This window comes from Streptomyces sp. WMMC500, from assembly GCF_027497195.1.
GTDB lineage: Bacteria > Actinomycetota > Actinomycetes > Streptomycetales > Streptomycetaceae > Streptomyces.
In genome coordinates, this window is record NZ_CP114905.1 from 2,071,915 (window position 1) to 2,129,585 (window position 57,671).

Consider the following 57,671-nt stretch of genomic DNA (forward strand, 5'->3'; position numbering starts at 1 on the left):
CGGGCCCTGGCGTGTGCGGCCAGCACGATGCTGATACTGGTGGGCTCGCGCATTCAACCCACTGGTGACAATCCGTGATCAGGGAACGCGGCATCCGCCGCTGGCCGATCGAGACCGAGTTCGTATCCGATGCAACGGGCGGCGGTCGGAACATCGGAACGGTTGTCGGCGGGTGATGAGGCAGCAGGCGTCGGCCCTGCGTTCCCACCGGATGCGCAGGCGTCGGAAACCGTGTAGCCAGGCGAAGGTCCGCTCGATCACCCACCGGTAGGTGCCCCGTCCTGTGCCGTGCCGAGTGCCGCAGGGGCGATGGCCGGCACGATGCCCCGATCGTGGACCTGGTCGACGACTGTTGGGCGGTGGAGCAGCGGTAGTTCTTCGGCTTCTCGGCGATGTTCCAGTCACGGATGAGCACGGCGTCCTTGCCGAAACAGCGCGGGTTCAACCCGGTGAACGGTGATCCGCCCTGCCATGGACTCCTCGACGGCGAGCAGCAGACCCCGGCCCGCGCAGCCCAGGACTCACCCCTATCGCTGCGCGCGACGAGGAACTCGCCGTCGCACCGTCCACCGTTGCGTCACCAGGCACTACCAACCACGGGCCACAACCCGATATCGATGCAGGACATCCGTTAAGCGAATGCTTCGACGAGCATCGCGCATCGCCGAGCCTCATGAGCCAGCACTCAGGACACCGGTTTGGTGAGACCGCCGAGGAACTCGCGATACTCCACGATCCGGCCGTCCTGGTCGATGCGGTGCAGGACCGTAGTGAGCAGCCCCTTGTACGGTTTGCCGCGCACGACCCCCTCGGCATGGTTGCACGCCACGACCCAGAAACCATCGTAAAGCCGCAGATCCTCACCTGTTGTAGTCAGGCGACTCGCTTCGAACATCGCGCGCCAGCGGTCGCGGTGCTCGACGGCCTCCGCGCCGGACCAGCGGCCGGTCAGGGGAGGCGAGGGGAACTCGAACACGAACTCGTCCGCATAGAGGGCAAAGTAGTCGTCCCAGCCACCCTCCGTCCACGCCTTGCCGAATGCGTCCACCGCACACAACGCACATCGTGCGCATCATGAAAACCGCAGGTCAGGTGGCCTTTTCGGACCTTACGAGTACCGCGACGCACTCCATGTGGTGGGTCATCGGAAAGGTGTCGGCCTGGGAGAACCCCGGAAAGTCCCAGGTCAGGGCCACCATCCGACTCACCTGCCCATCGCACGGGCGCTCAGAGCGTCAAACGAGCGTCACGATCAGCAGCCCGAACCTCGCCTTCAGACCGACCGGCTCACCTGGACCCACCGCCCCGCTCCCTCCGCACGCAGGCTCGCCCATCGTCCCCCTCACCGCTTCCCCGGCCGCCATAATGGAGGCATGTCCTCCAGCCCGCAGCACGCCACACCCGAGACCAGCGCCCCCTCGGGCCCGGTCGCCGAGGACCTCGCGCTGTACCGGGAGAAGTTCCGGCAGCGTCTGCCCGGGTCTCTGGACGACCTGCACGGCCCGATTCAAGGCGTCGTCGAGCTGCCACTGCACATGGCTTGGTCCGGGATGACCTCGTACGACCTGAGCAACCCTCGCCAGCGCATGGGTCTGTACCGCACCGTCCTGCACGAGGGCCTGCGCGAGGACCTGCCGCGCTACCTCAACCAGGATCTGCTCCTCCGGCTGTGGCCGGTACTGCGCACGCTCGTCGGCCGCACGGTACGCACCGTGTGGGAGGACGCTTTTCCCCAGCTCGCATCCCGTGCCCGGGCCGCCGCGTGACGGACATGCCGGAGCTGCACACGCGGCTCCTGGCGGACGTGATCGCACTCGGCTCCCCGTACCCCCTTGTGCTCACCGGCGGGTAGGCGCTGCGGGCCCACTGCCTGGTGAACCGGCCGAGCCAGGACCTCGACGTCGCCACCGAGAACCCCGCCCCCATGGCCGATATCGCGGCCACGCTCCGCAACGGCCTGCAAGCCCGGGGCTGGCATGTACAGGCCCTGGAAACCGCCCCGCTGTCCGCCCGCTTCACGGTGACCGACCCCATCACCGGCCAGGACTGCGAAGTCGACATCCTCAAGGAGATCTTCTGGCGTCCCGTCGCCAAGAGCCCGTACGGGCCCGTCCTCGCCGAGGAGGACGTGATCGGGACCAAAGTCCGCGCCCTCGCCGACCGCGGAGCACCGCGCGACCTGATCGACGTGTTCGCCGCCTCCCACCGTTGGAGCAATGCCGAGCTGGAGGAGTTCGGTCGCCGCCATGCCCGCGGCCGCTTCGAGCGCGAGGACCTGCAAGCGAACCTCACGGGCGCCGAGTGGACCGACGATGAAGCCTTCGCCGCCTACGGGATCGACGACACCACCATCACCGCCCTCCGTTCCTGGGCGGTGGAGTGGGCCGACGGCCTCGCGGCTCGCCTCCTCGAAGAGGCCGCCGATCCGGACCTCGGCTGAGCATCTCGCCGGACTAGCCAGTACACCGGCTGCCACGAAGTACGCAGTATCCGCCCCTCAGACGACTTGCTCCGCGAGATCACGGCGACTTCCAGGCGATGCGCACCCCGCCGGCTCATATACAGACGCCTTGGGCGCTGGCCAGACCCGGCGGCAGGGCTCTCGCGCATCTCTACCTCGGCAGATACGGACTCGCCTTGCCGTACCAGCTAATGCGCAGGGTGTCACGAGCACGCGTGGCCGCGACGAACAGCAGTGAGCGGGCCTTCAGTTCCTCCCGGGCGAGGCGCCGGGGGTCCGTCTCGCGGTAGCGCTGGACGACGGACGCGCGGGGGATGACGCCGTCACGGGCACCGACGATGGCGAGCCGTTGGTATTCCAGGCCCTTGAAGCGGTGCATAGTGCCGACGTGGATGTCGCCGTCTCCTTTGACGCCGTCCTTGGTGAGTTCGGCGACGGTCAGTTCGCCCTCGGCCGCCAGGTAGAGCATGACCTGGTTGACGGCGTCGCGGTCGGCGACGCACACCGCGATGTTGCCCCGGGGGTCGCGGACCTTGCCATCGGTCCCGCCGGTGGCGAGCTCCGCACGCCAGGACCGGAGGGCAACAGCGAGTCGGGCGAGTTCCTCGTCCCAGCTCACGCAGCGGACGAGTTCGGGGGCCGGTCCCCGCAGCACGGAGCGGTAGCCGTCGAGGTTGTCCGTGCCGTCGTCGAGGTCGTCGAAGGTGATCTGGCCGCCCTTGGGATTCACCACCTCTATGGCCCGGCTCAGGATCTCGCGGGTGGTCCGGTAGCTGAGGGTGAGGCGGGCCGCGCGACCTCGGATGTTGACGCCGACGGTGCCCAGGGTGACCTGCTGGCCGTAGATGCGCTGGTGGGTGTCGCCGGCGATGAACATGTCGTCCTCACCGGGGGCGACCATGGCGCGCAACATCTTCCAGTGGGCGGGCCGGAGGTCCTGCGCCTCGTCGACGACGACATGCCGGTAGCGGTGGCTCAGGTAGTGCATGCCGGAACTGTCGTCGCGGTGGATGTGGTTCTTGCCGTCGGTCTCGTCCTTGTACCCCTGGCGTTGCTCGATCTTGGCGGCGCGCTGCATCTCAAAGCGGGCGGCGCGTTCGGCGGCCTGGCCCCAGGTCTCGCGGCCCTCCTTATCGAGGCGGGTGGTGAACTGCTCCAGGATCTTCCAGATCTGCGCCCGGTCGGGGCGGCTGACGGACCGTCCGCGTCCGGCTCGCCGCGCGTCGAAGTACGCCTTGCGGGTGCCGAGGGACTGTCCCAGGATCACCTGCTCCCATTCCTCGTAGAGGAATTCCGCGTCCCAGCGCTTCTCGTCGAGTTCGAGGAGGACCTGGCGCAGGTTGTTCAGGGCGACACTGTCGTAGATGCGCTGCTTCCCGGCGCCGGCGGCGGTGTTCTCGTTGAGGACGCGCGCGGCAAGCTGGTCGATGTGCGTGATGTCGACGCGGGCCAGCAGTTCGGGTTCGAGGAGGGAGGACAGGCGGGCGCGCAGGTCGGTGGTGAGGTTCTTGGTGAAGGTGGTGAGCAGGATGGGCTTGCCGTGGCCGGGGGGCAGTTGTTCGGCGAGGTAGTTGACGCGGTGGAGGGCGACGATGGTCTTGCCGGTGCCGGGGCCGCCGGAAACCCGGAACGGGCCGCTGTAGTGGCGGTGGACGAGCTTGGCCTGAGCGGGGTGGAGGAAGACCTTCCAGGCCCGGAAGTCGCCCTCTTCGAGAATGTCCTTGAGGGCGTCGTCGACGGTGGTGACCGTGGTACGGGCGAGCGCCGCGTCCAGGTCGTGCCGCTCGGACTCTTCCAGTGCGACGTCGACAGGAGCGGTGATCTCCTTGCGGACGTCCTCGATGGACAGGCCGGCGGCCAGGCCGTACAGGATGTCCTTGGTGAGGAGTGGTGCTCCGGAGACCAGGGCGTCGAGTTCGGTGCTTTCGGTGACGGCGAGGGCGAACTCGATGAGCTGTTCGGCGACACCGAGGTCACGAAGGTCCTCGACGCCGAGGCCGGCGAGAAGCGGCTCGGCCTCGGGCGGGGCGATCGCTTGATCGGCAGGTTCGGGGCCGACCGGTACGGGGGCGGGTGTCCCCGGCTCGCCCCCGCCCTCGGGATCGGCCGGAGTAAGCGTCATCCCCGCCCGCTGGAGCACGCTCCGACCCACCACGGAGAGGTCCACGAATTCGATCTCGCCGGTGATGCGGTTGATCGCGACGGAGAGTTCTTCGTAGACGTGCTTGCGATGGCGGACGGCGACGACCAGCCACTTCTCGCGGCCGGCCGCGTCGAGGCCGATCTTGGCGAGGAGCGCCCGGTAGGACTGGTCGATCTTGGCGCGGTAGACGCGGCCGTCACCCTTGAGCGGCTTCAGGTCGAGACCCGGGTGGTCGGGGTTTTGCCGGAAGCGGTGTGAAAAGTCGTAGAACTTGCCCTTGACCGAGCGGTCGAGCTTGTACAGCTCCTGTTCGGCCTTCTCGTACAGGCTGAGCCGTGCGGTCATCGGTGGTCGGTACCTTCCGTGTCCGGGAGCAGGTTGAGCAGGGAGTCGAGGTGGCCGAGCCAGTCGGCTGCCGTGCGCACGGTCCAGCCGTCGCCGGTGTAGGCGGCGTCCCGCTTCTGGCGTTCCTCGCTGTCATGGGCGTCCGAGTTGACGAACACCGCCACCTTGGTGGCGGAGTCGGGCCAGGCGAAGTCGGCCTGCCAGCCGCGGTCGCCCAGTTCGTAACCGAAGGCCGGGGCCTTCTTGCCACGTGCGGCGAGTGCCTTGGCCAGCCGGGTGAGGTCCGAGTCCGGTTCGTCCTCATCGAGAAGCTGGAGGATGTCCTCGTCCCAGACAGCGTCACGGAGCAGACCCTCGACGGCCTGCTCCAGGGAAGAAGAGTCCGAGGACCGGTCGTCGCCCGTTCCCATCGGCGCTGCGCCATCGGCGGCCACCGTGGCCGTCTCGGGGTGCAGCCGGGCGATCAGCGTCTCCAGCTCCCCGGCCCCGCCTCCGACCCGCAGCATCTCCACTGCGAAGCCGGCGGCCCGGCTGCCGGCGAGCTGCACGCCGTCGCCGCCGCTGAAGGCGAGGAACTGAAGAAGGTTGGACCAGTAGAGCCAGGATCGCCAGCGAAGTTTGTGCGCGGTGGTACCGAGCTGATCGCCGTCCTGGTCGTCGAGTACGGCGAGGGCACCCCAGCCGACCTTGCCGGTGCCGTCCGGTCCTCCGGACGGGTCCACGGTGTAGAGCAGGGACAGGCCGTGCTCGTCGGTGGCGGAGAGGACGAGGATTTCGCCGTCTCCGGTGGCGGGTCCCACCTCGGCCACCGGGTTGCCGCCCTTCGCAAGGGAGCCGAGGGCGCTTCGCAGGGTCGCACGGGCCTGCGCGGGGTCGACGTTCTGGGCCAGCGGTTCGGGTGCGCTGAGGAGCCCGCCGACCACCGCTTCGGCCCGTCGGCCCCACCGGGTGCGGGAGGGGTCGCGGAGGTAGCCGAGGAGTGTGTCGATGGGGTTGACGAAGACCGCGTCGGCCAGTTCGGCGCGATCGCCGCCGAGTTCCTCGTACCAGTCCTTGGCGGTGTCCTGTCCGGTACGCCGGTAGGGCGGCCATACCGCGCTGACGGTGGCGCGATCCCCCTTCTCAAGGAGTTCGAGATCGTCCCAGGTGATCTGGAAGACGAGGGCACCGCCGGCCCGCAGTTCGTCCCGCTTCGCAGAGTCGGCCGCGATGCGGTTGTGCGCGCGGGTGGCGTGGAAACGGTGGCCGTCGAGGAAGACGTGCACCTTCTGGGGTGTGCCCTCGGTCTTCTCGAAGGTGAAGTCGGTGCGGGTGAACTCCTCGTCGCGCTGGGCGGTCAGCCGCCATGCCGTCGCCCCGGCGAAACGCAGGGTACCGCTGTGCGCACCGCTCTCCTCCAGGGAGGCATCGTCCTGGCCGGTGCTCCAGGTGCGCAGGGCGGCGAGGAAGCGGACCTCCAGGTCGGACTCGACCTGCCGGTCCAGGCCGATCGCCGCGGTTGTCGCAATCTCCTTGGTGGCCCAGTAGCTGATCGGGTTCCCGTCGTCGTCGGTGAGCGGACGGCCGTCCTCGTCGACGGGACCGAGCAGACTGTTGATGATCTCCAGCGCGTCGTGGCGGGAGACGGCGTCCTGGTGCCGCTCCTCCGCGTGTCGGTGCAGGCAGCGATGGCAGGCGCGCCGCCCCTCTGCCTTGCACGGGCATGCCACCAGCATGTCGCGTGCTTCGACGAGGGTGTCGCGGAAGGCGACCGGCTTCTTGAGCCGGTCCAGGTAGCCGGTGCCGCCCGGGAGGCGGTCGTAGAGGACGAGGAAGTGTCGCCGCTCACCGGTGGCCGCGTCGGGCATCGTGGCGAGAGTGGTGTCCAGATGGACGGGGTCGCCGCCGAAGTGCCGGTCGACGCCCAGTCGCAGCGCGGCCCGGAAGGAGTGGACTTTCTCGTCGACGAGTACGGTCGCGGCGGGCAGCAGGATGCGCAGGGCCTCGGTGGTGAGCTGGTGGGCGAGGAGCACCGGTTTCTGCTTCGGTGCGTCGGCTCCCCTCTTGCCCCGCCGCAGCGGGCACCAGGGCTGGTGGTGCTTCACGGCGGGGTTGCGTACGGCGGAGCTGTCGAGAGCGTCGGTGTCGTGGTCGAAGACCGGTCTGCCGTCGGCGCTCGCCGCCCCGCAGGCGGTGCAGACGTGGAAGGGCGCCAGCCGGACGTCGTGTCCGGCCAGTTGTTCCTCGGCGCGGGCGTCGAACCGGAGCGGGCCCACGTTGATCCGCCGGATCACCGCCTTGCGGGAGTAGTCGACGCCGAAGGTCTCGCGGGTGTGCCGCCAGGATGCCTTGGGCTCGATGTGCTTCGCCGGGAAGTCGACGGCGTCGATGACGGAGTAGAAGCGCTGTTCCCGGTCGTCCTTGTCGTCGCCGATCCGAGCATCGTCGCGCTTGCCGCGGGAGGTGACGACGCTCGGTTCGATCACATGGTGCAGGCAGGAGCCGTCATCCGCGATGCCGGTGCTGCGGCAGCGCGGGCAGGGGCTGCGGTCCTCGGCGGCGTCCTCGGTGCGGACGTAGCCGCACTCGGGGCAGAAGCGCCACGGCGTCCAGTCGGGCCGGGTCGAGCTGCCGATCTCAATGCCGGTGACCTGGTGCTTGTAGCCGTTGACGTAGAACGTGTTGCCGGGGGCCAGTTCCGACAGCGCGTACCGTTGCGGCCGCTCGTACGGGCGCATCTTGGAGTCGAAGCGCTCCCGCCCCGTCTTCGGTTCGGGCCCGTCGAACCAGTACAGGGTGGCGTTGAGGGTGGTGGCGGCGTCGAGGAGAGCGTAGTTCGGCAGCAGGCCGAGGTCGCAGAGGGCCTGCTGGGCGGTTGCGGTGCCGCGTTTCATCATGCGGCGGCCGACGGCCCGGTGATCAGCTTCCAGTTCGGCTTTGCGGACGCGCTGTTCCTCGTCGTCCTCGTGCAGTTCGCGCACGGCCTCGTCGATGAAGGTGAGCCTGCGGCGCAGTGCCTCCTCGCCGCGCTTCCACTGGCGTGCGGCCTCCTCGGCGGTGCCGCGCAGCTCGCGGTGAGCGTAGGCGCGCAGTTCGTCGGCGGCGGAGTCGCTCACGCCGGTGGGGAAGAGCCCGAGGAAGCCCTCGACGAGTTCCTCGGCGTGGGCGAGCGACGCCTCCACCAGGTCCGCGAGGTACCCGCTTGGTCCGAAGAGCGCGGGCGCGTCCGGCGGGATCGCGGCGAGGGCCCGCCCGTCGGTCCGCTTCAGCCTGCCCTGCGCGGCGAGGTCAAGCAGGTGGGCGAGGTACTGCCGGCGCAGAATCTCGATGGCCGACAGGTGGCTGCCCGGCGGCACGATCTGCCCGGCGATCATCTCGCGGGGCTGGTCGAGGTAGTACAGGTCCCTGCGACTGCGGTCGGGGATGGTGAGGAGGAAGGCGTTGCCGGTGCGCCGTCCCGCGCGGCCGACCTGCTGGACGTAGTTGGCGGCCCGGCGGGGCAGGGCGGCCAGCACGACGGCCGACAGATCGCCGATGTCGATGCCCAACTCCAAGGTGGGTGTGCAGGAAAGCACGTTGGGATCTTTGAACCCGCTGCCGTCCCGGAAGGCCCCCTCGACCCGCTCGCGTTCCGGGCGTGTGAGCATGCCCGTGTGCTCGGCGGTGATCACCTGGTAGGTGCCCGCCTTGCGGTACAGCCTGCGGTAGTAGTCCTCGCGGTAGTCGCGGTCTCGCTGGTGCCGGCCGAGCCCTTCCGGCCGGGTGCCGGCGACGAGGCGACCGTTGCGGCAGCGGTAAGCGGGGCACTTCTGGCCGTCCCACTGGCCGAGCAGGTCGGGGTGGACGGTCTGTTCCCAGAAGCAGGACGGGCAGCGGACGAACGCATCGTTGACCTCGTCGTCCTTGAGGAGCTGGACGTCGACGGCCCCCGGCTTGAGCCCGTAGACCCTGAGACCGCTGTCCTCTGGTGTACGTACGGCGAGCAGTCCGGCGGCGACGAGTTCAGGCAGCAGACGTGACCAGAACTCGGCGGCCTGCTCGCGGGGCAGGCCGAGACTGCGCTGGGCCCACCGCTCGGACCAGGAGAGGCGCCCGGTGGCGAAGTCGAACTCGCTCCTGGATTTCGGCGCGTTGAGCAGGAAGACGGGCGCGGCGATGCCCTTGGGGAAGGCACGCATACCCGGGGGCCGCTTTCCCCAGATGAAGTAGCGGCTGGTTCCGGCCTCCTTGAGATAGCCGTCAAGCCAGCGGTGGCCGATCGCGCCGCGGGTCCGCAGCCGCTCCAGGAAGATCCGCAAGAAGCCGAGGTACCGGTCGTCGTCCAGTGCGTCGGGGACGGGCAGTTGGCTGCCCTTGCCATAGGGAGCGGTGTGTGCAGCGCGGACGACGTCGGCGGCGGCCATCGGAACCGCTATGCGTACCTGGGCGGCGGCGGTGCGGGTGAGTTCGAGCGTACGGCCGTTGCGTGAGCGGAACCCGAACTCCATCAACGCCTCGAAAGCGAACCGCTCCCCGATCAGCCGCCAGGTCTTGTAGTCCCCGCCCCGGCCCTGACCGGAGAGGAGCTTCTTGACGCCCTTGACGTCGTGCAGGTCGGTAGGGACAACGGCGGCGAGCGTTGTGCGGTCGGTGGTCGCAGCGACGACGTCGGCGATCAGGTCGTTGAGCGCGGTCGGGGCGTCCTCGGAGAGGTGGCTCTTGAACAGGGCGCGCAGGGAGAACGTGTACGAGCGGCTGGCGACGAAGCCGGCGCGGTGCGCGGCGTCCTGCACCGAGTCGTTGAACATCAGGGTCTTGGTCTCACCCTGCTGCTTGTCCAGCTCCCCGCCCGTGAACAACTGGGTGACGGACGCGGCGGCGAGCGCGGCGGCTCCGGTACCGAGGAAGCGGATGGTGTTGCGCGACCCGCAGGCCGGGCACCAGTCCTCCTCGGCAGCGGTCGTCGCGGTCTCCCCCAGGTAGACGAGGACGAACGCGGAATCGGCGCCGGCCAGCCGGGGACCGCCGGTGTCGGGGTCGTAGTCGGCCACCGGATCGGGCAGCCGGAGCCTGCGCTTGGGCCCGTCCAGGATCCGGAGCTGGCCCGCCCCTGCCACGTTGAGCGCGTTGGCGTCGGCACGCCCCGCAGCGCGGCCGGCGCCATGCATGGCCGCTATTCCGGAACCCTCCCGGGCCTCGCCGTCGGTGGCGGCGATGAGGTTTCGCACCCGCATCTTGTCCTGGCTGACCGAGGCCCGCCGGATCTTGTGCGAGTCGACCTCGACGTCCAGGTCGTCGGACTCCGGGGTGAAGACCGCCCAGCCGGAACGCCCGCAGTCACGGCAGTACACGGCGGGGAGGAACAGGTTCGCCGACTGTCCCTCGGTCGCCGTGGTGACGGGCGCGGTGCGCGCGGCTGCTTCTTCGCTGCTCTCGGGGGCGCCGACCGCGTCCCACTGGAACTCGGCCTTGGGCCACGGCAGCACGCCCCGCACGAGACGGGACACCGACCGGGCCCACTGGTGGACCTCGACCTGCACGAAGGGACGCGGCTCCCCCGGCGTGGACGCCGGGTCGCGGGCCACCGAAAGCAGCGCGACGAGGCGGGCGAGCGCCTTCGCCGCGAGCTCGGGGCGAAGGGTGATCGTGCGGCCCCACGCTTGGGCACCGCGGCGCCACATCAGGTCGAGGACCTCGGGCACGGAACGCACCTGCCCGTCCAGGGCGTGCAGCACAGCGGCGGTCAGGGGGTGCTGCTTCAGCATCCGGCCGAGGATGAACGGATCGGTGTACGGACTGCCGGTGACGGCTTCGGCGAGCGCGGAGAACTCCTCCTCGCCGAGGGTGGGGTCGGCCAGGGCCGCCAGTTCGTCGGGGGTCGGCACGGGCAGGACCGGGTCGAAGTCGTCGCCGGGGACGAACTCCTCGACGGCTAGGCGCTGTTCGCCGACCACGGCGTCGGCGGTGAACTCCGTTCCGAACACCTGGGTCGCCACGTCGAGCAGTTGCCGCACTCCGTCGGCGCCCGTCCCGGAGGCGAGGGTCGCGGAAGTGGCGACCGGGCAGATACGGCCAAGGGGCCGCCCCTCCTCCGAGGCTCCGACGGCGGAGGCAAGCCGGCGCAGAAGCATCGCGACGTCCGTGCCCTGCGCGCCGTCGTAGGTGTGGAACTCGTCGACGACGACGTATCGGATGTCGGAGCGCGTCCACATGGCGGCGTCGTCGGCGCGCTGGAGGAGGAGATCCAGCATCTTGTAGTTGGTGATGAGGATGTCTGGCGGCGTGACCTGCATGTCGTACCGGTCGGTATACACCCTGTCGTACCGGGTTGCCGCGCGCTCGCCGATGTAGAGGCCGGCCCGGACCCTGTGGAGTTCGGGATGCTCGGTGAGGAGTACGTTGATGCGCTGCGCCTGGTCGGTGGCGAGGGCGTTCATGGGGTACAGGAACACGGCCTTGATGCCGCCGCGGCCGGCTGCCCGCTCGCGGGCGCAGTGGTCAAGCACTGGGTAGAGAAAGGACTCCGTCTTGCCGGAACCGGTACCGGTGGTCACGAGGGTCGGCCGGGGCGTCCGCCCGCCTGCGGAGGAGAGCCGCTCGAAGGCGACGGCCTGGTGGGCGTAGGGCGTCCAGCCGTCCGTGCGCCGCCAGTCGAGGTGCTGTTCCCACGCCGAATCCGCCGGGACGAACGGCGTGCGCAGGCGGAGGAACGGCCCCCTGAACATGCCGGCGTTGTCGTCGCCGAGGAACCGGTGCAGGGCCTTCCGTGCGCCCTCGTCGGTGAGGGCGTAGGTGGTGGAGAGGTACTGAAGCAGGCTCTCCTTCAACCCCTCGGCTTCCAGCGTCGGCCTCACGGCTTCGGCACCTCCTGCTTGACCGGGTCCCATTCGCCGGCGGCGACGGCGTCGTCGAGGCGCTTCTGGAAGTAGGCGTGGGCTTCGCGCATTTCGGTCTCGCGGTCGGCCTTGTAGAAGGGGGCGGTGTAGCCGTCGGGGACGGGGGTTTGGGGGGCGGGGTTGTTGGCGGGGTCGGCCTGATGGGCTTTGAAGGCGGGGTCGGCCATGTACTTCTCGAACTGCTTCCAGGTTTCTTTGGTCTGGCGCCAACCGACTGTGCGGGCGTCACCGGCCAGCTTCCAACCTTTAGTGTCAAACCACGTTACCGTCTCGTATTTCTGCAGAACCGGGAAGCGGCCTCTATAGGCGGCGATCAATGCATCGGCATCCATTCCCAGCCAAACCGCCACCAGCGCGTCAATCTCGACGAGCGCGGCCCGGCGCGCGTACTCAGTCCGCAGTGGAGTGTCAGACTGCCAAATGGGGCCGCACTCGTGAAGTTGGATCGTCATAGAAGGCCAAGCACGGGCCCATGGTTCGAAATCAGCCCACTTAGGGTCGTGGAGCTTCTGCCAGAGTTCAGCGTAGGCAGCAGTGAGGCAGTTCAGCCGCAGACTACGGAGAAGGAGGGCAGAGGCGAGGGGATGTGCCCCATGGGGCGCGGGAAGGCGTCGCGCCTGAGCGACGTCCAAGTGCCTGACCCCGGCGATGCGCAGAAGATAGTCCACAGGTAGCGCCGACCAGAGACCTGCCAACAAGGCAGTATCCCGGTCGCTAGCCACCTGAGCAGACCTTACTGCGTGAATATGGGCGGCGCCTGGCGGAATCAGCGCTGTATACAGACTTCGCTCGGTGTCCGGAGCGATCATCTCGCGCCACGCAGCGCGATAGAACGTAGTGTACCGTCTCGCCGAACGCACCTTGAATACATCGTCCACCGACTCGTACAGGACCTCACTCAGTGCACAGTCAAGCTTCTCCGCCAACTGCTCTGTCACCTCTCGGATTTCCTCCTCCGAGGTCCGGAGTCGCTCAATTTCCACGTGATCCAGCCACCGGTCTTGCATCGCTAGATATTCCGCATACCGCCCCTTCGCGATCACGTATGCCGTGTCCGGGACATACTCGGGAGACAACTGAACAAGGTCAGCCCCGTAGGGATCGTTGCTATTGGCATCGTGGCGCTTGAAAGCGGCTGTAGCCACGCCGAGCTGAGGACCTTTGAGAATAACGTTTTGCCAATCCTCGGGCTGATACTCTACACCTGTCCCCGGATCAATCCGATTGTATTCGATGAGGTTTTCCTTCTTCGCGCCACTCTCGTCATATCCGCGCGAGATCTGCGGGCCAAAGACATCAAGCCGCAGAGGGTAATCAGCTAGCGCGGCAATTGCAGAGTTCTCCTCCGTACTCACGGGAAACAGCAAGCGAGTCCGGCCCACACGCACGTGCTCTTCGCCGAGGAGACGTCCCCACACGTACAGAGTCTCGGTGTTTACGTGAATAACCCTGCGAAGGTGTGGGCGCTCATCATAGGCACCACCTCGGTAGCGGATGCCTGGACCTTCACCTGAACCATCATGCTGCGAGGAGATACGAAGAGCATTAACAGATACCAGCCATGACAGGTGTTCAAATTCAATCTCTCCAGGGGGGCCATAGACGTGAACCCCGAAGTGCGTCGACTCGCCGACCGGCCTGGGAAAGAAGCGATGCCCAGGGTTGAAGAAATCACCGTGCACTCGAAGACGGCGGTAGGCAGCCTCACGTAGCGCACCTTCATCACCCGTGAAGTGAGAGTCAGGGTGCACCAACCCCATAATGCCTGCAACCGAGCCATGACCCCAGACCTGGCACATAAAAGCCCGATACAGGTCAGGCTGACTGCCTGAGAGCAGCGGGTATACGTGCGGAGCTGCGAGATAGCCGGCCACGGTCGCCGTTGATGTCACCTCTTGCAGCGCGTATGCCACCACTTGTGGCGTCGCAAGCTCAGCCGTCCGCCGCCGCATCTTCTCTTCAGCCTGAGGCTTCTCGGTCAGCATGAACCACGGGTCGAACTCGGCGAGGACCGGGTTTTCTTTCCATTGCGGCCGCACCCACGGCGGGTTCCCTACCTGAAGGTCAAAACCCCCGCCCTCCGCGAAAGCGAGGGCGAAGTCCAACTCCCAGTGCAAGAATCCCTGCTCCTCTGCGATCTCCCTCACGCCCCGCATCCACGGATACCGCGTCTCCGGATCGAGACGGTCCATCCACATCTCGTCCAGGAGCAGGGCCTCATAGTTCTTCAGCTCCTCCAGGCTGTCGAGGGCCGATCCGATACTGGCGTCCGGGACCGGCCCCGTGCCCAGCATCGACTCCAGGAAGTCCAGCCAGTCGTCCAAGTCCTTGAGCGGGATGACGGGGCGACGGCGCTTCGGCGCAGGACCGCTTGCCTTCCCCCGCTGCTTCGGTACACCACCAGCCTTCTGCACCTCGTAGAAGTAGTCCCCCTCAGCCGCCATATTCGCCTCGTCAAGCGACGGCTGGTCACCGGCCATCTGGAAGAGCAACCCCGCCTCGACAAACCGGGGCACAGGCTTGCTCACCGCAGGCGCAACCTCAGCACCTCCGCTCGGCCGTGCCTCCTTCCCGGCCGCCTGCGGAGCCTCCGGCTCACCGAACCCGCCCAGCAACTCCTCCACGTCAACGGACTCCGCCGCGTACTCCCCATCCGTACCGTCCAGCAGCCCGACCTTGTCCACCGGCCAGAACCACAACGCACACCAGGCATCCATCACCTGCTTCAGCCGCCAGTACGGCGTATCCACCGCGTCGAAAAGGTCCGCATAGACCTTCTCCTTCGACAGCCGCGTCGCACCGACACCATCCTCGGCCCGCCGCAGGAACCCGAACTCCTCGTCCGTCGGATCGGCTTCCCACACGTCGATGCTCCGTGCGATCTCCCGCTCCGACAGCTCCATTCGCTTGACGACGAGCTTCCACAGGAACTCCGCGCGCCGCGCCGCGTCCCGCAGCCGCGTGTACTGAGACGCGGCCTCACCCCCGGTCTTCCGGTCGACCCTCGGCGCACCGGCCTTCGTGTACTTCCGCTCCGGCTTCCTGAGTACGCCCTTCTTCCAGTCCCTTAGCTGCTCGACGCCGTCCCAGGCCAACTCCTGCAGCAATTTCTTCGCATCCCCGCTCGCCCGTGTCACCGCCGCCCACCCCGGCGTCGGCAGCAGGAACTGGTGCACTGCCCCGTCCGGAAGGGGCAACGCCTCCCCGCCGGCCTCGTTGTCCTGGAACGGCAGCCGCTTCGGCGGCTGGGTGTCCTTGTCCTTCAGCCACCCCGGCCTGCCCTTATGCGGTGAGACATCCCCCGCTGCGTACACCGCCCGCCGCCCACCGATCAGCGAGTTACCCCGCCGCAGATGCAGCCCGAACCACGGCGCCCGCATCCCGGGGTGCATGGTGTTGAGCCACAGTGAGACTTCCGCCAGCTCGACGCCCGTCCGGTTCAGGTCCACGCCGTACGCGTTGTGAAGCGCGATGTACGCCTTGACCTTCTGCTTCTCCGTCAGCGCCTGCGCGGTCGGGATGGACCGGCCCAACTCGTCCTGTCGACGCCGCAGATACTCCTCGGCAACCTGGTTGATCGCCTCGTTGAGGAACGCCCCGGAACCGAGCGCCGGCTCGCAGATGCGGTACTTCAGGAGTTCCGAAGCGCGCGTCTTGATGACATTCCCCGCCTCGTCCTTCTCCTGGTCCAGACGGTGCTTCAGGGCCAGCTCGACGGTGACCTTCGTCAGCGACTCGGGTGTGTAGTAGGAGGCGGACGTCTCCCGGTCGCGCCCCGCGAGGCGGTAGACGAAAGTCCCCGCCGGGTACTTCTTCGCCCCGCGCAGGCCCTTCTCCTCGCGGTCGCGTTCGTCGTACTCGACCCAGGTCTTCTCGTCGTATTCCTTGAGCCGGTACGAGGGGACAAGCCACGACCCCTTCTCCGGGTCGCCGCCCTTGGCGACCTCGCACAGCTCCTCCTCCGCGATGATGCCGGTGTACGACATCAGCCCCTCGTAGACCGCGCCGAGCTGGTTGATGCCCAGGTTGCGGTACGAGATGAAGCCGCCGCGTTCCCCACGCCGCCTGGCCTTCTTCATGGTGAGCAGGCGCAGCACCTCGTGCAGGGCGCTGTTGCGCAGGCGCAGGTCGAGCCAGGCCGGGCCGTCGGGGCCGTCCTCGTCGTGGCGCGGGTCGCGGGTTCCGCGGCCGATGAGCCGTACCGACGCCGGTTCGAAGAGTTCGCTGCGCAGCGGTTCGAAGCGCAGGCCGCGTCCCTCGCTGCGCTGCTTCGCTTTCTTCTTGCGGGTCTCGGCGTCGTCCCCGGGACGCTCGTCCCACTCCTCGGTGCCGTACTCCCGATGGCCGCGGTTGACGTTGTTGAACAGGACGTCGAGGGAGTCGTGCAGGTGGAAGCCGTTGCGGGCAGTCTCGTCCGTGAGCTGGGTGTCCCGCTCGACGATCTCCCGCAGGCGGGCCACCGAGTAGCCGGCCTCGTACGTACCGTCGTCGGCGGGGAGGATGCCCAGCTCGGGGCGGGCTTCGGCGTACAGCAGGAACAGGATGCGGTAGAGGTAGCGCAGCGCCTCCCGGGTGAGCTGCCGGGCGAACGACTCCCCGGGCCGTTCCAGAGCACGCGGGTCCAGCTCGGCCTCCTCCAGCCGGGCCAGCACCTCGTTGGCGATGATCTCGACGGACTTCTGGAGTCCCTGGCGCAGTTCACCGGAGACCCCGACCGCGTTGTCCCGGGACGCCTTGACCAGGGCGTCGATGGCGGGGCCCTTGCCGTCCTCGGCCGGGGCAAGCGCGTTGTGGCTGAACAGGCCGGCGATGACCGCGAGTTCGCCGTACTGCTTGCGGTCGTAGCGCTCCAGGGCGGCGTCGAGGTTGACGGCGAGGTAGCGGCCCTCGCCCCACGCCTGCCGGTCGGCCAGGACGATCACGCCACCGCACAGCAGCAGCACGAAGCGCGGGGTGCCGCCGCCTTCGCCGCCCAGTTCGCTCTGGAACAGCCAGGTGGCGAGCGCGTGGCCCGACTCGTAGGTCTCAGCGTTGCCCACCGTCCGCAGCGGGTGGAGCAGACGGCCGTAACCATCGGCGTCCAGTGCGGTGTCGTTGGTCGCGGACCAGCCGCAGTCGACGGCGACGATGCCGTCACCGTGCCAGGCCACCTGCACCGTGTGGTCGCGTCCGGCTCGGTGCACGGTCAGCTCGCGCGGACCGTCTTCGTCGTCGTCGGCCCCCGGGTAGCCGAGGGCGGCGAGCACCGTGCGGTGCCACTGGGCGACGCGTCCACGCCACTCCTCGTCCTCGTAGGTGTTGAGGCGCTCCTCGAAGCCTTCCTTGTCCGGGTATTCGTCGTCCGCCGCGTCCGCCTTGGCCTGCTCGGCGAAGAAGCCCCGGTACTTCTCGTCGAGGTAGACGGAGCGCAGACCGCGCAGGGCGACGCGCGGTGTCGTGCGCTTGTCGTTCTCGTCGGACTCGATGTCCGCCCAGGTCGCGAAGACACCCTTCTTCAGGCCGTCGGCGAGCTGCTCGGCGAAGTAGTGCGCGGACAGGTACTCGCCGCGGTTGGCGAAGGAGTCGAAGTCGGTGCTCATCGGGCGGTCGTCTCTCCGGCGTCGGGCAGGTCGGTCGCGGCGGGCCCTGGGGCGGGCGGTGCGGGAGTGGCGGCGAGCGGTTCGAGGACGGCGAGGAGCCGCAGCAGGGGGGCGCCGGAGGTGTGCAGGGAGCGGATCAGCTTCCGGCGCCGGTCCGCTTTGAGGTTCACGTCGGTCTGCTTCTTCTGCGAGCGGCGGGCCTCCGCGGTGAACAGCGCGGCCTGCTTCCACTCGGTGACGCGCTTCTCGAAGGGCGCGAGTACGGCCTCGATCTGCTCCGCGTACTCGGCCTCACGGCCCTCCAGATACTGTCGCGCCTCACCAACCGCGTCCGGCACCCAGTGCTGGAGGATGTCCTTGTTCACCGGTGTGGCACGCCCCGGCATGCTCGGGCCGACCCGGCAGGCGGCGAGGAAGGCGTTGTCCATCCGGTAGGTGCGCGGGGCGTCGGGCAGGCCGGTGACGGCCATCCACTCGACGACGGTGGGGCGCCCGGCCTTGTTCGAGTAGATGCCCTGGAGGAGGTAGACCGGGCCGTCGAGGGCAGCGGGCAGCTCCGGGTCGATGTCCTTCGCCTTGTCGCGATCCGGGTCGAAGGCGAGGACGAACGCTTCGTCGTGGCGGAGCGCGGCGAGCGCTTTGTCGGTGACCCAGTCCAGGACGGGGTGCACGTCGGAGACATAGCTGACGTTCGGCCACTGGCTGTCCGACTCCTCGCGTGCCACCTTCAGGCGCTTGCCGGCGAGCCCCTTGTCGAAGGTGAGGCGGATGCGCCCCTCCTTGTTCGCCGTGGGGAGGATCTCCTGTTCGGTCAGGTAGGACTTGGGCAGGGCCTTCAGCCGGTGGAGGAGGTCCGGTGGCGGCTGAAAGGCGAGGGTGCCGTTGTCTTCCTTCCGGAGCTTGAGAGCGATGTCGGGGCTGACGGGGTGGCAGACCTGGCGGAGGGCTTCGGCGAAGTAGTCGAAGGTGGCGGTCGCGCTGCCCACCGTGCCGAACAGGCCGGGCACCGTGGCGCGGGGGATGTCGTCCGTGGGCTTCTTCGCTCCGACGTTGCCCATGGCCCTGGAGAGCATGGCCTTCCCTCGACCGGTCGCCGTCGAGGACGACTCCTTGATCGACTCCTCAACGGTGCGGCCGGCGATGAGGTCGCGGGTGAGGCGGTCCTCTTCCTCCTTCGCCTTGTAGATCCCGGTGACCGCCTCCGCGCTGCCCTCGATGCGGTGGGCCTCCTCCTCGCGGGCGAGCAACTTGGCGCCCACGAGCCGGTCGTCGAGCGGCAGGGACTCGCCGGTCGCCTCGTCCGTGCGCCACTCCACGTCGCTGGTGAGCACCATGGCCCGGAACCGGGGGTTCTTCTTCTGCCCGTAGCGGTCGATGCGGCCGTTGCGCTGCTCGATACGGATCAGCGACCAGGGCAGGTCGTAGTGGATCAGCTCGTTGCACTGCTGATGCAGGTTGACGCCCTCGGAGGCCACATCGCCGGTGAACAGGAGCCGCACCGGCTTCGTCGCCAGGCCGAACTCCTCGACGATGCGCTGCTGCTCCTCCTCGCCTGAGGCGTCGGCGTGCATGACCTCGACGACTCCGTCGTACACCTTCCAGGGCTTGGCTTCCTTCTCGCTCTGCTCCAGTTGCTTCAGCCGCGGGAAGCCGAGCCGGGCGGGTACGGTCCCGGCCAGCCACTTGAGGGTGGGGATGCGCTCGGAGAAGACCACGACCCGGGTGTCGGAACCGGGGCCGACACCGATCTCCTGCAGGGCCTTGACCAGCGCGTCGAGCTTGGACGAGTCGTCGTCGCCCAGGTCGTTCGCGAGGCGGGCGAGGTCGGTGATCGCCTTCCGCTCGACCTGACGCGACGCCTCCAGCCGTGCCGGGTCCTGCCCCTTGCGGCCCTTCAGCGGGTTCTCCAGGGTCTTGGCCCGCGCGGTGACGGAGTGCTGGAAGGCACGGTGCGAGGAGAGGAACGCCTTCAGCAGGTTGTAGGCGACCATCGAGTCCACGCACACCGAGGCATCCGCGGGGTCGCTCGGGATCCAGCGCGCCGCGAACTCCTTGAGGACCGCCTCCTCCTTCGCGGTCGCCTCGGCGATCACCGGCTGGGACGGTCCGCGGTCCGCCCACTCACCCTTCAGGGAATCGCGTACCTCGCGGTCGGTCTTGGTACGGCGGATGTAGAGGTGCCGCAGGTCTTTCACCTCGTACGACGACGGGTCGGCGATGGCCGCGTCGTCCAGCATCCCGATCAGCTCTGCGAAGGACTCGGCGTCACCGTTGTGCGGGGTGGCCGAGGCCAGGACGAAGGCATCGCTGCGGCGGGCCAGGAGGCGGGCCAGGGCGTTGTTCTTCGTGCCCCGGTTGACCAGGTTGTGGGACTCGTCGATGACGACGGCGTCCCAGTCGGTGTTCTCCAGGTGGTGGGCGTAGACGTCGCTCTTGAGGGTGTCCACGGAGATGATTGCCCGCTTGAAGTAGGCGAACGGGTTCCGGCCGGCCGGAATGTCCTGCTGGACGCGCTGGATGCCGGTGGAGTCGAGACGGACGAGCGGAATGGAGAAGCGGGTCCACAGCTCGCGCTGGAACTGCTCCAGAACATGCGCCGGAGTGACCACGAGGATGCGCTCACCGCGGCCCCGGCGGATCAGCTCGGCGAGGAGGACACCGATCTCCAGGGTCTTGCCCAAGCCCACCACGTCCGCGATGAGCACGCGCGGCTGCGGGTTCTCCTTCGAAAGGGCGAGTTCGGCGGGGCGGAGCTGGTGCGTCTGTTGGTCCATGAGGAAGTTGCCGACCAGTGCGAGTCCGTGCTCGGTCTGCGGCAGCGCCGTCTTGCGGATGACGGCCTCCAGGTAAAGGCGCGCCTTGCGGTGGTTCGGCGAGGAGTCGGGGACGAGGCGGGTCTTGACCGGATCGATCGGCTCGATGTGGTCCAGCTTCTCGTAGAAGACCGCGTCCATTCCGCGCACCAGAGCGGAGATGCCGGAGGCCTCGACCATCCAGCCGTCGTACTTCGTCGGCTCGACCTTCTTGACCAGCCACTGCTCGTCACGCACCAGGACCTGGGACCCCGGAGCGAATCCGGAGCGGCGGGAGCGCCGCCCGGCATCGGACGGGGCGTCCGCCGAAACGCCCGCAACGGTCCCGTCTCGGACCACCGAGTCGAAGGCCCCCTGCCGCTTGGGCGCCGTACCGCCGCCCGCCGCCGCACCGCTCACGAACAGCTCCGTTCCCTCGTCGTCCCTGACGTCCCGCATATGTACCTACCGCCGGTTCACAGTCCGCCGGTTCACGGTCTTCTCGCCGTCCGCGTGCCCCCGTGCACCGTGTCGACCGCCGCGCGGCCACCGCACCCCGCCTACCCACCGCATGTCACAGGGCGGCTTGCATCGCGTAGCGGCTTCTCAGCTCCTCGGCCACCTTGTGGGAGGCCGGCTTACGCCCGGGCCTGCGGGGCGGCTCGGCGGGCGTCCCACCGGTAGCGGGAGGCCGGTGCGGACCGACCTCGGCATCGCCCGGTGCTAGGCCGTCCCCGGCCCGTTTCCCGCCCACCGGCTCCGCACCCGCGGAGCCGGACCCCTCCCCTTCCTGGGTCGGATCGAGGCCGCCCCGGCGGTCCAGCGGGCTGTCGATTCCGTCCTCGTCCATGATCCGGGTGTGCACGTCGAGGGCGTCGCCGTATTGGGTGGCGACGCGTTCCCACACTCTCGGCGAGGGTCCGGGACGGCCGTTCGCTCCGCCGAAGGGGGCGGCCACGTCGATCAGGGCATACCGCGCCGCGACGGGGGTGAACCCCGTGCGCCTCATCAGCTCCACGCACCGGTCTGTGACCTCCGCGAGCGCGGGCCGGTCCGCCGCGGTGTGGGCGAGCATCGCGGTGAGCAGCGGGACCAGAGCCTCGGGCGCCCCTGACAGGTCCGGTGGCCGGGTCTCGTCGGCGACCTGGGCGACGATGCCTGGCCAGCCCTGACCGTCGTACGGGTAGTGGCCGGCCGCCGCGTACAGCAGGACCGTGCCCAGACCGTACACGTCGGCCGGTGTCTGCACTGGGGAGCGGCCCAGCGCCTGCTCGGGCGGCATGCAGCGGACCGTACCGATGATCATGCCGTCATGCGTGAGGGTGTCCTTGCTCGCATCGAGGAAGGCGCCCAGTCCGAAGTCGATCAGGATCGGGCCGTACTCGCCGAGCATGACGTTCTGCGGCTTGAGGTCACGGTGCAGCAGATCGACGGCGTGCACCGCCTCCAGGCCCTCGGCGAGCAGCGCGCCAAGGCTGGCGACCAGCGGCACCGGGAGGGTGCCGGCGCCGCCCACCTGCTCGTGGACGGTCCGACCGGGCACGTACTCGACCGCCATCCACGGCTCGTCGGCGTACGGGTCGGCGTCGAGGAAGCGGGCGACCCGGTTGGTTCCCACGACCGTCCGTGCGATGAGCGCCTCTCTCTCGAAGCGTGCCCGGGTGGCCTGATCAAGTCTGTCGTTCCTGATCACCTTCACCGCGACCGGGTCGCCGCCGGGTGAGTAGGCCAGATAGACCTGTCCCATGCCCCCCGCGCCCAGCTCACGCTCCACCGTGTAGCGACCGATCCGCGTGGGCACCTCAGTCATCTCTGCAGCGTCACCCTCTCGTACCCACCTGTCCGGGAACGTCGCACTTTCGCCGAAGGTTCAACCTATCGCCGGGACCGGGGTGCCGTCATCGGCTTCAGCCTCTGACGTCAGAGAGCGCTAGTCCGGCCGCGTGCGCGACAGCCCTGTGGCGACCGCCGGCACCGCTCACCGTACGCAGTCACGTAGCTGCCGGGCGAACGACGTCAGATCCCTCATGTCCTCAGGCGGCAGCGGATCGTCGTCGAAGTGGGCGATCCGGTTCCTGATGGCCTGCACGCGCTGGAGATGGTGGACGAACTGACCGCGATCCAGCCCCGGGCGACCCAGCGCGGCCCAGTTCGCGTCGGCGCGCTGGGCCAGCGCGGACCTTCTCTGCCGCCCGTCGAGAAGCATCACGTAGTCGCCGAACATCAGATCCTCCACCCTGCCGGTGCGCTGTTCGGCCCTCCGGTTCGTCGCCTGCACGGCGATGACCGCCCCAGCGTCCAGCCGGGACCCCAGCCACCGGCGCAGCAGCGACTCGATCTCCCCGAGCAGGAAGAACGGCCGGGCGGTGTTCTGGAACCGGCGGACGATCTCCCGGTAGGTGACGATGCCGGATATCCGACCGTCCTGCCCCCGCACCAGCACATAACCGTGATCGACAAGCATCGGCAGACAGCTGAAGAGGTCCTCCCGGCTGTCGAACACCGGCAGCGACTCCTGCTGCATGGCGTTCTCCAGGGTCGCGTCCCAGCCGTTCTCGTACATGAGGGCAATCGACTTCCAGGTGACCACTCCGTGGAGCTCGGTCATGTTGCTGACGACGGGGATCTGATTGTAGCCCTCGTAGCGCATGAGGTAAGAAGCCTGACTCAGCTCGGCACCCGGGGAGACGCACTGCAGACCGACCACTGCCGAGGGCAGGTCTCCCAGAAGCAGGCGCTGCGGCAACGCCCCCGGTGGCAGCGGATCGGCCGGGACGGCAGGGTCCTCCTCCGGCGCCACCGCCGCAGGGGCCGCGACCGGCACGAGCCGCACCCGGGCAAGGGTCGGGCAGGTGGAGAAGTCGGGGAGCGTCGTCAGTCCGGCAACGGCCAGGGACTCGTTTATCTCCCGGATGATGCCGGTCTGCCGCACCCGCACCGCATACATGGCCAGGAGCTCGGACAGCGCAAGCTCCGCCCCCTTGAGGGCGATCAGCTCCGCCGTCGTCGGCTTCCGCATCAGCGCTCCCCCTCGTCGTCGGGGGCGCCGCGGACGACAGTGGTGCGCTTGCCCATGGCCCGGAAGGCGAGGTCTTCCAGCGCGGCGGCGCGGGCCTCGAAGAACGCGACGTAGTCGCCTGCCCGCAGCGCCTTCGCGTCGATGAGATGGGTCGAGATCACGTCGTCGAACCACTCGGGTCGCATGTCGGCCGCCGCGGCCAAGGGCTCCAGATAGGCGGCCGGAGCGCCGCTGAGAGATTGGGCCGCACGGAGCGACAAGGGCGTCTTGTTGATGACGGAGCCGGCCGGGTAGCGCTCGTCCAGATTCCTGCGCATCCAGTTCTTCGGGAAGATCTGGCACACGTCGACCCCGTATTCCACCAGCCGGCCCGGAGCCATCGGGCCGTCGGTGTAGTGCCAGTCCACGGCGCCCTGCCGGATCAGGAGCGCGAAGATGCCCTTGTATGCGGCGCTGTTGCGCGTCTTGAGGCTGAGCAGGCGCTCGGGAAGGAAGTAGGAGTCGGCGATCGTGTCCGGGACTTCGCCGTCGTCACGGATCCATGCGATCAGTTGCTCCACGTCACGGGTGAAGCGGGTCTCCGTCGATCCGCCGTACATCTCACCGAGTACCCCGCACCAGTACCACCGAGTGACCTTCTCAGTCGCTTCGGGGGTGTCGAGTTCTTCACCGAGGATCGCCCGGACAGCGGCCAGCGGCACCACCTGTGTGCGGTACGGCAGGTCCGCGGTACGGACGATGCACTGCGTGAACAGGAACTCGCCGACCCACGCGAAGGATGCCTGCAGTCGGGGAGCCAGCTCCTGGAAGTCCTCCAGCGGAAGCTCCAGAAGATCGCGCCGCTTGCAGGAGACACCCACCGCGGGATCAAGCAGCTTGCGGTTCCATGTTCGCACCAGGGCAACTGACTGGAGGAAGTCGCTGTTTGTGAGACCGTCATCGAGGTCCACCTCCAAACGGCCGAACACCGGGTACCGCTCTGCCAAGCTCTCCTTCACCGAGCGCCAGACGGAGGGAAGGTCGTAGTACTCGCCTGTGCGACTCGTGTACGTGCGGTCCCCTGCATAAGTGGCCGTCAGCAGTTCGAAGACGTTGAGCGGGACGCCTCCGGTGTTCACCCGCTCGAAGACCGCGCAGACGGCGTCCATGGAGGTCGACGAGGACAGGTTGATCATCGGTACCTGAAACGACCTGACCGGGTGCAGCACCTGGTCTTCAAACTTGATCCAGAGGTCGAAGTTCTGTGCCTCGTCGGCTCTTTCGTACTCCCGGCGCCAGGCGTTGACGCGCTGGGTGTCGAAGACGATCCGGAGCGGGAACAGGCCCGCGGCGCACTCACCCGAGGTCTCGCTGAGGTCGTGCACGACCTTGCGCCCGAAGTCCCTGCGCAGGATCCGGTCCTCCGGCACAGACACGATCGCCTCGTCACGGTCGGACGCTGACCCGGTCGCCTTGACGACGTCGACGTAGTACCAGTGACGGACCGGCTTGCCGCGGGTATTCACGGTCCGCACCGGCGCATCGGCCACGTATAAAGCCTGAAAGAGAGAGGTCAGGCGCTGCTGGCCGTCCAGCAGTAGGAGACTGGGCTCTCGCTCGGCCCCTGACTCGGCACCCGTGAGCGGCTTGGTACGGAAGCGGGAGGCGCCGCCGGTCTCCAGGGTCATCGTGACGCCCAGGGGGTAGTCGAGCGTCACCGTCGCGATGATTGCCCGAATGCGGTCGTCGTCCCACTTCCAGTCCCTCTGGAAGTCGGGAAGCTGAAGCCTGCCCGTGGCGACGTCACCGAGAAGTGTCTTGAGATTTGCGCTGTCCAGCCCTGCCACGTGCCTCGTTCCCCACCCTCGCAACTTCTCGGACAAGGTATTGCACCAAGGGATGCCTGCGCCGTCAACGGCGATTTGACGCCACATCACACATGCGTAGGCCCAGCCCGTAACTGGCTGTTCTCTATCCGCTCGGGTGGTCGGTGATGTTCGAACAGGGGCCTGGTGCGGGTGAGTTTGCCGGTGGGGGTGCATGGAAGAAGGGCCTCTTGGTAGCTCGCGGATGTCGAGTCCAGCGAGGAGCAAGAGGCCCTGTTGTCGAAGTGTCGCGTGGTCACGGTTGTCGGGTCCAGTTGGTCCACTCCTGGGTGTGACTGTCTCGCCCACAGGTTCGGGAATGCGGCCGACCGGCCGGGTCGCCGGCCGCGGTACGGCTCGGACATGAGCGATGCCGAGTGGGCTCTGGTGCGGGATCTGCTGCCGGTTCCCGGGTGGCTGGCGGGCCGGGGCGGGCGGCCGGAGGGCTACTGTCACCGACAGATGCTCGACGCGATCCGCTACCTCGTCGACAACGGCATCAAGTGGCGGGCGATGCCGTCGGACTTCCCGCCCTGGCCTCGGGTCTACGCCTTCTTCGCCCGCTGGCGGGATGGGGGACTCGTGGCCGAGTTGCACGACCGGCTGCGTGAGGCTGCCCGCGAGGCCGAGGGACGTGAACGTGAGCCCAGTGCGGGGGTCATCGACTCGCAGTCGGTGAAGGCGGACGCCACCGTCGCTCTCACCTCTCGCGGCTTCGACGCCGGGAAGAAGGTCAACGGGCGCAAGCGGCACCTGCTCACCGACACGCTCGGGCTACTGCTGGCGGTGCTGGTCACGCCTGCGTCGACCACCGACCGGGACGCCGCCCGCGTTCTGCTGCCGGCGGCCCAGGACCGCTTCGGGCGGCTGGCACGGGTCTGGGCCGACGGCGGCTACACCGGCCACCTCGTCGACTGGAGTGCAACACAGCTCGGCATCGCACTCGACATCGTCCGCCGCAGCGACACCGCCCGCGGCTTTGAGGCCCTGCCCCGCCGCTGGGTCGTGGAACGGTCGTTCGCCTGGTGCCTGCGCAGCCGGCGTCTGGTCCGTGACTACGAGCGGCGCACCGACACCAGCGAAGCCGTCATTCTGTGGTCGATGTCCATGCTCACGAGCCGCCGCCTGGCCGCCCGGCACCAGGGTCCTGCTCCGATGCGGGCAGCGTGAATCTGCCCGCCTTCTTCTCGACCAGCCAGCCTCGTTCCACCAGCCGCTTCAGCCGTGCTCTGGCTCCCTCGACACGGGAGGCCGACGCGCTGTCCCAGCCCAGCACCACCGCCGCCCGCCGGGCACCGAGCCCGTCGTCTCCCGCATCGGCCGCAGCAGCCATCAACGCCTGATAGTCCGGCGACAACTCCTCCACTTCACTCGCCTGTCGCCGGTGAGGCACCGCCCGGCGTGGACCGACCGGCTTCCTCCGCGACCCCTCACCGACCACGTCGGCAGGCACGTCCTCCTCAGCCAGCGCCTCCAGATACTGCTCCAGGCCGATCACCCGGCACCAGTGCACCTCTTCCGCCTCCGCCAGAGCCGCCCGCACCCGTTCCAACTCGGCTTCGAGCTGCTTCACCTCCGCGGCCGCGGCCTTCCGCCGCGTTTCCAAAACCGCCCGCATCGACGGCATCCGCCACCTCCACGACATCTCACCCGGCAACGAGCCGAGACTCCCGCAGCAGCAGCTACTTCATGCCTGACCAGCAAAGACCTCACACGAGGTTCGGAAAGAGAACGACCTCTAAGGCACGAAGGTCGGCTCGGGCACGGGTGCGGCACCAAGAACGGTTAACACAGTGAAACAGGTCGAGCAATCACCCGATCGACCCACAAAACCGCAGCTCAGGCGGTCTTCTCGGTCCTCACCAGCACCGCCACGCTCTCCATGTGGCGGGCGGAAGGTATCGATCTGCGCGAAGCCGCAAGAACATGCAGGTCAGAGCCTGTTCTCCGAAGCTGCAAGGGGGCCGTCAAAGGCTCGGAGGGTCAAACGAGCGTCATGGTGGAGACACGACGACAGCCGCACGATGGAGCGCTGCGAGACGGTACACCCACTGCCCGACCGGCCCCTGCCAGCATCAGTCCGAGGCACCCGTACGGGTGACCTGCGCGTCGACAGCGGATCCCCCGCCCTATGTTGGCCCTCCTGCCCCCATGCCGTCGAGTGGAGCTGGAGTGATGAAGTACGCGTTGACAAAGCCGCAGGTCGGCCTGCTCCGCGAGGTCGCGGCTGCTTCCACTGCGATGCCCGTTCCGTCTTCCCGGACTCAGACGGCCTGGGCTCTGGAGAAGCGCGGACTGATCAAGAGGACCTGGCGTGGAAGCGGGCACGTTGCCGTGGTCACTGCGGACGGCCGCTACTACCTCAAGCACGGTAAGCACCCCCAACAGGTGCAGGCCGATAGGGAACGGTTGGAGGGCGATGCCGTCCAGGCAGCGAGGGCTCCAGCCGATGGTGCCGAGTTGATCTCCCGCCTGCGGTCGACCTCAGGGAAGATCACGGTGCCCGATCCTGCTGCACAGACCCGAGGCCGGTGGCGGGCCGCTTACTACGACGCACTCCACCACGGGCACGTGCCGGCAGGGCACAAACTGCGGTGGAACGGCCGACAACGCGGCGACTGTTTGTTCACGCTGGTTGACGAGGAAGCCGAGAAGGCAGCTCAGCCTCCTCCGGTTCCGGCCGTCGACGTGCCGGAGACCCTGGATCGCCCTCATCATCTCGTTCGTGCGACACGCAGGGCCCTCGGCCGGTCCCAGAGCACGGTCGACACCCGGGGCAAGCCAGAAGTCATCCCGCTGTACCTGTCGCGCCCACTCGCCGACCGGGCTCTGCGGATCATGCACGCGCTGTTGACCGAGGCGGAAAGCCGCGGACACACGGTCGAGACCCAGACCGACCTGAAGCGCGGTGAAGCCGAGCACACGCTGGCCATCACGATCCGGGGCCGGGCCTTCCCCCTCGTTCTCACGGAACGGACGACCAAGGTCCCGCACGAGCCGACCCCGCAGCAGCTCCGCCGACAGCATCGGAACCCCTGGACGCGCCTGCCCAAGTACGACCAGAAGTTCAACGGCCGCCTCGCCCTCGGCGCGCCCGCCGGAACTTGGTATCAGCACTCGTACTCTTACAGCGACGGTGCTCGGTGGACGCTGGAGTCGCGGCTGGGACACCTCCTGCAAGACCTCGAACGCCTCGCGGCGGAAGCCGAACGCCGCGAGCGGGAGAAGGAATCACGCGAGGCCGAACAGCGGCGGCGCTGGTACGCGGCCGTCGCGCTGGCTCGCGAGAAGCAGATCGAGCAACACCGGGCGACGGTTCTGACCGGGCAGGTGCGGGGTTGGCGGCAGGCCGCCGAGATCCGCGCCTTCTGCCAGGCGGCCCGTGCCCGAGCCGGAGACGCACCGGTTGCCACGGATGAGGCGGACTGGCTGCAGTGGGCCGAGTCGTATGCAGAGCAACTCGACCCACTCCAGGACTCCTTGCACACTCCACCGAATCCACCAGCAAAGCGGGAGGAGCTGCGTGAATTGGCGAACGTCGATGTCTACGCCTACCCCTGGCCGTTCGACACAGCAGGCCACTGGACACGTCGCGACGACGAGCCGGCCCATCTGCTCACGTAATCCGGCCCTGTGCAGCCCATAGACGACTTCGCCCTGTCGGGAAAGGACAGGGCGAAGGGCTCATGCGGCGATGGTGAGCGGGGTTTCCATACGTTCCCAGGCTCCGAGGACAGCCTTGTGGGCGTCCGGTTGCAGGTGTGCGTAACGCTGGGTGGTCTGGAAGCTCTCGTGGCCGAGGAGGTGCTGGACCTCGTAGAGCGAGACGCCCTTTTGGACCAGCCATGAGGCGCAGGTGTGGCGCATGGCATGCGGGGGATAGTGCGGGACGAGCTGCAATTCACCATCGTCGCCGAAGTAGTAGGCAGCTTCGACAGCGGGCCACCAGGTCTGTGGACGCCAGTTGCTGTCGGCCAGGAGGCGCCCGGAGCGGCCCTTGGTGATGGTGGTGAAGACCACCGCGTCGCGGTCGAGCCGGTGGATGTGGCGTTCGAGAGCCTCCAGGACGTGGGGTGGGAGCGGGACTTCACGGCGGCTCCTGGAACTCTTGGGGTACTCCTTGATGCCGCTCTTGGTGTTGACCTCCACCACGAACAGGCGGGAGCGTCGTGTGTCGATGCGGTGGCGGTGCAGGCCGGACAGCTCGCCCCAGCGCAGCCCGGTATAGAAGCCGAGCAGGCACATAGTGCGCCAGGCGGGGGCCAGTCCGTCGAGGATGCTCTGCGCTTGGTCGGGTGTGAACCACTGCGGTGGTTTGACGGCGATGGCCGGCAGGTCGATGCTGCGGCACGGGCTTACCGCGATCACGTCGTCGTCGACCGCCGCACGCATGATGGACGACGTCAGGTTGTAGGCCCGCTTGATCGCGGAGGCCCCCGCTCCCTTCTCGACAAGGGAGCGGATCCAGCTTTGGACGTCCATGCGGGTGATGGTCCGCATCTCCCAGTCCGCCCAGTAGGGCAGGACGTGGTTCTTGATACTGGACCCGTCGCCTCGCAGGGTATGAGGCTCGACGATGCGGGCGTTCCACCATCGGTCGTGCCACTCCCGGAACGCGATTTCACCGACCCGCGGGTCGCGCATGCCTCCGCGGGCGAACTGGGTTTCCAACTCGATGCCCCACGCGCGCGCCTGGGCCTTGAGGGGGAAGGACTCGCTGAACCGGTCTCCTGCCCGGTTGCGTACGGTCGCCTGCCACTTTCCGGATTTCAGTTTTCGCAGGTACGAGGTCGTACTCCTTCGTTCGGGGCGGTGAGGGCCGGGCTGACGGAGAGGGGTTAGCGGCGGGGGTGGGAGGAAGTGACCGACCGGCTGGTGATGAACTCCTCCAGTGCAGCGGCAGGGACACGGATGCGCGAGCGGCCGGTGCCGGTGCGCAGGTCGACGACGGGTAGTTCCCCAGCGGCGATGAAGCGGTAAACGGTGCGGCGGTCGACGTCCAAGGCGGCGGCGACAGCGGGAATGGACAACAGGCGTGCGGCCAAGAGTGAGTCCTGGAAGGTGTAGGGGAGTTGGCGCCCTTCGCGCCGTCTGCGGGATTCGACCGGCCAGATCAAAGGGCAACCAGCGCTGTTAGGGAAGTAGGACTTCGCGGCGCGGAGCAGGCACTACGCGAAAGGTGGCACCATGTGACGGCAGCGTTCGTGGCAGGACCGTGGCTACGGACGAGGCATCCGGGTGGAAGCCTGCGCTCTGCGCATCAGGCGGGGTGCGGGGCCGAAGTCATCGGTTGAGTTCACCGGGAAGTGCCATGACCTCAGTCAGGTGAGGCCAGTCGATCTCGGCGTCCTCCAAGCGGAAGCAATGCGGGTAGCGCAGGGCCAGCCAACTCGGGTTCATTCCGGCCCACTCGGCGACGCCCCAAGCGGAAACTCCCCCTCTTGAGCCACCCCACCAGGCAGACCTCGCGAAGGCTGGAGACCTTCTCCCCCAAGCCTGCTTCCAGTTCATCCGGCCGCAGCACGGCCTCGCGAGCCTGCCGCCACACCGTCAGGTAGGCAGAAGACGACAACTGCCCACCCTGCTCACCAGGAAACAGCCAATCGCCGGGCCCCAGGTCGGCGTGCTGATCCAGCGCCGAAGCACACCAGCAAGCTCGGGAGTGACAGGAACCTTCCTGCTCTTCTTCCCACGGACCAGCAACTCGCCAAAACCTTCTTCCGGGAGAGTCACATCGGCCGCACGAAGGCCGATCGCCTCACCGGGGTGCAATGCCGCCGACACCAAGGAGAGCAGGAACGGGTACACGGCGCGCTCGCTCTCGGTATCCTCCTGCACTCGTTCGAGCAGGGACCGGACCTGCGCCGGGGACAGCATGGCCGCTTCATCTATTGCAGGGACGGACACGGTTACTTGACTCCTCACATAGAACTGCGGACGCACGCACAGTGCATCCAGGGACTAGATTCAATGGTCCGGAGAATCGCCGGTTTGCCTAACCGGCGATGACCGGCTATGTTGCCCCGCGCCCACGGTCGAGGTGACATCGCAGAGTGCCACCGGCTGCTTCCGCCGCTTCCCGCCAACCGCTCTAGCTTTGCTTGAAGTCGGCGATCTAATCCAGTCCGTTCCGGCCTGAATCCGTCTGCCGTCGGCGAATCATCGGGAACGCCACACCTCTCGACGGCACCACGAACACTCGAATCGAGCAGGCGTCTTCTAAACGCCTACTCCTTCCGCCTCTGGGAACAGATCGGCGCAGACCGCCGCTGGCAGCCCTTCGGCACCGTGTGCCGTGGTCGCCGGCAGAGCGATGAACGGAAGTCGCGATCTGCTCTACCTACTTGGCAGAGTCCTGGGATCATCGGTCTGTCCCGAGCGAGCGACATGAACTGACTGGCTGTTCTCTATCCGCTCGGGTGGTCGGTGATGTTCGAACAGGGGCCTGGTGCGGGTGAGTTTGCCGGTGGGGGTGCATGGAAGAAGGGCCTCTTGGTAGCTCGCGGATGTCGAGTCCAGCGAGGAGCAAGAGGCCCTGTTGTCGAAGTGTCGCGTGGTCACGGTTGTCGGGTCCAGTTGGTCCACTCCTGGGTGTGACTGTCTCGCCCACAGGTTCGGGAATGCGGCCGACCGGCCGGGTCGCCGGCCGCGGTACGGCTCGGACATGAGCGATGCCGAGTGGGCTCTGGTGCGGGATCTGCTGCCGGTTCCCGGGTGGCTGGCGGGCCGGGGCGGGCGGCCGGAGGGCTACTGTCACCGACAGATGCTCGACGCGATCCGCTACCTCGTCGACAACGGCATCAAGTGGCGGGCGATGCCGTCGGACTTCCCGCCCTGGCCTCGGGTCTACGCCTTCTTCGCCCGCTGGCGGGATGGGGGACTCGTGGCCGAGTTGCACGACCGGCTGCGTGAGGCTGCCCGCGAGGCCGAGGGACGTGAACGTGAGCCCAGTGCGGGGGTCATCGACTCGCAGTCGGTGAAGGCGGACGCCACCGTCGCTCTCACCTCTCGCGGCTTCGACGCCGGGAAGAAGGTCAACGGGCGCAAGCGGCACCTGCTCACCGACACGCTCGGGCTACTGCTGGCGGTGCTGGTCACGCCTGCGTCGACCACCGACCGGGACGCCGCCCGCGTTCTGCTGCCGGCGGCCCAGGACCGCTTCGGGCGGCTGGCACGGGTCTGGGCCGACGGCGGCTACACCGGCCACCTCGTCGACTGGAGTGCAACACAGCTCGGCATCGCACTCGACATCGTCCGCCGCAGCGACACCGCCCGCGGCTTTAAGGCCCTGCCCCGCCGCTGGGTCGTGGAACGGTCGTTCGCCTGGTGCCTGCGCAGCCGGCGTCTGGTCCGTGACTACGAGCGGCGCACCGACACCAGCGAAGCCGTCATTCTGTGGTCGATGTCCATGCTCACGAGCCGCCGCCTGGCCGCCCGGCACCAGGGTCCTGCTCCGATGCGGGCAGCGTGAATCTGCCCGCCTTCTTCTCGACCAGCCAGCCTCGTTCCACCAGCCGCTTCAGCCGTGCTCTGGCTCCCTCGACACGGGAGGCCGACGCGCTGTCCCAGCCCAGCACCACCGCCGCCCGCCGGGCACCGAGCCCGTCGTCTCCCGCATCGGCCGCAGCAGCCATCAACGCCTGATAGTCCGGCGACAACTCCTCCACTTCACTCGCCTGTCGCCGGTGAGGCACCGCCCGGCGTGGACCGACCGGCTTCCTCCGCGACCCCTCACCGACCACGTCGGCAGGCACGTCCTCCTCAGCCAGCGCCTCCAGATACTGCTCCAGGCCGATCACCCGGCACCAGTGCACCTCTTCCGCCTCCGCCAGAGCCGCCCGCACCCGTTCCAACTCGGCTTCGAGCTGCTTCACCTCCGCGGCCGCGGCCTTCCGCCGCGTTTCCAAAACCGCCCGCATCGACGGCATCCGCCACCTCCACGACATCTCACCCGGCAACGAGCCGAGACTCCCGCAGCAGCAGCTACTTCATGCCTGACCAGCAAAGACCTCACACGAGGTTCGGAAAGAGAACGACCTCTGAGGTGGCACCGTGCCGAGCGTCTACACAGACCTCACCAAAGAGGCTGGCAAATTGGGCGGTCCCGATGCTCTACGGGCCTACTATCGGCACGTGGGGCGCAGGCAGGGCGTCATCATTGGCGCGGCCGTCGTCGGCGTGAGCGTGGGCGGGACCCTCCTCTACAACGAGTTGTGCGCCCGTGGCACAGCCGCCAGCGCTGAGTCGGCATGCGAGAGCACCACAGAGGTACCGCCCCTTGACGGGAGGACCGACGCGTGAGCGACTAACTCCCGACGGTCGCAGACTTCCGGCACGAATCTTCCATCCAGCAGAGTTCGAACGGTGCGCTTGCGCCCCGTTGCAGTCCCGCTATCCGGGGCTGTGGGCGGTCAAGGGCGACCGACCATAACTTCGGCCGTGACGCACGCCCCTACGGTGTAGAGCATCGAGCGGATCGTGGCCCTGGTCCCGGTCGCCGGTGCCGACCAGGAGGGCGATGCCGTGCCCGGTGACGCTGGTACTGGTTGGGGCGAGGACGGTCCTTTGCTAACAGTTAGAGGCCATCCGTACGCTGAGGGCGCGCGTTCGCGGCTACGGGGAGGGGGCGGTTGTGTCGAGACGTAGGAAGATCACGGTCATGGTGACGGCGGTCGTGTTGACCGTGTCGACGCCGTTCTTCTGGCTGCTGGACAGCCCGGATACCGGCCAGTTGGTTGCCGCCTCAGTCCAGGGCACCACTGGTATTGCCGCCCTGGTTTGGGCACTGCTGCAGTCCTCAGCGACCCCGCAGCCCGGGGTTGTGGTGGTCGATACCGGGAAGGCCAAGGCCACCGGTGGAGGCCGGGCGTCTACCGGCGTGCGACGCCCCCAAGATGCCGGGAGCGGGGCGATTCGGGCGGAGCGAACCGGGGACGCCAGTGCGGACGGGCCTGACAGCAGCGCAAGCACGGGTATCGACTTCAGCTGACCGGGCCGGAACGGCCAGAGCGGGTATGGGAGGTTTCTGTCCGATGGAACGATGGCCCAATCGCCGCCCCGGCCCGGACGGTGACCCCAACACTGATTCTGAGATCGCGGACGCAAAACGCGAACCCTCGGTCACCGCCGCGGACACTGGCATCGCCACCGCTCGCGATGGCGCCACGGCGGTGACCGGTTACACCGGACCGGCCCCAGGCACCGCTAGCCCGGTGCAGGTGAGCCGTACGGGGGCCGCCATTGCCAGCGAGGGCGGTCTGGCCGTCTCCGGATACCTGGCGATCGATCGCTTCACCCTGGTGCAGCAGGCTGCGCCGCGCACACCTGCCACCTGGCCGCACCAAGTCGGTGTACTCCCACCCCGCGCCCAGTCCTTCCAGCACAGGGCCGAAGCCGACCAGTTGCGCGCGGCGGTCGACGGCGGGGGCACCGCGGTACTCACCCAGGTACTGACCGGGACCGGCGGGGTGGGCAAGACCCAACTGGCCGCCGACTATGCCCGGACCGCCTGGGACAGCGGCGAGGTCGACGTACTGGTGTGGATCAGCGCGAGCAGCCGCTCAGCGATCACGGCCGGGTACGCGCAGGCCGGCGTAGAGATCCTTGCCGCTGATCCCAGCGATCCGGAGCGGGCCGCCCGGGCGTTCCTAGCCTGGCTGGAGCCCAAGGCCGAACAGAAGCCGTGCCGGTGGCTGGTCGTACTCGACGATGTCGCGGATCCTGCCGATATGCGCGGCTGCTGGCCGCCCACCAACCGCCACGGCCGAGTCCTGGTCACCACGCGACGTCGCGAGGCCGCCCTGACCGGAGCAGGCCGACGCCTGGTGACTGTGGGCTTGTTCACCCCTCGAGAAGCCGCTGCCTACTTCTCCGATGTACTCAACGCTCACGACCGCCACGAGCCAAGCGACCAGATCAACGCTCTCGCCACCGACCTGGGATACCTGCCTCTCGCCTTGGCCCAGGCCGTGGCCTACATCATCGACGCGGACCTGGCCTGTACCTCCTACCGAGAGATGCTGGCTGATCGGATCAGGAAGCTAGCCGATTTGCTGCCGGGGTCCGGTTCACTGCCGGACGACCAGACCGCCACCGTGGCCGCCACTTGGTCCCTGTCCGTAGAGCATGCAGACCGGCTTCATCCCGTGGGACTGGCCCGCCCGATGCTTCAACTCTGCGCGATGCTCGATGCCAACGGAATCCCCGAGGCGGTCCTCACCAGCGAACCGGCTGTGACCCACCTTGCCTTCCATCGCCCCCATGGACAGCAGACACCGGCCCCTGCGACAGCCGAGGACTCGGTCCATGCGTTGCGCGCACTGCATCGCCTCAGCCTGATCAATCACAGCCCCGCCACCCCCCACCAGGCGGTGCGTGTCCACCAACTCATTCAACGGGCCGCGCGCGAGGTCCTCAGTCCTTCGCAGCGCGACCAACTCGCCGACACCGCCGCCGATGCCCTGCTCTCAGCCTGGCCAGACATCGAACGCGACACCAACCTCGCGCAGTCCTTGCGTGCCAACACTCTGGCACTCACCCAGCACGCCGCAGGCGTCCAATTCCACGTCGTGGTGTATCGCGCTGGCCTGAGCCTGGGCGAGTCCGGGCAAGTTGCCGCTGCCCGTGACTACTTTCAACGCCTGGCTGCTGAGGCCGAAGCTCACCTCTACCCCGATCACGCCGTCGCCTTGATAGCCCGGCACAATTTCGCCTCTTGGCGGGGGAGGGCGGGGGATGCGGCGGGCGCTGCCACCGCCCTCGCGGAACTACTGGAGCAGATGAGCCGAGTGTTTGGCCCCGACGACCCCAATACCTTGACCACCGGCAGTGATCTGGCCCTGTGGCGGGGGGAGGCGGGGGATGCGGCGGGCGCCGCCACCGCCTTCGCGGAGTTACTGGAGCAACTGACCAGGATGCTGGACCCCGACCACCCCAGCATCCTAAGCACCAGGGCCAATCTCGCCAGGTGGCGGGGGGAGGCAGGGGATGCAGCGGGCGCCGCCACCGCCTACACCGAACTGCTGGCCGACCAGCTACGAGTACTGGGCCCCGACCACCCCAGCACCCTGACTGGTCGGCACAACGTGGCCCTGTGGCGGGGGGAGGCGGGGAATGCAGCGGGCGCCGCCACCGCCTACACCGAACTGCTGGCCGACCAGCTACGAGTACTGGGCCCCGACCACCCTGACACCCTGGGCAGCCGACATGGCCTCGCACACTGGCGGGGGGAAGCGGGGGATGCAGCGGGCGCCGCTGCCGCCTACACCGAACTGTTAGAACAGACGACCAGGGTGCTGGGCCCCGACCACCCCGACGCTCTCGCCACAATGGCCAACCTTGCGAACTGGCGGGGTGCGGCGGGGGATGTGGCGGGCGCCGCCACCACCCTTAGCGAACTGCTGGAGCGGATGACCAGAGTGCTGGGCCCCGACCACCCCAGGACTCTGAACACCAGGGGTAACATCGCGCACTGGCAGGGCGTGGCGGGGGATGCGGCGGGCGCCGCCACCACCTTTGCCGGACTGGTGGAGCAGATGACCAGAGTGCTGGGCCCCGACCACCCTGACACCCTGGGCAGCCGACATGGCCTCGCACACTCGCGATGGGAAGCAGGGGACGTAACCGGAGGCGCTACCATCCTTGCCGAACTACTAGGCGACCAGCTAAGGGTGTTGGGCCCTGACCATCCCGACACCCTCGGCACAAGGGCCACCCTCGCGAACTGGCGGGGCCTGACGGGGGATGTGGCGGGCGCCGCCACCACCCTTAGCGAACTGCTGGAGCGGATGACCAGAGTGCTGGGCCCCGACCACCCCATCGCCCTCGCCACCCGTAGTGCGCTCGCCCGGTGGCAGGGCCAGAAAGCGGATGTGGATCAAACGGTCGATTGATGAGCCAGATCAGTACGAGCCCACCCTACCCGTCGAGTGGGACCGGCGCGGTGCACTCAGCACCGGCCGAGCAGGTCACGCTCGGCGCCTTGTCCGGCCAGGTTTGCAGTTCGAGGTCGCCTGCGCACCATGGGCACTCTCGGTCGGGTACCGGCGTACTGCGGGTGTCGAGGCCGAGCGTACACAGCAGCAACCCCGCTCCCGGCGTGCCCTTGCCGAAGGCGATGCCCGTTGACCACGTGTTACCTCGACCAGGGCGTCCGTCAGCAGTGGGAGCCCTCTGGGACTTTTCTGGGACTCCCGGCCCCATCAACCGGCACGAACGTGAAAGAAAATGAAAGGCCGTTCGCGCAGGTCAGCTGCCATCAGCCACTCATCACGACAGGTCACCGCATTCGCTGGTCTCTTCCGCGACATCTGTTCGACCGGCGCGCCCCGCCTCCCACGTGCTCTCACCCAAGGGTTCGTCTACGTCTTTACCGACCGGATCGCACTGACTCGCGAGGCCGAGGCAGGCGACCGGCGGGCGACCCTGACGCACCAACAGAGAAGGCGCCAAACAGACATACCAGCTAGACCTGCACTTCCCTGGTCACGGGACACGCCCGTACCGTACCCCCGACAAACCATCAGGCAGGCTTTCGACCTGCGAAAACAGCGGAGTGCAAGGGGCCTCCAGACGCTGCACCATCGACGGCTCGCACTGGGGGGGGGGGGGGGGGGGGGGAAGGCAAGCGCCCTGACGGGAGAATCATTCGTTGCGCCAGGGAGACCTCCGGCCTCAGGGCTAGCGTCCACCGCCGCGATCGGGTGGAGCGGCAGCATCAAGCAGGAGGCGAGGACGTTCGACGCCGAACTTCGCAGCGGTGCGCGACAGGTTTCTGACCTCTAGAGGCCCCGTCTGCCCAGCTCGACAGGGCATTTGAAGCAAGATCAACGAGCGTCAAATGAGCGTCAAGATACCTCGGAGAGCGTCATTTCAGCGTCAAGATATCGCCCATACCGCTCACAACGCACATCATGCGCATCACGAAAACCGCAGGTCAGGCAGCCTTTTCGGTCCTGACCAGCACCGCCACGCACTCCATGTGGTGGGTCATCGGGAAGAGGTCGAATGCACGGGTCCACTTCGGGGCGTAGCCCGCGGCGGCGAAGTACGAGAGGTCCCGGGCCAGGGCTGCCGGGTCGCAGGCGACGTAGGCGATGCGGCGGGGGTGGAGGGCGGTGACCTGGGTGATCACCTGGCGGCCGGCGCCGGTGCGGGGTGGGTCCAGGACGACGAGGTCCGCTTCCGTGATGCCCGTGCGGGGGAGGACGCGGTCGACCTTGCCCTGTTCGATGCGGACGCGGTCGAGGTCGGCGAGGTTGTGGCGGGCGTCGGCGGCGGCGCGTTTGCCCGACTCGATGCCCAGGACCGCGCCCTTGGGGCCGACGCGCTCGGCGAGGGCGCCGGCGAAGAGGCCGACGCCGCAGTAGAGGTCGAGGGCCATGTCGCCCTTCTTCGGCATCAGGCCCGTCATCACCGTCTCCACGAGCAGGTCCGCGCCCTTCGGGTGCACCTGCCAGAAGCCGCCCGCGCCGACGCGCCAGGTGCGGCCCGCGGCGCGTTCGCGGACGAAGTCGCGGCCGTGGACGCGGTGGACGGCGGCGGGGGCGGAGGGCGTGCGGGAGGGCTCGGCGCGGAGTACGGAGACGGGGCGGTCGAGTTCGACCAGGGGGAGCCGGCCGCCGGGGCGGGGGGTGAGGACGACCTGGCGGTCGCCCGAGCCGGTGGCGGCGATGGCCTCCACCGTGTCCAGTTGCGGCCACTCCCGGCTCTCCACGCCCAGTTCCTCCACCTCCGGGGCGGCGATCAGGCAGCGGTCGACGGGCTGTACCTCGTGCGAGCGGTGCCTGCGCAGTCCCGCCCGGCCGCCGGGGTCGATCGCGTACTGGACCCGGGTGCGCCACGCCGGCACCTCGCCCTTCGGCACCTTGTCGCCCGGCACCGGCTCCACCGTGCCGTCCCACCCCGCGTCCTCGGCGGTGAGCCCCGCGAGCCAGTCGAGTTGCTCGGCGAGCACGTCCGCCTTCAGGCGCCGCTGCGCGCCCGGGGCGACGTGCTGGAAGTCGCAGCCGCCGCACTTGCCGGGACCGGCGTAGGGGCACGGCGCCTCGATGCGGTCCTTCGCCGGCTCCAGCACCCGCACCGCGTCCGCGCGCAGGAAGCGTGCGCCGGCGCGGCCCTCGGTGACCCGGGCTACGACCCGTTCGCCGGGCAGCGTGTGGCGTACGAAGAGCACCTGGCCCTCGGCCGTACGGGCCACGCAGTGCCCGCCGTGCGCCACCGGGCCGACCTCGACCTCGTACTCCTCCCCCGCTCGCGACGCGGACGTGGCGGGGGCCTGCTGTTCTTCGGGCACGGGGCGGACTCCAGGAAATGGTTCTGCGGGTGTGGGCGAGGGCCGGGCGCGCGCCAGTCTAGGCGGCCCGCCATGCCCGTACGGTACGGGCGGCCCGCCCGCCCCACCCGTCCACCGGCGCCACCCGGGGTGCTCCCGGCCCCCGAGGGTGTGTAGCTTGAACGGAAAAGCCGGACAGGGCGAAGGGACGCCGCGTGCACATCGTGATCATGGGGTGCGGCCGGGTGGGCTCCACCCTGGCGCGCACGCTGGAGCAGCAGGGGCACACGGTGTCGGTGATCGACCGCGACCCCACCGCCTTCCGCCGCCTCGGTCCCGGCTTCGGGGGCCGCCGCGTCACCGGCATCGGCTTCGACCAGGACACGCTGAAGGACGCCGGGATCGAGGAGGCCGGGGCCTTCGCCGCGGTCAGCTCCGGCGACAACTCGAACATCATCGCCGCCCGCGTCGCCCGCGAGATGTTCGGCGTCGAGAACGTCGCCGCCCGGATCTACGACCCCCGCCGCGCCGAGGTCTACCAGCGGCTCGGGATCCCCACGGTCGCCACCGTCCGCTGGACCGCCGACCAGATGCTGCGCCGGCTGCTGCCCTCGGGCGCGGAGCCGCTGTGGCGGGATCCGAGCGGGCGGGTGGAGCTGGCGGAGGTGCACACCTCGGCGGCCTGGATCGGTCACCGCGTGGCCGAGCTGCAGGAGGAGACGGGAGTACGGGTCGCGTTCCTCACCCGGCAGGGCGAGGCGGTGCTGCCCACCGCCAAGACGGTGCTGCAGGACGGCGACCTGGTGCATGTGATCATGCGTACCGACGAGGTCGAGCAGGTCGAGGCGGCCTGCGCGAAGGGCCCGGACACGGAGGACCGACGGTGAGCGGCGCACACGCGCACGGCGAAGTGACCGGCGGAGCGACCGGCCGAGCGACCGGCGGAGAAGCGAACGGAGCTGCACGGTGAGAGTGGCGATCGCAGGTGCCGGTGCGGTGGGCCGCTCCATCGCGGGTGAGCTGCTGGACAACGGGCACGAGGTGCTGCTCATCGACAAGACCCCCACCGCCATCGCCGTCGAGCGCGTCCCGCGGGCGGAGTGGCTGCTCGCCGACGCCTGCGAGATCGCCTCGCTGGACGAGGCCGCGCTGCAGCGCTGCCACGTCGTCATCGCCGCCACCGGCGACGACAAGGTCAACCTGGTCGTCTCGCTGCTCGCCAAGACCGAGTACGGCGTGCCGCGCGTGGTCGCCCGGGTCAACAATCCGCGCAACGAGTGGCTCTACAACGAGGCGTGGGGCGTGGACGTCGCCGTCTCCACGCCGCGGCTGATGTCCGCCCTGGTGGAGGAGGCCGTCAGCGTCGGCGATCTGGTCCGGCTGCTGCGCTTCAGCCACGGCGACGCGAACCTCGTCGAGCTGACCCTGCCGGAGGAGTCGGCGCTCACCGGCACCGCCGTCGGCGACGTCGACTGGCCCGCGGACACCACGCTGGTGACGATCATCCGCGGCAGCACGGTCCTCACCCCGAAGCCCGACGACACCCTGGAGGCCGGTGACGAGCTGCTCTTCGTCGCCGCGCAGGCGCGCGAGGAGCAGTTGGAGGAGCTGCTTTCCGTACGGCGCGAAGGCTGACCCGCGCCGCCGGGGCTACTCGCGGTCCGCCGCCGCCTGCCGCTGCTTCTCCCGCTCCTCTTTCGCCTTCTCCTCCGCCTCCATCTCCGCGATCACGTCGATCGGCGGCGGCGCCTGCTTGAGGAAGATGTAGGTGAGCGTGACCGCGAGCAGCAGCGGCGGGATCTTCAGCGCCACGATCACCCAGCCGAACTCCTTGGGGTCGGCCCAGAAGTAGAGCGGGAAGAGGATCGCGGACTTGGCCAGGAAGATGAAGCCCCAGGCGTAGCTGGCCTTCGCGTACGCCTTCTTGCGGCCCGGGTTGCGGGTGCGCCAGGACAGGTTCTCGCGGAACAGCGGCCCGAGGATCAGCCCGATCAGCGGCAGGCCGGCCAGGGTGCTGAGGAGGTACGCCAGCGCCAGGCCGAGGCCGTAGAGCAGGCCGGGGAGGTAGAAGTCCTTGGCGTTGCCGGTCATCATCGCGAAGACGACGCCGATGGCCACGCCGAAGACGCCGCTGAAGGCGTGCTTGAGGGTGCCGCGGGTGACCAGCCGGGAGAGGCCGAGCGCCAGCGAGACGCCGAGCGCGGCGATCGCGGAGGGCCTGAGTTCCGAGCTGATGGTGTAGACGAGCACGAAGACGAGGCCGGGGACCGTGGTCTCGACCATGCCGCGGACCCCGCCGAACGCCTCGGCCATGGCGGCCTGGGTGACGGCGTGCGAGTCGCCCTCCGGTACGCCGGAGCCGGGCCGGCCGGGGCCCGCGTCGTCGGGCGCGGGCGTCGGCGCGGGTGCGGTCCCGGGCGGGCCGCCGGTCGCGCCGGGGCCGCCGGCGCGGTCGTCGGCCGGCTTCTGGAATGACGTCACCGCTGCTCCTGTCCGAGGGGTCGCAGTTCGTACTTGGGGTTGAAGAGCACCCGCCGCCCGCGGCTCATGGCGATGCGGCCGGAGGCGGTGAGGCTGCGGCCCGGCTCGATGCCGGTGATGGCGCGGCGGCCGAGCCAGACCAGGTCGAGCGAGTCGGTGCCGTCGAACAGCTCCGCCTGCAGCGCGGGGACGCCCGCGCGCGGCTGGAGGGTGACGGTGCGCAGACTGCCGGTGACGGTGACCACGGCGCGGTCGTGGCACTGCCGGATGGGCGTGACGTCGGCGGTGTCCTCGTCGGGCGGCAGGGTGTCCTCCGCCGGCGGCTCCTCGGCGCCGGTGAGCCGGCCCAGCAGCCGGCGGAACGGGCCGGCGGAGCGGTCGGTGCTGCGGGCGGGGTCCATGCCCGCAGGGTACCCGCCCGGGGCGGTCCGTTTCACTGCTCGAAGCGGTAGCCCATGCCGGGTTCGGTGACGAAGTGGCGCGGGTGGGCGGGGTCTGCCTCCAGCTTGCGGCGGAGCTGGGCCATATAGACCCGCAGGTAGTTGGTCTCCGTACCGTACGAGGGGCCCCAGACCTCCTTGAGGAGCTGCTTCTGGCTGACCAGCCGGCCGGCGTTGCGGACCAGCACTTCGAGCAGGTGCCACTCGGTGGGCGTGAGGCGTACGTCGGCGCCGTCGCGGTTGACCTTCTTGGCCGCGAGGTCGACGGTGAAGGCGTCGGTGGTGACGACGGCCTGGTCCCCGGCGGGCGCCGACGGTTCGGCGCGGCGGACGGCAGCGCGCAGCCGGGCGAGCAGTTCGTCCATGCCGAAGGGCTTGGTCACGTAGTCGTCGGCGCCCGCGTCGAGGGCCTCGACCTTCTCGTCGGAGCTGTGCCGGGCGGAGAGCACCAGGATCGGCACCCGGGTCCAGCCGCGGATGCCGCGGATGACGTCGACGCCGTCCATGTCGGGCAGGCCGAGGTCCAGGACGATCACGTCGGGGTGGCGGTCGGCGGCGAGCTTGAGCGCGGTGGCGCCGTCCTGGGCGGCGTCGACCTCGTACTTGCGCGCCTTGAGGTTGATGACGAGCGCGCGCACGATCTGCGGCTCGTCGTCGACCACGAGCACCCGGTGCATGGCGGCTGCCTTTCGTCCGTTCGGAGGGTTCGGATACGGATACGGGGCCGGGGGGCGGGGCGGCGCCGCCGGGGGCCGGACGGCGGCGTCCGCGCGGGCGGGCGTCACGTCGTCGCCTGGGCCGGCAGCTCGGCGGGCGCGGCGGTGCCGCGGCCCGGGGCCGCCCGCAGCGTGAGCACCATGGTCAGCCCACCGCCGGGGGTGTCCTCGGCGACCAGGGTGCCGCCCAGCGCCTCGGCGAAGCCGCGGGCGACCGCCAGGCCGAGGCCCACGCCGGCGCCGCGGGGGGCGTCACCGTAGCGCTGGAAGGGCTCGAAGATCCGGTCCTTGCCGCTGTCGGGGACGCCGGGGCCGCGGTCGACCACGCGCAGCTCGACCCGGCCGCCGAGGGCGCTGGCCTGCACCAGGACGGGAGTGCCGGGCGGGCTGTACTTGACCGCGTTCTCGACGACGTTCGCCACCGAGCGCTCCAGCAGCCCGGCGTCGACGGTGACCATCGGCAGGGTCTCGGGGATCCGCAGCGTGACGCTGCCCTCGGGCACCCCGGCCAGCGCCTTGGGCACCACCTCGTCGAGGTCGACCTCGCGCAGCAGGGGGGTGACGGTGCCGGTCTGCAGCCGGGACATGTCGAGCAGGTTGCCGACGAGGGCGTCGAGCCGGTCGGCGCCCTCCTCGATGGCCGCGAGCAGCTCCGCCTCGTCCTCCGGGGACCAGGAAACGTCGTCGGAGCGCAGCGAGGTGACGGCGGCCTTGATGGCGGCGAGCGGGGTACGCAGGTCGTGGCTGACGGCGGCCAGCAGCGCGGTGCGGATGCGGTTGCCCTCGGCCAGCTTGCGGGCCTCCACGGCCTCGGCGGCCAGCCGCTGGCGCTCCAGTACGACGGCGGCCTGGGCGGCGAACGCGCCGAGCACCCGGCGGTCGGTGGCGGGGAGCTTGCGGCCGTTGAGCGCCAGCGCCATGTCGTCGCCCACAGGCATGTCGGCGTCGGCGTCGTCCGGGCTGGCCGGCCCGCCGGTGTCGCTGCCGACGCGGCCGACGCAGGTCCAGCGGTCCTCGCCGCGCTGCCGTTCGAAGAGCGACACCGACTCCATGCCGAAGGTCTCGCGCACCCGGTCCAGCAGCGCTTCGAGCGACGCCTCGCCGCGCAGCACGCTGCCCGCGAGGAGCGACAGCACCTCGGACTCGGCGCGCAGCCGCGCGGCCTGGGAGGTGCGGCGGGCGGCGAGGTCCACGACGGACGCCACGGCGACGGCGACGGCGAAGAAGACGACGAGGGCGACGATGTTGCGCGCGTCGGCGATGGTGAAGGTCTCCACGGGCGGGGTGAAGTAGTAGTTCAGCAGCAGTGAGCCGGCGGCGGCGGAGGCGAGCGCCGGCAGCGTGCCGCCGAGGAGGGCCGCCACCACGGTGGCGAAGAGGAACAGCAGCACCTCGTTGGCCAGCCCCAGGCCCCGGTCGAGCAGCAGCATCAGCCAGGTGAGCAGCACGGGCCCGGCCAGGCCGAGCAGCCAGCCGGCGACGATACGGCCGCGGCCGAGGCGGGCGCCGCGGGACATCGGCAGGCCGCGGCCCTTGGCGACCTCGCCGTGGGTGACGATGTGCACGTCGAGGTCGGGCCCGGAGTCGCGCGCCACGGTGGCGCCGACGCCGGGGCCGAAGGCGTACTGCCACGCCTTGCGGCGGCTGGAGCCCAGCACGATCTGGGTGGCGTTGACGCCGCGCGCGAACTCCAGCAGGGCGTCCGGCACGTCGTCGCCGATGACGTGGTGGAACGTACCGCCGAGGTCCTCGACCAGGGTGCGCTGGACGGCCAGCTCCTCGGGCGAGGCGGTGTTCAGGGGGGTCAGGCCGTCGCTGTGGGAGATGTAGACGGCCATGATCTCGCCGCCCGCGCCCTTGGTCGCCAGCCGCGCGCCGCGGCGGATGAGGGTACGGCCCTCGGGGCCGCCGGTGATGCCGACGACGATGCGCTCGCGGGCCTGCCAGGTGTCGCGGATGTCGTGCTCGCTGCGGTACTCGCGCAGGTAGTCGTCGACGCGGTCGGCGACCCAGAGCAGCGCCAGCTCGCGCAGGGCGGTGAGGTTGCCGGGGCGGAAGTAGTTCGACAGCGCGGCGTCGATCTTGCCGGGGTCGTAGATGTTGCCGTGCGCCATGCGGCGGCGCAGCGCTTCTGGCGACATGTCGACAAGCTCGATCTGGTCGGCCTTGCGGACCACGGCGTCCGGCACGGTCTCCCGCTGCCGTACGCCGGTGATGTTCTCCACGACGTCCCCCAGCGACTCCAGGTGCTGGATGTTGACGGTCGATATGACGTCGATGCCGGCGTGCAGCAGTTCCTTGATGTCCTGCCAGCGCTTCTCGTTGCGGGAGCCGGGGACGTTGGTGTGCGCCATCTCGTCGACGAGCGCGACGGCCGGGCGGCGGGCGAGGACGGCGGCCACGTCCATCTCGGTGAACCGCGTGCCGCGGTAGTCCAGCTCGCGGCGCGGTATCTGCTCCAGGCCGTGCAGCAGCACCTCCGTGCGCGGCCGGTCGTGGTGCTCGACGAACCCGACGACGACGTCGGTGCCGCGCTCCAGCCTGCGGTGCGCCTCGGAGAGCATCGCGTAGGTCTTGCCGACGCCCGGCGCCGCGCCCAGGTAGATCCGCAGCTTGCCCCGTGTCATGAGTCGATTGTCCGTCCGCTTTCGTGCGTGTCGCACCGTCGAGCGTACGACCGCGGGGGCGGGTCGGCGCGCCGGGCGAGGACCGCGGACCGGACCTTGACGCATCCCTGACGTACGGGGGTGGCGTACGGGCCGCGGGGACCCGCCCCCGCACGGCGGGGGCGGGTCGGCGGCCCCGGACGGCGGGGCGGACGGGTCAGGTCGCGGCCGGCTCCGGGGGCGCCTCGGGGTCGGTGCCGGTTCCGGCGTGGTGCGTGCCGGCTTCCGCGTGGTCCGTGATCGTGCCGTCGCGCAGCTCCAGCACCCGGTCCGCCAGGTCCAGCAGCGCCGCGTCGTGCGTGGCCACCAGCGCCGTGACCTCCTCGCTGCGCACCACCGCCCGCAGCAGCTCCATCACCGCGTGCCCCGTCTCCGCGTCCAGTTGCCCCGTCGGCTCGTCCGCGATGATCAGCGCGGGCCGGTTCGCCAGCGCCCGGGCGATCGCCACCCGCTGCTGCTGCCCGCCGGAGAGCTCTCCGGGCCGCTGCGCGGCGTGGTCCGCGAGGCCGACGAGCGCGAGCAGCAGCTCCACCCGCTCCTCGCGCTCACGCGGCGGCACCCTGCGCAGCCGCATCGGCACCCCGACGTTCTCCGCCGCGGACAGGATCGGGATCAGCCCGAACGACTGGAAGACCAGCCCGATCCGGTCCCGCCGCAGCTCCAGCAGCTCCGCCTCGCCGAGCCCGGACAGCGCCACGCCGTCCAGCTCGATCCGGCCGGAGTCGGCGACGTCGAGGCCCGCGACGAGGTTCAGCAGCGTCGTCTTGCCGGAGCCCGAGCGGCCCTTCAGCGCCACCAGCTCGCCGCGCGGCACCCGCAGCGACACCCCGCGCAGGGCGTGCACGGCGGTGGCGCCGCTGCCGTACGTGCGGTGCAGGTCCCGGGCGACGACCATGGCGCGGCCGGCGTCCGCCGGCCGCTCCCGTACCGCCGTGCCTTCTCTGCCGGTGTCCTCGCTCACGCGTCCTCCCCCTCGTCGTGCCCGTCAGGCCCCTCGGGTCCGTCAGGTCCCCCGCCGGCCCGCCACACCCCGACGTGGTCCGGCTCCGCGGTCAGCCGGACCCGTCGTCGCAGACCGTACCGCTCGACGTACGCGCGCGGGAGCTGCAGCCTGCCGACGCGGTCGAGCACGGCGTACTCCGCGGCCGTCAGCTCCCCGTCCCGCAGCGTCTCGGCGGCGGTGCGGCCGTCGCGGATCTGCACCGTGCGGCGGACCTGGCGGGAGACCAGCGGGTCGTGGGTGACGACGAGGACGGTGGTGGCGAGTTCCTCGTTGGCGCGGCGCAGCGCGTCGAAGACCTGCTCGCCGCTCGCGGTGTCCAGCTCGCCAGTCGGCTCGTCGGCCAGCAGCACGCGCGGCCGGTTGGCGGCGGCGACCGCCACGGCGACGCGCTGCTGCTCGCCGCCGGACAGTTCGGCGGGACGGCGGTGCGCGCAGTCGGCCACGCCGAGCGCGTCGAGGAGACCGGCGGCCCGGGCGGGGCGCTCACGGCGGGGGACGCGGGCGTACGCCATGGGCAGCGCGACGTTCTCCTGGGCGGTCAAATACGGCAGCAGGTTGCGGGCGGTCTGCTGCCAGACGAAGCCGACGGTGCGGCGCCGGTACGCGAGCCGCTCGCGGCGGCCCATGGCGAGCAGGTCGTACCCGGCGACGCGGGCGCGTCCCGCGGTGGGCACGTCGAGGCCGGCGAGTATCCCGAGGAGGGTGGACTTGCCGGAGCCGGAGGCGCCGACGAGGGCGGTCATCTCGCCGTCGGCGACGGCGAGGTCGAGACCCTGGAGGGCCTGCACCTCGACGCCTTCGGTGTGGAAGATGCGGACCAGGTTGTCGCAGTCGACGAGGGGCTCGCGGCCGTCCGCCGCGGGGGCGGCCCGGGCGGCGCGCTCCAGCTCGGCGAGGTCCGGGGGCGGGGTGGGGGCCGGTGTGCGGGGTTCGGTCACGCGGACCTCCTGGGCCGGGTCCGGGGCGGTCGGGGGTGTGCGGGGCGAGGGTCCTTCACCGGTCCTCCCCCACGCGGAGGGCCGCCAGCCGGCGGCTGCGGCGGGTGGCCACCGCGTCGGCCGTCGCCGCCGCCGCGACGAGGGCGAGCAGGCCCAGGGTCAGCGCGGCGGTGAGGACGTGGTCGGCGTGGCGGGGTGGGGCGGCCGGGCCGCCGGTGAGGGGCTGGAGGTCCAGGGCCGGGCCCAGCGCCGCGGGCAGGGCGAGGCCCAGCGCCAAGCCGCCGGCCGCGGCGGCGAGGGCGAGCGGGAGGAGCTGCAGGGCGCCGAGGGCGGCGGCCCCGCGGGGGTCGAGGCCGAGGAGGCGCAGGTACGCCGTGGTGCGGGCGCGCTCCGGTGCGGAGAGCAGCAGCTCCACGAGCAGCGTGAGCAGCGCCAGCACGGCGGCCAGCGCCGCGCACGCGGCGTGCGCGCCCCGGATCGCGCCGAGCACGCCGTCGTCGCGGTCGGCCGCCCGCTCCTCCGCGGCGATCAGCAGCCGCCCGTACGGGCTGCCGTGCCCGGTGCCCGGCGCGGCGGCACGCAGGGCGGCGGGGGACGCCGAGCCGTAGTAAAGAACCGCGGCCGTGCCGCGGGGGGTGTCCGCGGCGCGCTCCCGGTCCGCGGCGGCCAGAGCGGCGGTGTCGGCGAGCAGCAGCGGCCGGTCCCCGCCGGGCGCCGCGCCGCCGTCGCCGTACAGCGGCCCGAAGGCCGCGTCCCGCGCCGCGCCCCCGTCCAGCCGCCCCGCGACGCGCACCCGCACCCCGGGCCACTCCGTCTCGTACGTCTCTCCGGTACGGACCCGCGCCCGCTCCCCGCCGGCGAGCACCGGCAGCACCAGCCGCCCCGCGGCGTCCCGCCGCGGCGCCCCCAGCCCCGCGACCGCCGCCGCGGCGGCCGAACCGGGGTCGGCCCGGCGCAGCGCGGCGCCGTCGACGGCGAGCACCTCGGCGCCGCGCTGCCCGAGGCCCGTGCCGGTGCCGGTCAGGTCGGTGCGGACGAGCCGGACCCGCACCGCCCGGGCCACGCCGGGTGCGCGGCGCAGCGCCTCGTCGGCGGCGGGTGTGCTCGCGTCGGTGAGCACCGCGTCGGCGCCGCCGGTCCGCCAGGCGAGCGCGTCGCGGCGGCCCTCCTCGACGGTGCCGGTGACGAGACCGCCGAAGACCGCGGCGCCCAGGGTGGCGACGAGCACGAGCAGCGAGAGCACGGCGCCGGGCGCGTCGCGGGCGGCGCGGGAGAGCGCCAGCAGGCCGAGCGGGCCGCGGCGGCGGGCCGCGAGCCGGGCCAGCAGGTGCAGCGGCGGCGGGTAGGCCCGTATCAGCAGGATCACGACCGCCAGACCGCACAGCACCGGCACCGCCGCGACGAGCGGGTCGGACGCGCCGGCGCCGGTCGTGCCCCGTACCCGCAGCGCGACGACCCCGGCGGCGGCGAGCAGCAGCACGGCGGCCTCCGCGGTCACCCGCCGGCCCGCCCCCGCCGGGTGACCGCCCCGGCCGCCCCGGCGGGGCGGGCGGTCGCGGACCGCCGCCCAGGTCAGCACGGGCAGCACCAGCCACGCCGCGGCGGCGACCGCGACCGCCGGCCACACCGACGGCGCCGCGCCCGCGGGCAGCACCGGCCGCGCCCCGAGGTGTCCCGCCGCCAGGCCCGCGCCCGCCACCGGCGCGTACTGCGCGGCGCGGGACAGCGCGACGCCCGCCGCCGACGCGCCGCGGGCGCGCAGCAGCCGGTGCTCGTCGAGCCGACGCCGCACCGCGAGCCGGGCGGTGACGAGGGCCGCGGCCAGACCGACGCCGACGACGGAGGCGAGGGCGAAGGAGACGACCGTGGCGGCCCGGTCCCACGCGGCGTCGGCGTCGCGGACGAGCGGCTGGAGGTGGTCGGTGCGGGTCGGGTTCTGGGCGGGGTGGGAGCCGTAGACGCAGGCGAAGCTGGTGTTGTCGCAGAAGTTGTCGGCGGAGGCGGTGTCGTACGCGGCGAGAGCGCGGATCAGCCTGTCGCGGCCGTCGGCACCACCGAAGCGGGCGGCGGCCTCCGCGCGCTCCTCGTCCGCGCGGCTCACCTCCAGCCGGAGCCGCCACTCGACAGTGAGCTGCGGCAGCCCGCGGTCCAGGAGGGCGTCGAGTGCTCCGGGGGCGATCAGCGCCCGGGCCTCGGCCGGCCCCCGGCCGGCGGGGAGCGGGACGGCGAGCAGCGGGTGGCTGCGCCAGAGGGGGGCGCCGGGGTCGGGGCGCAGGAAGCCGGTGACGACGACGGGGGTGTCCAGCCGGGACGCGTGCGGGGTCAGGTGCAGCCGCGCGCCGAGGGTGAGGCCCAGCGCGTCCCGGGTGCGGGTGGAGACGGCGATCTCCACGGGGCCGTCCTCGCCGGTGTCGCGGGGCGGCCGGCCGGCGGCGTAGCCGGCGGGGCCGGGGGCCTCGCTGGTGTGGAGCAGGGACAGGGCGGTGTCCCCACGGGGCGCGTCGAGGGAGGCGGCGGGGACGAGGACCTGGTGCGCCGGCCGGTCGAGGAGGCCGGCGAGCGCGGCGGGCACGGCGCCGGTCACGTCCTGCCCGGCCCCGGTCAGGTCCTCGGCGACGCTGGTCGCCCCCTCGTCCATCAGCCTGGTGACCGGCTGCCCGAAGGACACGGTGCGGGTGAGCAGGGGCCGTTCGCCCTGCGCGGCGTCGATCCGGTCGACGAGCGTACGGCCGGCGGCGCGGTCGAGGAGCGGGGGCGCGGCGGTGACGGCGGCGGCGAGGAGGGCGACGAGCACGCCGAGGCAGACGAAGGCGGGCAGGTCGGCGCCCCCCTCGCGCCAGGCGCGGGGGGCGCGAGCCCGCAGGGGCAGGCGAACGGTTCGGGGCCGGCGGGCGCCGGAGGGCCGGTCGCCGCGGTCCGGGTCCGGCACCGGCTCCGTACGGCCCGCGCGTCCCGCGCCCGCCGCCCGGCCCGCCCGCTCCGTCCGCGCCGCGCCCGCCGGCTCCCGGCCTCCCCGGCGCCACCACCGCGCGCGCCCCTGCGCCCGTCCCGTCACTCGTCCCCCGCCCTCAGCACCCGCGCCAGGTCCATGCGCGCCAGCGCCCGCGCCGTCGCCGTGACCGCCAGGCAGATCAGCGCCGTCACCGCCGCGGCCACCGCCGCCACCCGCAGCCACGGCACCGCCACCGTCAGCTCCGGGTGCACCGCCGCGCCGGTCTCGGTGACCGTCACCGCCGGCACCACCGCCGCCGCGAGCGCCACCCCCGTCGCCGTGCCCACCGCCGCCGCGAACGCCGCGAGGCAGAGCTGCTCCGTCCACAGCAGCGCCGTCAACTGCCGTGCCCGTACGCCCAGCGCCCGCAGCAGCGCGAACTCCCGCGCGCGCGCCCGTACCGCCAGCACGCTGTGCAGCGCGAAGCCGACGACGGCGAACGCCGGCGCCAGCACCAGGCACAGCCGCAGCGCCCCGTCCGTGCCCTCGCGCAGCGGCGACGCCGCCAGCTCCGCCCGCTCCCCGGGCACGTCGCGTGCCGTGCCCAGCTCCGGCCGCCGCTCGACGGCCCTGCGCGCCGCGCCGGCGTCGCCGCCGCGGGCGGCCAGCCACCAGTGCGACTCCACCGGCGGGTCGAGCCCGGCCCGTACGAGATACGCCGCCAGCACCCGGGTGTCCACCAGCAGCCGCCCCCGCCCCGGGTCGGTGCCGGGGACCGCGTCGATGCTCCCGACGACCCGCGCGCGCAGCTCCGTGCCGCCGGGCAGCCCGGCCCGCAGGGACTCGCCCACCTCCGCCTGGCCCCCGGCGAGCAGCGCGTCGGTGGCGAGCACGGGCACGGGCCGCGGCTTACCCTGCCCGGTGAGGCCGAGCTGGAGCTGCCAGCTCAGCAACTCGGCGGGCAGCGAGGTGTCCGGGCCGCGCAGCACGCCGTCGAAGAGCGCGCCGGGAGTGGTGCGCGCCTCGCAGAGGACGAACCCGGTGGCCCGGCGCGGGGGCATGCCGCGCGTCGGCGCCGGCGTGCGGCCGGGGCAGCCGGCGAGACCGCGGTCGGGCCGTTCGCCGCCGATGAGGTCCTGCCAGCCGGCGCGGTGCCCGTTCGGCACGCCCGCGAAGTCGTCGATCGTCAGCCGGTACGTGCGCTGCCGCTTCTCCTGATCCGTACGCAACTGGAGTCCGGTGAGCCGCAGCGGGTGCTGGTACGCGCCGAGCGGGATGCTCATGCGGTGCGCCCGGCCGTCGGCGGGCGGCAGCGTGCCGGAGACGGTGTGCGCGAGGCCGTCGGCGTCCTCCAGGGTGGCGGTGAGCGTGAACGGCTCCGCGGTGCCGGGGCCGTCCGCGTCGAGCCGTACGCGCATGCCGAGGGCGTCGGGGCGGCCGGACAGCGACAGCCCGTGGGCCGGCACCGGGCGGGTGCCGCCGAGCGCGGCGAGCGCGTCGTGGGGCAGGCCGGCCCCGTCCCGTACGGCGGGCACGGGGCCCGCGGTGCCGCCCGTACGGAGCGTGGGCAGCACCTCGGCGGAGTCCAGCGCCGTCATCCCCGCGAACGAGGTGCCGACGGTGACGTCCCAGTCGACCACCGGCGTGGCCGCGGCGATGCCGGGCAGCTCGCGGTAGCGCGCGTGCCGCTCCGCGCGCGGCACGAACCCCGCGCCCTCCTGCCCGGCCTCGACGCCGAGGTCGGCGCCGACCGCGAACGCCGCCTGGTCGCGGTCGCCGCGGTCGAGCACCGCCAGGGCGGTGGCGCCGAGCGCGGCGATGGCCAGCGCGAGGGCGACGAGCAGCGCGGGACCGGCGTGCCCGGCCGCCCGGCGGCCCAGGTGCCAGCCGCCCAGCGGCAGGACGAGGCCGGCGGAGCGGCGCCCGAGCCGGTCGGCGGCGCGGGCGGCCAGCGGCAGCAGGCGGAGCGCGAGCAGCACGGTCGCGGCGGTGAGGGCGACGGGCGCGAGCACGACGACGGGGTCGACGGTGCCGGAGTCGGCGACCGGGGTGCGGTACGTGACGAGTTGCAGCCAGCCCACCGCGGCGACGCCGGCCAGCGCGAGGTCCCTACCCGCCCGCTGGTACGCCGCCAGCCGCGGCACCCGCCGCCGCAGCCGGGCCACCGCGCGCCGGTCCCGGGCGGCGCGGGCGACGGGCGTCAGCGCCGCGGCGGCGTGCACGGCCAGCGCCAGCGCGGCGACCGTCCACCCCGCGCCGGTCGCGGCGGTCCGCGGCACCGGGCCGTCGAGCAGCCCGGCCGCCGCCAGCCCGCGCAGCAGCGGGCCGGCCAGATACGGCCCCGCCAGCGCCGCGGGCAGCGCCACCGCCGCCCACTGCGCCGTCGCCCCGCCGACGAGCCGCAGCGGCCCGGCGCCACGGCTGCCCAGCAGCGCCTGCTCGGCGGCGCGGTGCCGGGCGAGCTGCCGCGCGGTCAGCACGAGTGCCGCCAGGGCGAGCGAGGCGAGCAGCGCCACCGGCAGGTACGTGCCGGCCCGCGCGACGGCGACGGGCACGTCCAACTGGCGCAGCGCGTACGGCAGGTCGGTGTCGGCCTCGACGTCGGCGAGCACCCCTTGCCGGGCGGCGGCGCGGCCGAAGACGACCCGCTCGGCGTCGCCGGCGGCCAGCGCGACGGCGCGCTCGCGCAACGGGTCGACCTGCCCGAGCCGCAGCCGCCGCGCGTCGGGCACGGCGAGCCACCCGGCGGTGGCGTCGCGGCGGAGTGCGGGCTGCTCGGCGAACGTGCGGCGGGCGACGAGCCCGACGCTGTCGGGGGTGCCGAAGGTGCCGGTGAGGTCCTGCCAGAGGGGTGCGTCGGGGTCGCGCGGGACGTAGAGCCCGGAGACCCGCACGGCGAGCGGCTGCGCGGCGGCCTCGTCCGCGGCCCCGCCGCCCTCCGCGGCGGCGTCCTCGTCGCCGCCCAGGGCGAAGCCGTCGCCCGTCGTCAGGCCCAGCCGCGCCGCGTACCCCTCGTCGAGGGCGACCTCCACCGGCCCTCCGGCCGCGGTGTCCCCGGCCCGGGGCCACTCCCCCTCCGTCAGCCGCGCCTGCCGGTCGGCGTCCTGCGCCCACAGCAGTGACAGACCCACCGCGCCCCGCCCGCCGACGCCGCTCGCGGCCACCGGCAACTGCTGCTCCCGCGCCGCGGGCGCCCGCACCAGCCGCGTCGTCCGGTGCGCCACCTCACCGTACGTACGCGCCAGCGCGCCCCGCACAGGGCTGTCCGCGCGCGCCACGCCGTCCGGGTCGTACGCCCCGCTGATCCGCACCGCCGCGTCCGGATCCGCCGCGAGCCGCTCCCGGGCCCCGGTCTCCGCGGCCTGCTCGGCGACGGCGACGAGGGCGGCGAGGACGGTGACGGCCAGCAAGAGGGCGAGCGCGGCGGCGGCCAGCACGAGGCCGTGGTGCGCGCTCTGCCGCAGCAGCGGCGGAAGCCGGCGCCCCGGCCGCGCGACGGTCGCGGTCAACGGTCCCCCCTGTCCCGGATGCCGGGAGGATAAGCGAGCCGCGACGGGCCGGGCAGCCCCGTAACCTGCCTTCACCGCTTCGTTACGCGCCGCTCCCGATGCGGTGACCGGTGCGCATGCCGACGGCTACGGCGACGTGCGCGAGGACCGCATCAGCCACCGATCGGGCGGGCGGCGGTTTCGCGCGTTACCGGATGCCCTTGCGGCGCAGGGTCTGCGCCAGCTCGTCCGCGTGGCGCCGGATCGCCTCGGCGATCCGGCCGAGTTCACCGTCGGTGGCGTGGTCCACCGGCACCGAGCAACTGATGGCGTCCGTGGCCGGGATGCGGTAGGTCACCGGGACCGCGACGCAGCACAACCCCGGCGTGTTCTGCTCACGTTCCAGCGCCCAGCCGCGCGCCTGGCTCTCCTGCAGCTCCCCGTGCAGCGCGGAGCGGCTGCCCACGGTGTTCTCCGTCAGGGACGTGAGCCTCTCCTCCGGGAGGATCTGGTCGACCTCCGCCGGGGTCCGCTCGGCCAGCAGCGCCTTGCCCAGCGCGGTCGCGTACGCGGGTAGCTGCCGGCCGACGCGGGAGGTCAGCCGCTTGGAGTCGGTGGCCTCGCGGGTGGCCAGGTAGATGACGTTCGGCGGGTCGAGGCGGGCGTAGTGCGCGGTGTAGCCGGTGTCGTCGCGCAGGCGCTCGATCTGCTGGGTCGCGAACGGCAGGGCGGGATCACGGTCCAGATAAGCCGTGCCGGCGAGCAGCGCACGCGGCCCGATGCCGTAGGCCTGTTCGCCGTCCGTGGTCTCGATCCACTTCAGCGCCGTCAGCGTGCGCAGGAGGGCGTAGAGGCTGGAGCGCGGATAGCCGGTGAGCTCCTGCAGCTCCGCCAGGGTGAGCCCGCGGGAGGACTCCGCGAGCGTCCCCATGATCCGCACCGTCCGCTCGGCCGACTTGACCAGTCCGCGGCCGGACGCCTCCTGCTCGCCCGCCCCCGGGGCGGATTCATCTTCCACCGCTCGTCCCTTCGAAAGTCCCAGCTCATCATACGAGATCGTGGCCTGATCCTGGCCGGGGGACAAACATGTAACCACCATCCATGTACGCGCTGCCGATCCCGCGATTCTCATACAGATTTCTTGTCTGCATCCATGGACGTATGACAGTATCGCGTCATGCCCACCGCCACCCCTGCCGCCTCTGCCGCCTCTTCACAAGGCCACCGGATCAACGCGGTGCAGATCACTCCCGTGGCCTTCCGCGACCCGCCTCTCCTCAACACCGTCGGAGTGCACGAGCCGTTCGCGCTGCGGGCAGTCGTCGAAGTCGTCACCGACAGCGGTGTGCACGGCCTCGGCGAGTCCTACGGCGACCTCGCCCATCTGCGGCGGCTGGAGCGCGCGGGCGCACAGCTCGTCGGTCTCGACGTCTTCGACCTGCACGGCCTCCACCGGACCGTGCACACCTCGCTGGTGTCCGACACCGGCGAGGGCGGCCACGGCATGGGCGGCATGGTGACGACGTCGGCCACCGCGGACCGGGTGCTCTCGCCCTTCGAGGTGGCCGCGCTCGACATCCAGGGCAGGATCACCGGCCGGCCGGTGAGCGACCTGCTCGGCGGCGCCGTCCGCGACCGGGTGGCCTACAGCGCGTACCTCTTCTACAAGTGGGCCGGGCACCCGGGCCAGGACGAGGACGGCTGGGGCGCCGCGCTCGACCCCGGGGGCCTGGTGCGCCAGGCCCGCCGGATCGTGGACGAGTACGGCTTCACCGCGATCAAGCTGAAGGGCGGCGTGTTCCCCCCGGAGGAGGAGATCGAGGCGATCAAGGAGCTACGCGCCGCCTTCCCGGAGCACCCGCTGCGGCTGGACCCGAACGCCGCCTGGACGGTGCCCACGTCGGTCAGGGCCGGCCGGGCGCTGGAGGGGATCCTGGAGTACCTGGAGGACCCCGTCGCGGGCATCGACGGCATGGCCCGGGTGGCGCGTGAGGTCCTCATGCCGCTGGCCACCAACATGTGCGTGGTCGCCTTCGACCACCTCGCGCCGGCGGTACGCCGGGACGCCGTCCAGGTCGTGCTCTCCGACCACCACTTCTGGGGCGGCCTGCGCCGCTCCCAACTGCTCGCCGGCGTCTGCGAGACGTTCGGCATGGGGCTGTCGATGCACTCCAACTCGCACCTGGGAATCAGCCTCGCGGCGATGACCCACCTGGCGGCGGCGACCCCGAACCTCGACTACGCCTGCGACACCCACTGGCCGTGGAAGGACCCCGCCGAGGATGTGGTCGTGCCGGGCACGCTGCGGTTCCGGGACGGCGCCGTCGAGGTCCCCACCGGCCCCGGCCTCGGCGTCGAACTCGACCGTGACGCACTCGCCCGGCTGCACCGGCAGTACCTCGACTGCGGCCTGCGCACCCGCGACGACACCGGCTACATGCGCCGCTTCCGGCCCGGCTTCGATCCGGCGGGACCGCGCTGGTGACCGGGATGACCGAGGTGACCGGGGTGACCGAGCGGCTGGAAGTCCTGGTCACCGAGCCGGTGATGGCCCAGTTCTCGGACGCGCTCACCCGCGGCGGAGCGAGCCCGCACCGGTGGACGTTCGCCTTCGACGGCGCCGGCAGCCATGAGCTGCGCTCCGCGGCGGCCACGGCGGACGTGCTGGTCTGCTCGGCCGCGCCCCGCGACCTCCTCGCGGCCATGCCGCGGCTGCGGCTGCTCCACGTCACGGGCGCCGGCTACGACAAGATCCCCCTCGACGCCCTCGGGCCGCGCGTCACGCTCGCCAACACCTACCACCACGGCCGTTCCATCGCCGAGCACGTCGCGATGGTGTCGATGATGCTGCGGCGCCGGGTGCTGCGCTCCGAACGGGACATGCGCGCCGGTGTCTGGCGCAACGCCGTGGTCGACGGCGGCTACCCCTTCGGCGGGGTCCTGAGCGGGCGGACGATGGGCATCCTCGGGTTCGGCGAGATCGGCACCGAGGTGGCCCGTACGGCCCGCGCACTGGGCATGCGGGTGCGCACGGTCCGGCGCAACCCCTCCGCTCCCCTCCCGCCGGGCGTGGACGTCGAGTGGGCCGGCGGTCCGGACCGGCTGCACGAGTTGCTCGGCAGCAGCGACGTGGTCGTGGTGACCGTGCCGCTCAGCGCGGAGACCCGCGGCCTCGTGGACGCGCGGGCGCTGGCCGCGATGAAACCGGCCGGCATTCTCGTGAACGTCGCGCGGGGTCCCGTGGTGGACGAGCAGGCGCTCCACGACGCGCTGGCGGACGGGACCATCGCGGGCGCCGCCATCGACGTGTGGTGGCGCAACCCCCGCGACCCCGGTGCCCCGCCCCCCTCGCACCTCGACTTCACCGGGTTCGACAACGTGGTGCTCACCCCGCACCAGTCCGGCCACACGGAGGAGACCTTCGGCAGCCGGGCACGGGAGATCGGCGACAACATCGACGCCCTCGCCGGCGGACGGCCGCTGCGCAACGTGGTGCGCCGCTGAGACCGCCCGTACGAGCCGTCTCAGCCGAGCTGCTGGACGATCAGCAGCACCGCGCCCAGGGCGGAGGCACCGACCGCGGTCCAGCGCAGCCGCCGGGCGTCGAGGAACCGGTTGGCGTACCGCGACAGCGCGAAGCCCAGCAGCATCGCGGGCACCAGCGCGGCGGCCGTCACCAGTGTGTGCAGCCCGATGCT

Annotated in this window: 35 protein-coding genes and 2 pseudogenes (2 of these 37 only partly in view); 11 read left to right on the forward strand and 26 right to left on the reverse strand. The window is 70.8% G+C overall.

The features are described 5' to 3' along the window. The 3 genes and pseudogenes from O7599_RS08485 to O7599_RS08495 form a co-directional block, all read right to left on the reverse strand. Positions 1–53, reverse strand: partial view of a hypothetical protein gene (locus O7599_RS08485; protein WP_281621512.1) — the 5' end (the start) only. It extends 220 nt beyond the left edge of the window; the window shows 53 of its 273 coding nt (coding positions 1–53); the start codon lies at positions 51–53; its stop codon lies off the left edge, out of view. A 136-nt stretch (positions 54–189) separates the two neighbouring features. Then, positions 190–329, reverse strand: a pseudogene (locus tag O7599_RS08490) (transposase); the annotation flags it as partial. A gap of 356 nt (positions 330–685) precedes the next feature. Continuing rightward, the gene (locus O7599_RS08495; protein ID WP_281621513.1) at positions 686–1,048 is read right to left on the reverse strand and encodes a nuclear transport factor 2 family protein; all 363 of its coding nucleotides are present in this window, start codon (positions 1,046–1,048) and stop codon (positions 686–688) included. Positions 1,049–1,373: 325 nt separating this feature from the next. Here O7599_RS08495 and O7599_RS08500 point away from each other — a divergent pair, with 325 nt between their 5' ends. Together O7599_RS08500 and O7599_RS08505 are read left to right on the forward strand one after the other, a co-directional pair. After that, positions 1,374–1,766 (forward strand): hypothetical protein, encoded by a 393-nt coding sequence (locus O7599_RS08500; RefSeq protein ID WP_281621514.1) that lies wholly within the window; start codon positions 1,374–1,376, stop codon positions 1,764–1,766. Between the two features lie 5 nt (positions 1,767–1,771). Continuing rightward, positions 1,772–2,440, forward strand: a pseudogene (locus O7599_RS08505) (nucleotidyl transferase AbiEii/AbiGii toxin family protein). 172 nt (positions 2,441–2,612) lie between these two features. Here the strand turns inward: O7599_RS08505 and O7599_RS08510 are convergent. The 7 genes from O7599_RS08510 to O7599_RS08540 all read right to left on the reverse strand — a co-directional run bounded on the left by O7599_RS08510 (position 2,613) and on the right by O7599_RS08540 (position 25,019). After that, the gene (locus O7599_RS08510) at positions 2,613–4,949 is read right to left on the reverse strand and encodes a UvrD-helicase domain-containing protein (RefSeq protein WP_281621515.1); all 2,337 of its coding nucleotides are present in this window, start codon (positions 4,947–4,949) and stop codon (positions 2,613–2,615) included. Continuing rightward, entirely contained in the window at positions 4,946–11,761 is a 6,816-nt protein-coding gene (locus O7599_RS08515; protein ID WP_281621516.1) for a DEAD/DEAH box helicase, read from the reverse strand. Before O7599_RS08515 ends, O7599_RS08510 begins: the two co-directional genes overlap by 4 nt. Further along, positions 11,758–17,382: a hypothetical protein gene (locus O7599_RS08520; protein ID WP_281621517.1), complete on the reverse strand. Its 5,625-nt coding sequence runs from the start codon at positions 17,380–17,382 to the stop codon at positions 11,758–11,760. The genes O7599_RS08515 and O7599_RS08520 overlap by 4 nt, the downstream gene beginning before the upstream one ends. Continuing rightward, positions 17,379–20,633: a DEAD/DEAH box helicase gene (locus tag O7599_RS08525; RefSeq protein WP_281621518.1), complete on the reverse strand. Its 3,255-nt coding sequence runs from the start codon at positions 20,631–20,633 to the stop codon at positions 17,379–17,381. The genes O7599_RS08520 and O7599_RS08525 overlap by 4 nt, the downstream gene beginning before the upstream one ends. Positions 20,634–20,748: 115 nt before the next feature. After that, positions 20,749–21,984 (reverse strand): serine/threonine-protein kinase, encoded by a 1,236-nt coding sequence (locus O7599_RS08530; RefSeq protein ID WP_281621519.1) that lies wholly within the window; start codon positions 21,982–21,984, stop codon positions 20,749–20,751. A gap of 168 nt (positions 21,985–22,152) precedes the next feature. Beyond that, positions 22,153–23,193, reverse strand: coding sequence for a CBS domain-containing protein (locus tag O7599_RS08535; protein WP_348652595.1), 1,041 nt, complete (start codon positions 23,191–23,193; stop codon positions 22,153–22,155). Then, on the reverse strand, positions 23,193–25,019 hold the full coding sequence (locus O7599_RS08540; protein ID WP_281621520.1) for a DUF262 domain-containing protein: 1,827 nt from the start codon (positions 25,017–25,019) through the stop codon (positions 23,193–23,195). Before O7599_RS08540 ends, O7599_RS08535 begins: the two co-directional genes overlap by 1 nt. Before the next feature lie 381 nt (positions 25,020–25,400). Here O7599_RS08540 and O7599_RS08545 point away from each other — a divergent pair, with 381 nt between their 5' ends. Further along, positions 25,401–26,207: an IS5 family transposase gene (locus tag O7599_RS08545; RefSeq protein ID WP_281617731.1), complete on the forward strand. Its 807-nt coding sequence runs from the start codon at positions 25,401–25,403 to the stop codon at positions 26,205–26,207. Here the strand turns inward: O7599_RS08545 and O7599_RS08550 are convergent. After that, positions 26,149–26,655 (reverse strand): hypothetical protein, encoded by a 507-nt coding sequence (locus O7599_RS08550; RefSeq protein ID WP_281623316.1) that lies wholly within the window; start codon positions 26,653–26,655, stop codon positions 26,149–26,151. The two genes, O7599_RS08545 and O7599_RS08550, sit on opposite strands and share 59 nt — an antisense overlap. A 557-nt stretch (positions 26,656–27,212) precedes the next feature. Between O7599_RS08550 and O7599_RS08555 the strand changes: the two genes are divergently transcribed. After that, positions 27,213–28,661 (forward strand): hypothetical protein, encoded by a 1,449-nt coding sequence (locus tag O7599_RS08555; RefSeq protein WP_281621521.1) that lies wholly within the window; start codon positions 27,213–27,215, stop codon positions 28,659–28,661. A gap of 60 nt (positions 28,662–28,721) precedes the next feature. Here the strand turns inward: O7599_RS08555 and O7599_RS08560 are convergent, their stop codons facing one another. The 3 genes from O7599_RS08560 to O7599_RS08570 all read right to left on the reverse strand — a co-directional run bounded on the left by O7599_RS08560 (position 28,722) and on the right by O7599_RS08570 (position 30,944). After that, positions 28,722–29,681, reverse strand: coding sequence for a site-specific integrase (locus O7599_RS08560; protein ID WP_281621522.1), 960 nt, complete (start codon positions 29,679–29,681; stop codon positions 28,722–28,724). A 194-nt stretch (positions 29,682–29,875) separates the two neighbouring features. After that, positions 29,876–30,082: a helix-turn-helix domain-containing protein gene (locus O7599_RS08565; RefSeq protein ID WP_281621523.1), complete on the reverse strand. Its 207-nt coding sequence runs from the start codon at positions 30,080–30,082 to the stop codon at positions 29,876–29,878. Positions 30,083–30,587: 505 nt separating this feature from the next. Continuing rightward, complete coding sequence (locus tag O7599_RS08570) at positions 30,588–30,944, reverse strand: hypothetical protein (protein WP_281621524.1); 357 nt, start codon at positions 30,942–30,944, stop codon at positions 30,588–30,590. A 757-nt stretch (positions 30,945–31,701) separates the two neighbouring features. Here O7599_RS08570 and O7599_RS08575 point away from each other — a divergent pair. Beyond that, positions 31,702–32,508 (forward strand): IS5 family transposase, encoded by an 807-nt coding sequence (locus O7599_RS08575; RefSeq protein ID WP_281619951.1) that lies wholly within the window; start codon positions 31,702–31,704, stop codon positions 32,506–32,508. On the opposite strand, the gene O7599_RS08580 is transcribed toward O7599_RS08575, so the two are convergent. Continuing rightward, complete coding sequence (locus O7599_RS08580) at positions 32,450–32,956, reverse strand: hypothetical protein (protein ID WP_281623316.1); 507 nt, start codon at positions 32,954–32,956, stop codon at positions 32,450–32,452. The genes O7599_RS08575 and O7599_RS08580 overlap by 59 nt on opposite strands. 740 nt (positions 32,957–33,696) lie before the next feature. Here O7599_RS08580 and O7599_RS08585 point away from each other — a divergent pair. Together O7599_RS08585 and O7599_RS08590 are read left to right on the forward strand one after the other, a co-directional pair. Then, positions 33,697–34,026 carry a hypothetical protein gene (locus O7599_RS08585; RefSeq protein WP_281621525.1) on the forward strand — a complete coding sequence of 110 codons (330 nt, stop codon included), beginning with the start codon at positions 33,697–33,699 and terminating at the stop codon, positions 34,024–34,026. 43 nt (positions 34,027–34,069) lie between these two features. After that, positions 34,070–36,928, forward strand: a complete 2,859-nt coding sequence (locus tag O7599_RS08590) for a tetratricopeptide repeat protein (RefSeq protein ID WP_281621526.1) — start codon at positions 34,070–34,072, stop codon at positions 36,926–36,928. A gap of 1,043 nt (positions 36,929–37,971) precedes the next feature. On the opposite strand, the gene O7599_RS08595 is transcribed toward O7599_RS08590, so the two are convergent. Next, complete coding sequence (locus O7599_RS08595) at positions 37,972–39,330, reverse strand: TRAM domain-containing protein (protein WP_281621527.1); 1,359 nt, start codon at positions 39,328–39,330, stop codon at positions 37,972–37,974. 194 nt (positions 39,331–39,524) lie between these two features. Here O7599_RS08595 and O7599_RS08600 point away from each other — a divergent pair, with 194 nt between their 5' ends. Together O7599_RS08600 and O7599_RS08605 are read left to right on the forward strand one after the other, a co-directional pair. Continuing rightward, the gene (locus O7599_RS08600) at positions 39,525–40,196 is read left to right on the forward strand and encodes a TrkA family potassium uptake protein (RefSeq protein ID WP_281621528.1); all 672 of its coding nucleotides are present in this window, start codon (positions 39,525–39,527) and stop codon (positions 40,194–40,196) included. Between the two features lie 79 nt (positions 40,197–40,275). Continuing rightward, positions 40,276–40,944 (forward strand): TrkA family potassium uptake protein, encoded by a 669-nt coding sequence (locus tag O7599_RS08605; protein WP_281621529.1) that lies wholly within the window; start codon positions 40,276–40,278, stop codon positions 40,942–40,944. A 15-nt stretch (positions 40,945–40,959) separates the two neighbouring features. Here O7599_RS08605 and O7599_RS08610 read toward each other — a convergent pair whose 3' ends face one another. From O7599_RS08610 to O7599_RS08650, 9 genes are all read right to left on the reverse strand, one after another. Beyond that, on the reverse strand, positions 40,960–41,790 hold the full coding sequence (locus O7599_RS08610; protein ID WP_281621530.1) for a DUF3159 domain-containing protein: 831 nt from the start codon (positions 41,788–41,790) through the stop codon (positions 40,960–40,962). Beyond that, entirely contained in the window at positions 41,787–42,191 is a 405-nt protein-coding gene (locus O7599_RS08615; protein ID WP_281621531.1) for an OB-fold nucleic acid binding domain-containing protein, read from the reverse strand. The genes O7599_RS08610 and O7599_RS08615 overlap by 4 nt, the downstream gene beginning before the upstream one ends. 32 nt (positions 42,192–42,223) lie before the next feature. Further along, positions 42,224–42,907, reverse strand: coding sequence for a response regulator (locus tag O7599_RS08620; RefSeq protein WP_281621532.1), 684 nt, complete (start codon positions 42,905–42,907; stop codon positions 42,224–42,226). Between the two features lie 104 nt (positions 42,908–43,011). Next, positions 43,012–45,573, reverse strand: coding sequence for a sensor histidine kinase KdpD (locus tag O7599_RS08625; protein WP_281621533.1), 2,562 nt, complete (start codon positions 45,571–45,573; stop codon positions 43,012–43,014). A 196-nt stretch (positions 45,574–45,769) separates the two neighbouring features. Beyond that, positions 45,770–46,573 carry an ABC transporter ATP-binding protein gene (locus O7599_RS08630; protein ID WP_281621534.1) on the reverse strand — a complete coding sequence of 268 codons (804 nt, stop codon included), beginning with the start codon at positions 46,571–46,573 and terminating at the stop codon, positions 45,770–45,772. Beyond that, the gene (locus tag O7599_RS08635; protein WP_281621535.1) at positions 46,570–47,553 is read right to left on the reverse strand and encodes an ABC transporter ATP-binding protein; all 984 of its coding nucleotides are present in this window, start codon (positions 47,551–47,553) and stop codon (positions 46,570–46,572) included. The genes O7599_RS08630 and O7599_RS08635 overlap by 4 nt, the downstream gene beginning before the upstream one ends. Before the next feature lie 55 nt (positions 47,554–47,608). Next, positions 47,609–50,608, reverse strand: a complete 3,000-nt coding sequence (locus O7599_RS08640; protein WP_281621536.1) for a hypothetical protein — start codon at positions 50,606–50,608, stop codon at positions 47,609–47,611. Beyond that, positions 50,605–53,994 carry an FtsX-like permease family protein gene (locus tag O7599_RS08645; RefSeq protein ID WP_281621537.1) on the reverse strand — a complete coding sequence of 1,130 codons (3,390 nt, stop codon included), beginning with the start codon at positions 53,992–53,994 and terminating at the stop codon, positions 50,605–50,607. The genes O7599_RS08640 and O7599_RS08645 overlap by 4 nt, the downstream gene beginning before the upstream one ends. Before the next feature lie 187 nt (positions 53,995–54,181). Next, the gene (locus O7599_RS08650; RefSeq protein ID WP_281621538.1) at positions 54,182–54,991 is read right to left on the reverse strand and encodes an IclR family transcriptional regulator; all 810 of its coding nucleotides are present in this window, start codon (positions 54,989–54,991) and stop codon (positions 54,182–54,184) included. Positions 54,992–55,150: 159 nt separating this feature from the next. On the opposite strand from O7599_RS08650, the gene O7599_RS08655 reads away from it, so the two are divergent. Together O7599_RS08655 and O7599_RS08660 are read left to right on the forward strand one after the other, a co-directional pair. Further along, the gene (locus tag O7599_RS08655; protein ID WP_281621539.1) at positions 55,151–56,458 is read left to right on the forward strand and encodes a glucarate dehydratase family protein; all 1,308 of its coding nucleotides are present in this window, start codon (positions 55,151–55,153) and stop codon (positions 56,456–56,458) included. Positions 56,459–56,463: 5 nt separating this feature from the next. Further along, positions 56,464–57,477, forward strand: coding sequence for a 2-hydroxyacid dehydrogenase (locus O7599_RS08660; protein ID WP_281621540.1), 1,014 nt, complete (start codon positions 56,464–56,466; stop codon positions 57,475–57,477). A gap of 20 nt (positions 57,478–57,497) precedes the next feature. Here the strand turns inward: O7599_RS08660 and O7599_RS08665 are convergent, their stop codons facing one another. Next, positions 57,498–57,671, reverse strand: the end of a protein-coding gene (locus tag O7599_RS08665) for a sulfite exporter TauE/SafE family protein (RefSeq protein ID WP_281621541.1). It continues 543 nt past the right edge of the window; only the last 174 of its 717 coding nucleotides appear in the window; its start codon lies beyond the right edge, outside the window; it ends in the stop codon at positions 57,498–57,500.

Excerpts from the sequence above, each read along its gene's own strand:
- O7599_RS08525 (WP_281621518.1), bottom strand. The coding sequence starts at position 20,633 with ATGCGGGACGTCAGGGACGACGAGGGAACGGAGCTGTTCGTGAGCGGT.
- O7599_RS08520 (WP_281621517.1), bottom strand. The coding sequence starts at position 17,382 with ATGAGCACCGACTTCGACTCCTTCGCCAACCGCGGCGAGTACCTGTCC.
- O7599_RS08585 (WP_281621525.1), top strand. The coding sequence starts at position 33,697 with ATGGTGACGGCGGTCGTGTTGACCGTGTCGACGCCGTTCTTCTGGCTG.
- O7599_RS08575 (WP_281619951.1), top strand. The coding sequence starts at position 31,702 with ATGAGCGATGCCGAGTGGGCTCTGGTGCGGGATCTGCTGCCGGTTCCC.
- O7599_RS08535 (WP_348652595.1), bottom strand. The coding sequence starts at position 23,193 with ATGCGGAAGCCGACGACGGCGGAGCTGATCGCCCTCAAGGGGGCGGAG.
- O7599_RS08530 (WP_281621519.1), bottom strand. The coding sequence starts at position 21,984 with ATGACTGAGGTGCCCACGCGGATCGGTCGCTACACGGTGGAGCGTGAG.
- O7599_RS08655 (WP_281621539.1), top strand. The coding sequence starts at position 55,151 with ATGCCCACCGCCACCCCTGCCGCCTCTGCCGCCTCTTCACAAGGCCAC.
- O7599_RS08550 (WP_281623316.1), bottom strand. The coding sequence starts at position 26,655 with ATGCGGGCGGTTTTGGAAACGCGGCGGAAGGCCGCGGCCGCGGAGGTG.
- O7599_RS08620 (WP_281621532.1), bottom strand. The coding sequence starts at position 42,907 with ATGCACCGGGTGCTCGTGGTCGACGACGAGCCGCAGATCGTGCGCGCG.
- O7599_RS08560 (WP_281621522.1), bottom strand. The coding sequence starts at position 29,681 with ATGCGCGACCCGCGGGTCGGTGAAATCGCGTTCCGGGAGTGGCACGAC.
- O7599_RS08580 (WP_281623316.1), bottom strand. The coding sequence starts at position 32,956 with ATGCGGGCGGTTTTGGAAACGCGGCGGAAGGCCGCGGCCGCGGAGGTG.
- O7599_RS08590 (WP_281621526.1), top strand. The coding sequence starts at position 34,070 with ATGGAACGATGGCCCAATCGCCGCCCCGGCCCGGACGGTGACCCCAAC.
- O7599_RS08545 (WP_281617731.1), top strand. The coding sequence starts at position 25,401 with ATGAGCGATGCCGAGTGGGCTCTGGTGCGGGATCTGCTGCCGGTTCCC.
- O7599_RS08500 (WP_281621514.1), top strand. The coding sequence starts at position 1,374 with ATGTCCTCCAGCCCGCAGCACGCCACACCCGAGACCAGCGCCCCCTCG.
- O7599_RS08625 (WP_281621533.1), bottom strand. The coding sequence starts at position 45,573 with ATGACACGGGGCAAGCTGCGGATCTACCTGGGCGCGGCGCCGGGCGTC.
- O7599_RS08555 (WP_281621521.1), top strand. The coding sequence starts at position 27,213 with ATGAAGTACGCGTTGACAAAGCCGCAGGTCGGCCTGCTCCGCGAGGTC.
- O7599_RS08615 (WP_281621531.1), bottom strand. The coding sequence starts at position 42,191 with ATGGACCCCGCCCGCAGCACCGACCGCTCCGCCGGCCCGTTCCGCCGG.
- O7599_RS08510 (WP_281621515.1), bottom strand. The coding sequence starts at position 4,949 with ATGACCGCACGGCTCAGCCTGTACGAGAAGGCCGAACAGGAGCTGTAC.
- O7599_RS08660 (WP_281621540.1), top strand. The coding sequence starts at position 56,464 with ATGACCGAGGTGACCGGGGTGACCGAGCGGCTGGAAGTCCTGGTCACC.